Source organism: Prochlorococcus sp. MIT 1223 (genome assembly GCF_034092465.1).
GTDB lineage: Bacteria > Cyanobacteriota > Cyanobacteriia > PCC-6307 > Cyanobiaceae > AG-402-N21.
Genome location: NZ_CP139303.1, coordinates 1026525 through 1082757 on the forward strand (window position 1 = coordinate 1026525; position 56233 = coordinate 1082757).

General features: G+C 35.4%; 65 protein-coding genes, 1 tRNA gene and 1 pseudogene (2 of these 67 only partly in view). 30 read left to right on the forward strand and 37 right to left on the reverse strand.

Going from position 1 to position 56233, the window contains the following annotated elements; genetic code table 11:
• Together plsX and rpaB are read right to left on the reverse strand one after the other, a co-directional pair.
• Positions 1–1157, reverse strand: the 5' portion of a protein-coding gene (plsX, locus tag SOI85_RS05535) for a phosphate acyltransferase PlsX (RefSeq protein ID WP_320663426.1). The gene continues 178 nt to the left of window position 1, outside the view; only the first 1157 of its 1335 coding nucleotides appear in the window; it begins with the start codon at positions 1155–1157; the stop codon falls past the left edge of the window.
• Positions 1158–1163: 6 nt separating this feature from the next.
• Entirely contained in the window at positions 1164–1910 is a 747-nt protein-coding gene (gene rpaB, locus SOI85_RS05540) for a response regulator transcription factor RpaB (protein WP_320663427.1), read from the reverse strand.
• A gap of 105 nt (positions 1911–2015) precedes the next feature.
• On the opposite strand from rpaB, the gene radA reads away from it, so the two are divergent.
• Entirely contained in the window at positions 2016–3407 is a 1392-nt protein-coding gene (radA, locus tag SOI85_RS05545; protein WP_320663428.1) for a DNA repair protein RadA, read from the forward strand.
• Positions 3408–3439: 32 nt separating this feature from the next.
• On the opposite strand, the gene SOI85_RS05550 is transcribed toward radA, so the two are convergent.
• Positions 3440–3961: a photosystem I assembly protein Ycf3 gene (locus SOI85_RS05550; protein ID WP_320663429.1), complete on the reverse strand. Its 522-nt coding sequence runs from the start codon at positions 3959–3961 to the stop codon at positions 3440–3442.
• Between the two features lie 147 nt (positions 3962–4108).
• Between SOI85_RS05550 and SOI85_RS05555 the strand changes: the two genes are divergently transcribed.
• From SOI85_RS05555 to SOI85_RS05565, 3 genes are read left to right on the forward strand one after another with little or no spacing between them, the layout of a single operon-like run.
• Positions 4109–6433, forward strand: coding sequence for a cation-translocating P-type ATPase (locus tag SOI85_RS05555; RefSeq protein ID WP_320663430.1), 2325 nt, complete (start codon positions 4109–4111; stop codon positions 6431–6433).
• Positions 6430–7065, forward strand: coding sequence for a dTMP kinase (tmk, locus tag SOI85_RS05560; protein ID WP_320663431.1), 636 nt, complete (start codon positions 6430–6432; stop codon positions 7063–7065). Before SOI85_RS05555 ends, tmk begins: the two co-directional genes overlap by 4 nt.
• 11 nt (positions 7066–7076) lie before the next feature.
• Positions 7077–8057, forward strand: coding sequence for a DNA polymerase III subunit delta' (locus SOI85_RS05565; protein ID WP_320663432.1), 981 nt, complete (start codon positions 7077–7079; stop codon positions 8055–8057).
• Here the strand turns inward: SOI85_RS05565 and SOI85_RS05570 are convergent.
• Positions 8054–8851, reverse strand: a complete 798-nt coding sequence (locus SOI85_RS05570; protein WP_320663433.1) for a response regulator transcription factor — start codon at positions 8849–8851, stop codon at positions 8054–8056. The two genes, SOI85_RS05565 and SOI85_RS05570, sit on opposite strands and share 4 nt — an antisense overlap.
• Before the next feature lie 379 nt (positions 8852–9230).
• Between SOI85_RS05570 and SOI85_RS05575 the strand changes: the two genes are divergently transcribed.
• Both SOI85_RS05575 and SOI85_RS05580 read left to right on the forward strand, forming a co-directional pair.
• On the forward strand, positions 9231–10196 hold the full coding sequence (locus tag SOI85_RS05575; protein WP_320663434.1) for a GDP-L-fucose synthase: 966 nt from the start codon (positions 9231–9233) through the stop codon (positions 10194–10196).
• 33 nt (positions 10197–10229) lie between these two features.
• On the forward strand, positions 10230–10772 hold the full coding sequence (locus SOI85_RS05580) for an adenine phosphoribosyltransferase (RefSeq protein WP_320663435.1): 543 nt from the start codon (positions 10230–10232) through the stop codon (positions 10770–10772).
• Positions 10773–11304: 532 nt separating this feature from the next.
• Here the strand turns inward: SOI85_RS05580 and SOI85_RS05585 are convergent.
• The 3 genes and pseudogenes from SOI85_RS05585 to SOI85_RS05595 all read right to left on the reverse strand — a co-directional run bounded on the left by SOI85_RS05585 (position 11305) and on the right by SOI85_RS05595 (position 12379).
• Positions 11305–11376, reverse strand: a tRNA-Asn gene (locus tag SOI85_RS05585).
• Positions 11377–11608: 232 nt separating this feature from the next.
• Positions 11609–12112, reverse strand: a pseudogene (locus SOI85_RS05590) (ABC transporter ATP-binding protein); the annotation flags it as partial.
• Positions 12113–12379: a hypothetical protein gene (locus SOI85_RS05595; protein WP_320663437.1), complete on the reverse strand. Its 267-nt coding sequence runs from the start codon at positions 12377–12379 to the stop codon at positions 12113–12115.
• 79 nt (positions 12380–12458) lie between these two features.
• Here SOI85_RS05595 and cysK point away from each other — a divergent pair, with 79 nt between their 5' ends.
• Positions 12459–13427 carry a cysteine synthase A gene (cysK, locus tag SOI85_RS05600; RefSeq protein WP_320663438.1) on the forward strand — a complete coding sequence of 323 codons (969 nt, stop codon included), beginning with the start codon at positions 12459–12461 and terminating at the stop codon, positions 13425–13427.
• A gap of 19 nt (positions 13428–13446) precedes the next feature.
• Complete coding sequence (locus tag SOI85_RS05605) at positions 13447–14145, forward strand: J domain-containing protein (protein WP_320663439.1); 699 nt, start codon at positions 13447–13449, stop codon at positions 14143–14145.
• Between the two features lie 2 nt (positions 14146–14147).
• On the opposite strand, the gene SOI85_RS05610 is transcribed toward SOI85_RS05605, so the two are convergent.
• On the reverse strand, positions 14148–14402 hold the full coding sequence (locus SOI85_RS05610; RefSeq protein WP_320663440.1) for an NAD(P)H-quinone oxidoreductase subunit O: 255 nt from the start codon (positions 14400–14402) through the stop codon (positions 14148–14150).
• Between the two features lie 111 nt (positions 14403–14513).
• Between SOI85_RS05610 and SOI85_RS05615 the strand changes: the two genes are divergently transcribed.
• On the forward strand, positions 14514–15443 hold the full coding sequence (locus SOI85_RS05615) for a TIGR01777 family oxidoreductase (RefSeq protein ID WP_320663441.1): 930 nt from the start codon (positions 14514–14516) through the stop codon (positions 15441–15443).
• Positions 15444–15458: 15 nt separating this feature from the next.
• Here the strand turns inward: SOI85_RS05615 and SOI85_RS05620 are convergent, their stop codons facing one another.
• Entirely contained in the window at positions 15459–15878 is a 420-nt protein-coding gene (locus tag SOI85_RS05620) for a hypothetical protein (RefSeq protein WP_320663442.1), read from the reverse strand.
• Positions 15879–15929: 51 nt separating this feature from the next.
• Positions 15930–16322, reverse strand: coding sequence for an iron-sulfur cluster assembly accessory protein (locus tag SOI85_RS05625; RefSeq protein ID WP_320663443.1), 393 nt, complete (start codon positions 16320–16322; stop codon positions 15930–15932).
• Positions 16323–16436: 114 nt separating this feature from the next.
• Between SOI85_RS05625 and zds the strand changes: the two genes are divergently transcribed.
• Both zds and SOI85_RS05635 read left to right on the forward strand, forming a co-directional pair.
• Entirely contained in the window at positions 16437–17900 is a 1464-nt protein-coding gene (gene zds / locus SOI85_RS05630; protein ID WP_320665130.1) for a 9,9'-di-cis-zeta-carotene desaturase, read from the forward strand.
• A 1-nt stretch (position 17901) separates the two neighbouring features.
• On the forward strand, positions 17902–18360 hold the full coding sequence (locus SOI85_RS05635; RefSeq protein WP_320663444.1) for an SRPBCC family protein: 459 nt from the start codon (positions 17902–17904) through the stop codon (positions 18358–18360).
• Positions 18361–18385: 25 nt separating this feature from the next.
• Here the strand turns inward: SOI85_RS05635 and SOI85_RS05640 are convergent, their stop codons facing one another.
• The 3 genes from SOI85_RS05640 to SOI85_RS05650 form a co-directional block, all read right to left on the reverse strand.
• Positions 18386–19177: a uroporphyrinogen-III synthase gene (locus tag SOI85_RS05640; RefSeq protein WP_320663445.1), complete on the reverse strand. Its 792-nt coding sequence runs from the start codon at positions 19175–19177 to the stop codon at positions 18386–18388.
• Positions 19178–19240: 63 nt separating this feature from the next.
• Positions 19241–19639 (reverse strand): 30S ribosome-binding factor RbfA, encoded by a 399-nt coding sequence (gene rbfA / locus SOI85_RS05645; protein ID WP_320663446.1) that lies wholly within the window; start codon positions 19637–19639, stop codon positions 19241–19243.
• A gap of 9 nt (positions 19640–19648) precedes the next feature.
• Entirely contained in the window at positions 19649–19849 is a 201-nt protein-coding gene (locus SOI85_RS05650; protein ID WP_320663447.1) for a DUF751 family protein, read from the reverse strand.
• 59 nt (positions 19850–19908) lie between these two features.
• On the opposite strand from SOI85_RS05650, the gene SOI85_RS05655 reads away from it, so the two are divergent.
• Complete coding sequence (locus SOI85_RS05655) at positions 19909–20625, forward strand: glutathione S-transferase family protein (RefSeq protein ID WP_320663448.1); 717 nt, start codon at positions 19909–19911, stop codon at positions 20623–20625.
• Here SOI85_RS05655 and SOI85_RS05660 read toward each other — a convergent pair.
• Entirely contained in the window at positions 20546–21292 is a 747-nt protein-coding gene (locus SOI85_RS05660; protein WP_320663449.1) for a DUF6816 family protein, read from the reverse strand. The two genes, SOI85_RS05655 and SOI85_RS05660, sit on opposite strands and share 80 nt — an antisense overlap.
• Positions 21293–21332: 40 nt before the next feature.
• On the opposite strand from SOI85_RS05660, the gene SOI85_RS05665 reads away from it, so the two are divergent.
• A complete protein-coding gene (locus tag SOI85_RS05665; protein ID WP_320663450.1) occupies positions 21333–21596 on the forward strand; it encodes a chlororespiratory reduction protein 7 in 264 nt (87 codons plus the stop codon).
• Here the strand turns inward: SOI85_RS05665 and SOI85_RS05670 are convergent.
• A complete protein-coding gene (locus SOI85_RS05670) occupies positions 21553–22140 on the reverse strand; it encodes a shikimate kinase (protein WP_320663451.1) in 588 nt (195 codons plus the stop codon). The genes SOI85_RS05665 and SOI85_RS05670 overlap by 44 nt on opposite strands.
• A gap of 64 nt (positions 22141–22204) precedes the next feature.
• On the opposite strand from SOI85_RS05670, the gene SOI85_RS05675 reads away from it, so the two are divergent.
• The 4 genes from SOI85_RS05675 to SOI85_RS05690 all read left to right on the forward strand — a co-directional run bounded on the left by SOI85_RS05675 (position 22205) and on the right by SOI85_RS05690 (position 25326).
• A complete protein-coding gene (locus tag SOI85_RS05675) occupies positions 22205–23125 on the forward strand; it encodes a 6-carboxytetrahydropterin synthase (RefSeq protein WP_320663452.1) in 921 nt (306 codons plus the stop codon).
• A 5-nt stretch (positions 23126–23130) separates the two neighbouring features.
• The gene (locus SOI85_RS05680) at positions 23131–23814 is read left to right on the forward strand and encodes a RibD family protein (RefSeq protein ID WP_320663453.1); all 684 of its coding nucleotides are present in this window, start codon (positions 23131–23133) and stop codon (positions 23812–23814) included.
• A 74-nt stretch (positions 23815–23888) separates the two neighbouring features.
• Positions 23889–25079 carry a GNAT family N-acetyltransferase gene (locus SOI85_RS05685; protein ID WP_320663454.1) on the forward strand — a complete coding sequence of 397 codons (1191 nt, stop codon included), beginning with the start codon at positions 23889–23891 and terminating at the stop codon, positions 25077–25079.
• Positions 25080–25107: 28 nt separating this feature from the next.
• Positions 25108–25326, forward strand: a complete 219-nt coding sequence (locus SOI85_RS05690; RefSeq protein WP_320663455.1) for a hypothetical protein — start codon at positions 25108–25110, stop codon at positions 25324–25326.
• A 143-nt stretch (positions 25327–25469) separates the two neighbouring features.
• On the opposite strand, the gene SOI85_RS05695 is transcribed toward SOI85_RS05690, so the two are convergent.
• Positions 25470–25718 (reverse strand): hypothetical protein, encoded by a 249-nt coding sequence (locus SOI85_RS05695; protein WP_320663456.1) that lies wholly within the window; start codon positions 25716–25718, stop codon positions 25470–25472.
• 252 nt (positions 25719–25970) lie between these two features.
• On the opposite strand from SOI85_RS05695, the gene SOI85_RS05700 reads away from it, so the two are divergent.
• The 3 genes from SOI85_RS05700 (at position 25971) to SOI85_RS05705 (ending at position 27590) form a co-directional block, all read left to right on the forward strand.
• Positions 25971–26372 (forward strand): DUF4346 domain-containing protein, encoded by a 402-nt coding sequence (locus SOI85_RS05700; RefSeq protein WP_320663457.1) that lies wholly within the window; start codon positions 25971–25973, stop codon positions 26370–26372.
• A gap of 82 nt (positions 26373–26454) precedes the next feature.
• Entirely contained in the window at positions 26455–26547 is a 93-nt protein-coding gene (petL, locus tag SOI85_RS09740) for a cytochrome b6-f complex subunit PetL (protein WP_414477779.1), read from the forward strand.
• A gap of 98 nt (positions 26548–26645) precedes the next feature.
• A complete protein-coding gene (locus SOI85_RS05705; protein ID WP_320663458.1) occupies positions 26646–27590 on the forward strand; it encodes a vitamin K epoxide reductase family protein in 945 nt (314 codons plus the stop codon).
• Positions 27591–27597: 7 nt separating this feature from the next.
• On the opposite strand, the gene nadB is transcribed toward SOI85_RS05705, so the two are convergent.
• Together nadB and SOI85_RS05715 are read right to left on the reverse strand one after the other, a co-directional pair.
• Positions 27598–29268 carry an L-aspartate oxidase gene (nadB, locus tag SOI85_RS05710; RefSeq protein WP_320663459.1) on the reverse strand — a complete coding sequence of 557 codons (1671 nt, stop codon included), beginning with the start codon at positions 29266–29268 and terminating at the stop codon, positions 27598–27600.
• 19 nt (positions 29269–29287) lie between these two features.
• The gene (locus SOI85_RS05715; RefSeq protein WP_320663460.1) at positions 29288–29923 is read right to left on the reverse strand and encodes a DUF3120 domain-containing protein; all 636 of its coding nucleotides are present in this window, start codon (positions 29921–29923) and stop codon (positions 29288–29290) included.
• Between the two features lie 359 nt (positions 29924–30282).
• On the opposite strand from SOI85_RS05715, the gene SOI85_RS05720 reads away from it, so the two are divergent.
• The 5 genes from SOI85_RS05720 to SOI85_RS05740 all read left to right on the forward strand — a co-directional run bounded on the left by SOI85_RS05720 (position 30283) and on the right by SOI85_RS05740 (position 35408).
• Positions 30283–31683 (forward strand): TIGR03279 family radical SAM protein, encoded by a 1401-nt coding sequence (locus SOI85_RS05720; RefSeq protein WP_414477810.1) that lies wholly within the window; start codon positions 30283–30285, stop codon positions 31681–31683.
• Positions 31684–31685: 2 nt separating this feature from the next.
• Positions 31686–33203 (forward strand): TolC family protein, encoded by a 1518-nt coding sequence (locus tag SOI85_RS05725; RefSeq protein WP_320663461.1) that lies wholly within the window; start codon positions 31686–31688, stop codon positions 33201–33203.
• Positions 33204–33224: 21 nt separating this feature from the next.
• Positions 33225–34040 (forward strand): inositol monophosphatase family protein, encoded by an 816-nt coding sequence (locus SOI85_RS05730; protein ID WP_320663462.1) that lies wholly within the window; start codon positions 33225–33227, stop codon positions 34038–34040.
• A 63-nt stretch (positions 34041–34103) separates the two neighbouring features.
• Positions 34104–35036, forward strand: a complete 933-nt coding sequence (locus SOI85_RS05735; protein ID WP_414477780.1) for a YihY/virulence factor BrkB family protein — start codon at positions 34104–34106, stop codon at positions 35034–35036.
• A 45-nt stretch (positions 35037–35081) separates the two neighbouring features.
• Positions 35082–35408, forward strand: coding sequence for a hypothetical protein (locus SOI85_RS05740; protein WP_320663463.1), 327 nt, complete (start codon positions 35082–35084; stop codon positions 35406–35408).
• Here the strand turns inward: SOI85_RS05740 and xseB are convergent.
• The 5 genes from xseB to SOI85_RS05765 all read right to left on the reverse strand — a co-directional run bounded on the left by xseB (position 35401) and on the right by SOI85_RS05765 (position 37846).
• Positions 35401–35673 carry an exodeoxyribonuclease VII small subunit gene (xseB, locus tag SOI85_RS05745; RefSeq protein WP_320663464.1) on the reverse strand — a complete coding sequence of 91 codons (273 nt, stop codon included), beginning with the start codon at positions 35671–35673 and terminating at the stop codon, positions 35401–35403. The genes SOI85_RS05740 and xseB overlap by 8 nt on opposite strands.
• 15 nt (positions 35674–35688) lie before the next feature.
• Positions 35689–36831, reverse strand: coding sequence for an exodeoxyribonuclease VII large subunit (gene xseA / locus SOI85_RS05750; protein ID WP_320665133.1), 1143 nt, complete (start codon positions 36829–36831; stop codon positions 35689–35691).
• A gap of 45 nt (positions 36832–36876) precedes the next feature.
• Positions 36877–37023 (reverse strand): chlorophyll a/b-binding protein, encoded by a 147-nt coding sequence (locus SOI85_RS05755; RefSeq protein ID WP_320663465.1) that lies wholly within the window; start codon positions 37021–37023, stop codon positions 36877–36879.
• Between the two features lie 106 nt (positions 37024–37129).
• The gene (locus tag SOI85_RS05760) at positions 37130–37513 is read right to left on the reverse strand and encodes a hypothetical protein (RefSeq protein WP_320663466.1); all 384 of its coding nucleotides are present in this window, start codon (positions 37511–37513) and stop codon (positions 37130–37132) included.
• A gap of 60 nt (positions 37514–37573) precedes the next feature.
• On the reverse strand, positions 37574–37846 hold the full coding sequence (locus SOI85_RS05765) for a DUF2973 domain-containing protein (protein ID WP_320663467.1): 273 nt from the start codon (positions 37844–37846) through the stop codon (positions 37574–37576).
• Positions 37847–38061: 215 nt separating this feature from the next.
• Between SOI85_RS05765 and SOI85_RS05770 the strand changes: the two genes are divergently transcribed.
• Complete coding sequence (locus SOI85_RS05770; protein WP_320663468.1) at positions 38062–39228, forward strand: trypsin-like peptidase domain-containing protein; 1167 nt, start codon at positions 38062–38064, stop codon at positions 39226–39228.
• A gap of 18 nt (positions 39229–39246) precedes the next feature.
• On the opposite strand, the gene SOI85_RS05775 is transcribed toward SOI85_RS05770, so the two are convergent.
• The gene (locus SOI85_RS05775; protein WP_320663469.1) at positions 39247–40983 is read right to left on the reverse strand and encodes an ATP-binding cassette domain-containing protein; all 1737 of its coding nucleotides are present in this window, start codon (positions 40981–40983) and stop codon (positions 39247–39249) included.
• A gap of 79 nt (positions 40984–41062) precedes the next feature.
• Here SOI85_RS05775 and SOI85_RS05780 point away from each other — a divergent pair, with 79 nt between their 5' ends.
• The gene (locus SOI85_RS05780; protein WP_320663470.1) at positions 41063–41245 is read left to right on the forward strand and encodes a hypothetical protein; all 183 of its coding nucleotides are present in this window, start codon (positions 41063–41065) and stop codon (positions 41243–41245) included.
• Here the strand turns inward: SOI85_RS05780 and SOI85_RS05785 are convergent.
• Positions 41223–41453 carry a hypothetical protein gene (locus tag SOI85_RS05785; RefSeq protein WP_320663471.1) on the reverse strand — a complete coding sequence of 77 codons (231 nt, stop codon included), beginning with the start codon at positions 41451–41453 and terminating at the stop codon, positions 41223–41225. The genes SOI85_RS05780 and SOI85_RS05785 overlap by 23 nt on opposite strands.
• Before the next feature lie 33 nt (positions 41454–41486).
• On the reverse strand, positions 41487–41840 hold the full coding sequence (locus tag SOI85_RS05790) for a hypothetical protein (protein ID WP_320663472.1): 354 nt from the start codon (positions 41838–41840) through the stop codon (positions 41487–41489).
• A gap of 185 nt (positions 41841–42025) precedes the next feature.
• Between SOI85_RS05790 and SOI85_RS05795 the strand changes: the two genes are divergently transcribed.
• Positions 42026–42325 carry a ribbon-helix-helix domain-containing protein gene (locus SOI85_RS05795; RefSeq protein ID WP_320663473.1) on the forward strand — a complete coding sequence of 100 codons (300 nt, stop codon included), beginning with the start codon at positions 42026–42028 and terminating at the stop codon, positions 42323–42325.
• Between the two features lie 5 nt (positions 42326–42330).
• Here the strand turns inward: SOI85_RS05795 and SOI85_RS05800 are convergent, their stop codons facing one another.
• From SOI85_RS05800 to SOI85_RS05815, 4 genes are all read right to left on the reverse strand, one after another.
• Entirely contained in the window at positions 42331–43035 is a 705-nt protein-coding gene (locus SOI85_RS05800) for a TrkA family potassium uptake protein (protein WP_320663474.1), read from the reverse strand.
• Between the two features lie 24 nt (positions 43036–43059).
• Positions 43060–44439, reverse strand: coding sequence for a TrkH family potassium uptake protein (locus tag SOI85_RS05805; protein WP_320663475.1), 1380 nt, complete (start codon positions 44437–44439; stop codon positions 43060–43062).
• 108 nt (positions 44440–44547) lie between these two features.
• The gene (locus SOI85_RS05810; protein WP_320663476.1) at positions 44548–46368 is read right to left on the reverse strand and encodes an SLC13 family permease; all 1821 of its coding nucleotides are present in this window, start codon (positions 46366–46368) and stop codon (positions 44548–44550) included.
• A gap of 91 nt (positions 46369–46459) precedes the next feature.
• A complete protein-coding gene (locus SOI85_RS05815) occupies positions 46460–47644 on the reverse strand; it encodes an NAD(P)/FAD-dependent oxidoreductase (RefSeq protein WP_320663477.1) in 1185 nt (394 codons plus the stop codon).
• A 74-nt stretch (positions 47645–47718) separates the two neighbouring features.
• Between SOI85_RS05815 and SOI85_RS05820 the strand changes: the two genes are divergently transcribed.
• Together SOI85_RS05820 and SOI85_RS05825 are read left to right on the forward strand one after the other, a co-directional pair.
• Positions 47719–48498, forward strand: coding sequence for a phosphoadenylyl-sulfate reductase (locus SOI85_RS05820; RefSeq protein WP_414477811.1), 780 nt, complete (start codon positions 47719–47721; stop codon positions 48496–48498).
• Positions 48495–49220 (forward strand): type III pantothenate kinase, encoded by a 726-nt coding sequence (locus tag SOI85_RS05825; protein ID WP_320663479.1) that lies wholly within the window; start codon positions 48495–48497, stop codon positions 49218–49220. The genes SOI85_RS05820 and SOI85_RS05825 overlap by 4 nt, the downstream gene beginning before the upstream one ends.
• On the opposite strand, the gene bcp is transcribed toward SOI85_RS05825, so the two are convergent.
• From bcp to SOI85_RS05860, 7 genes are all read right to left on the reverse strand, one after another.
• A complete protein-coding gene (gene bcp / locus SOI85_RS05830; protein WP_320663480.1) occupies positions 49212–49679 on the reverse strand; it encodes a thioredoxin-dependent thiol peroxidase in 468 nt (155 codons plus the stop codon). The genes SOI85_RS05825 and bcp overlap by 9 nt on opposite strands.
• Positions 49680–49886: 207 nt before the next feature.
• Positions 49887–52094 (reverse strand): AAA family ATPase, encoded by a 2208-nt coding sequence (locus tag SOI85_RS05835; RefSeq protein ID WP_320663481.1) that lies wholly within the window; start codon positions 52092–52094, stop codon positions 49887–49889.
• A 34-nt stretch (positions 52095–52128) separates the two neighbouring features.
• Positions 52129–53778: an alpha-D-glucose phosphate-specific phosphoglucomutase gene (locus tag SOI85_RS05840; RefSeq protein ID WP_414477812.1), complete on the reverse strand. Its 1650-nt coding sequence runs from the start codon at positions 53776–53778 to the stop codon at positions 52129–52131.
• Positions 53779–53832: 54 nt separating this feature from the next.
• Entirely contained in the window at positions 53833–54003 is a 171-nt protein-coding gene (locus tag SOI85_RS05845; protein WP_320663483.1) for a hypothetical protein, read from the reverse strand.
• A gap of 19 nt (positions 54004–54022) precedes the next feature.
• Positions 54023–55108 carry a DUF4912 domain-containing protein gene (locus tag SOI85_RS05850; protein ID WP_320663484.1) on the reverse strand — a complete coding sequence of 362 codons (1086 nt, stop codon included), beginning with the start codon at positions 55106–55108 and terminating at the stop codon, positions 54023–54025.
• Between the two features lie 303 nt (positions 55109–55411).
• Positions 55412–55786 (reverse strand): hypothetical protein, encoded by a 375-nt coding sequence (locus SOI85_RS05855; RefSeq protein WP_320663485.1) that lies wholly within the window; start codon positions 55784–55786, stop codon positions 55412–55414.
• Positions 55787–55789: 3 nt separating this feature from the next.
• On the reverse strand, positions 55790–56233 hold the 3' portion of the coding sequence (locus SOI85_RS05860; protein WP_320663486.1) for a winged helix-turn-helix transcriptional regulator. It continues 207 nt past the right edge of the window; only the last 444 of its 651 coding nucleotides appear in the window; its start codon lies beyond the right edge, outside the window; it ends in the stop codon at positions 55790–55792.

Sequence of the window (56233 nt, forward strand, 5' to 3'; positions counted from 1 at the left end):
TCAAGGCGCTTTTTAATTCGTTTTAAATTACTTCTTAGAAATGCTGACCCAACCTTACCTCTTCTTCCTCTAGGCAATTCAGCTCTTAAAACATCCAACAAAACGCTTCCTACTGACTCCAAAAATTTTAAAAGCACATTACCTGTAAATCCATCACACACAACAACATCGAATTTCCCAGAAAGTACATCTCTTCCCTCACAATTACCCTTAAAGTAAAAACTATTGTCTTGATCCAACAGCTCAAAAGCACTTAAACAAAGATCATTACCTTTACAAGACTCTTCCCCAATATTTAACAACCCAATTCTTGGCTTTTCCACTTGCAAAACATCTCGTGAATATATATTCCCAAGTAAAGCAAATTGGTGAAGATATGCAGGTTTGCAATCCATATTTGCGCCAACATCTAGAACTAAAACTGGTTGAGCAGGATCTTTCGTAGGGAATAATGCACCTATAGCAGGCCTATCAATTCCCTTTAATCGACCTAAGCGAAAAATGGCAGCAGCCATTAAAGCTCCGGAATTACCAGCAGAATAAACTGCTAAAGCTTGACCCTTCTTAACTAGGTCCATTGCAACATTTATGCTTGCATGTTTTTTCTTTCTTACAGCAGTAGCCTCCTCATTCATTTCTATAGATTCACCTGAAGGGACTAAGTCAATATGACCTTCAGAAATTGCTTGCTCAAGTAATTCTTCTAATCCAAATTCTTTAGCTGCAGCATTAATTTTCTCAAGTTGACCTACAAATTTTATTTTCAAAGGAAGTCTGGAAATGGCCTCTATACAGCCTTCTAATATTGGTCCAGGGGCATAATCTCCACCCATCCCATCTACTGCTATCCACAAACGTTCAGAATCTTTAATAGCAGGCTTTTCAACCCCCGCTTCTCCACCTTGCAACCTTCTTAGTGGATCAAAGACTAGTGGCTGAAGAGTATTTTTAGCGATCGAACTAGCATTGGTTACGACAGAGCCAGCATTAGATACCACTGATCCAGCAACTGATCCAGCAACTGATCCAGCAGCGGAAGCGGAAGTTGTGGCTGTATCAACAAGAGTTGTAACGGCTGCATTCCTCCTATACCAAATAACTAATCTTCTTATTGCTCTAGAGCGATTTACTTTTCCTCGAGAATCATTATTTTCCACGAATCTTTAATTCCCATCAAGCGTTAGTGAATCAACAATTCGCTGAAATAAATATCCAGTTCCTCTCGCCGTAAGAATTAACTCAGGATTTGCGGGATCAGCCTCTAGTTTTGAACGAAGTCTGGAAATATGAACATCTACAACTCGAGTGTCAACGTGCCTTTCAGGAGTATATCCCCAAACCTCTTTCAATATTTCGCCCCGACTAAAAGGCTCTCCTGAGCGACTTACTAACAGCTCAAGCAAACTGAACTCCATGCCGGTCAGGCGAATTCGTTCATCTGCTTTAAATACTTGTCTCTTATTCGTATCAATTCTTAAATCGGTTACCGCTATAACACCAGAATTAGGCAATCCAGCAATGTGTTCCTTTTCAACTCTTCGAAGAACACATCTAATTCTGGCTTCTAACTCTTTTGGGCTAAAAGGCTTAACCACATAATCATCAGCCCCCAATTCAAGTCCAGTAATCCTATCTGCGACATCACCCAATGCAGTCAACATAACTATTGGAACATCTGACTCTTTACGAAGTTCCTGACAAAGTCCATATCCATCTAACTTAGGCATCATTACATCGACAACAACTAAATCTGGCTCACAATTCCTAAAAAGCTCTAGAGCTTCTTTACCATCGCATGCAGTTAAAACTTGATACCCGATCATGGATAAACGGGTTTCCAATATCCTCCTGATACTGGCTTCGTCGTCAGCAACGAGAATGGTTTCTTTAGATGGACTGATTGCCGTCATTTTAAAAAAGACTGCGGCGGCGACAAAAGTCGAACCCTATGAAACTTTCAAGTTCCATAAAGACCATAGGTATTCAACTACAGCAAACTTCCTTTACACAACTTCGTGAACAGATCTGTTTCTATTTTTGTCTGTCAAAGCTGTGGAGCTGAAACCAGACAATTCTTTGGAAGATGCTCCAATTGTGGAGAATGGAACTCAATTGTCGAGGAAATCAGAAGTAAATCATCAGCTAGTTCTAGAAAAAAAAGAACTCAAATTGATCAAAAATCTTCTTCACATCGATCTGAAATAATTTCCTTAGAAAAAGAGCAATCTTTTAAAAGAATCTCAACTGGATATCAAGAGTTTGACAGAGTTCTTGGAGGTGGCATTGTTCCAGGCTCACTGATTCTGGTAGGAGGAGACCCTGGGATTGGGAAAAGTACTCTTTTATTGAAAAGTGCCACAAATATGGCATTAAGTAATCGTATTTTGTATATCACCGCAGAAGAATCAGCTCATCAAGTACGAATTAGATGGAAAAGAATCAATCACGGTGAATCAAAGCTTCATTTACTTTCTGAAACAGATCTAGAAGAAATAATTGAAGAGCTTTATCAGTTCAATCCTGAAGTTGTAATAATTGACAGTATTCAGGCTTTAAATAATGAAAATTTAACTAGCGCTCCTGGTTCTGTAGCTCAAGTCAGAGAATGTTCAGCATGTTTACAAAAAGTCGCTAAAAAGAGAAATATAGCTTTATTAATTGTTGGTCATGTTACCAAAGAAGGTGCATTAGCAGGGCCAAAAGTACTAGAACACCTTGTAGATGCTGTCCTTACATTTGAAGGAGACCGACTTGGAAGTCATAGATTACTAAGAGCGATAAAAAATCGATATGGCGCCACCAATGAGTTGGGAGTATTTGAAATGCAAGGAGATGGTCTTCTTGAAGTCCAAAACCCTAGTGAGTTATTTCTAAGTAATGAATCTGCTTCTGGGATAGCAACAATTGTTGCTTGTGAAGGTTCAAGATCAATCGCAGTAGATCTTCAGGCTCTAATTAATCCAAGTACTTATGCAACTCCAAAAAGAACTGCAACAGGAGTTGAAACAAACAGATTACATCAAATATTGGCCGTTTTAGAAAAACATATAGGGCTGACACTTTCTCGTCATGACTGTTATTTAGCAGTCGCTGGAGGATTAGCCGTTGATGAACCAGCAGCTGATTTAGGAATAGCTATGGCAATAGTGTCAAGTTTCAAAAATATAGAGATACCTAAAAAAACCATTCTGATTGGAGAGATAGGACTCGGAGGACAATTAAGACCTGTAAAACAAATTTCACAAAGAATTCAAGAAGCAATTCGCCTTGGTTTTGAGATTGCTGTAGTACCCGAGGGGATATCTTCTAATGAATTAAAAAGCATAAAGACAAAAGATATTCAGCTGATCAAAGTTTCAACTATTCAAGATTCTTTATTCGAGGTCTTAGGCCTAAAATCTAATTAAATGAAAAAATAAGTACCAGGAAAATATTTAGGTCACAAGATAATGTCAATATTTCTTCCACCTGTAGTTTTCAGCCAATTTTCTATATCTAAATAGCCACCTGGATAAAGCCTAACTGCCTTGCTCCAAACATCTGCTGCTCTATCAAACCAAATATCACTTTCATCTTTATTACCTGCCTGTTGAGCTATCCGGCCACGTTTCTCATAAATTAAACCCATATTTTTCAAACAAGAAGGTTGCTTAGGATTCTCAACTAAAGCCTTCATATAAGTTTCTAATGCCAAGTCTTCATCACCATTACTCATATAGATAATCGCCATGTTTTTGAGGGTTTCACTCCTGTCTATGGCATTATCCTCGAGTTTCAAGCTTTCCTCATAATTTTCAAGGGCTTCGGAATAGTCACCATCATTTTGTGCAGATAGTCCATCTCGATAGTAGATATATGCTTGCTTCTCTTTAGAAGCAATAGGCATCATCTTGACAATCGTTTCTGCAAGTACTGTGAAAGCCTTGTCAATAAAATTGTCTTTGTTTTGACTGCGAGGCACAACAAGCTCTATTCACTGACTTCGTATACCATCCTGCCTTGATTTGGTGGATTTGGGTGATAATCCTTAAATAAATTGTTTGTATTGAGCAATTGACACTATTAATTAGTTATTAGCTTTAACGTATAGATACAACTATTTCGATCCTTGAATCGCCAAGACGTTACTTCAAAAAAGGACTCTGTCTTACTTGATATAGAGGGAATGAAGTGTGGTGGATGTGTTCGTACTGTTGAACAACTTCTCTGCGATCAACCAAATGTTCTTAAAGCAAGTGTAAATTTAGTGACAGGAACTGCATGGATAGACCTTAGTTCTTCGGAAAAGAAAATTGACAATATTCTCTCGGCTCTTGCAGATCATGGATTCCCATCAAAAGAAAGAAACGAAACAAATTTAAGTAGCAGAACTGCCTCAAGCGTTGCTGCAAACCAATCATGGTGGAACCAATGGAAGCAACTAATGATTGCTCTTGGTCTACTTTTTCTTTCAATTCTAGGACATTTGGCCGAGGGAGGGAATATTGACCTGCCTGTAATTGGAACATTACCTTTCCACGCATGTCTTGCAACGTTTGCGTTATTTGGTCCAGGATTACAAATACTCAAAAAAGGTCTTCAATCTGGTTTGAAGTTGAATCCAACAATGGACAGTCTTGTTGGACTTGGAGTAAGTAGTGCCTATATAGCTAGTCTTGTTGCTTTGATTTGGCCTCAGGTTTCATGGCCATGTTTCTTTAATGAACCCGTAATGCTCCTTGGATTTGTACTGGTAGGGAGATTTTTAGAAGAACGTGCACGTTTTAGAACAAACAAAGCACTCACTGAATTGGCTCAGTTACAACCTGAAACCGCACGGATTTTCATAAATCAAAACGAAATACGTGAGGTTAGAGTTGGCGCTTTGAAACCAGCGGAACATATCCAATTACTAGCAGGTGATCGTGTACCTGTTGATGGAGTAGTCATAGAAGGTAATTCAGCTGTTGATGTTTCTAGCCTGACTGGAGAATCTTTGCCTTTAAATGCTTCTCCTGGCACTGAACTATCTTCTGGAAGTCTCAATTTAGAAGCTACTCTCATTTTCAAAGTAACAAGGATTGGTTCAGATTCAGCTTTAGCTAGAATTGTCGGATTAGTAGAGGAAGCACAAGCCAGGAAAGCTCCTATACAAGGTTTAGCAGATCGAGTGGCAGGGAAGTTTTGTTATGGTGTTATCTTTCTTTCGATTTCTACGTTTATTTTTTGGTGGCAAATAGGTGTAAAACTGTGGCCTGAAGTTTTAAATGCATCAGGGCAAGGCATGATGCATCATCATGGTGTACATGCTGCGTTAGGAAGCCAAGCTCAAACCCCTTTAGGCCTTGCATTACAACTGTCTATAGCCGTTCTAGTTGTTGCCTGTCCATGTGCATTAGGTTTAGCTACCCCAACAGTAATAACTGTTGCAGCTGGAATTGCAGCAAAACGGGGATGGCTCTTCAGAGGTGGCGATATTATTGAACGTGCAGCTTCCATAAAGCAAATTATCTTTGATAAAACGGGTACACTGACCATTGGAAGACCATTAGTAATCGAATGCTTATTGAGTAATGATGAAGAGAGAATGTTACAACTAGCTGCAAGCCTAGAGCAAAATAGTCGTCATCCAATTGCTCATGCAATCTTACAAAAAAATCAGCAACAACAATTACCTCTATTAAATGCTTCTGTAACTAAAACATTTCCTGGGGAAGGAATCGCGGGAGAACTTGATGGAATTGATGGAACTATACGTATAGGGAAACCTGAATGGATTCGAAGTAAAGGAATTAAATTACAGAAAGGTGTAGAAAGAGTCCTAGACGATTCAAGTACAAAAGGCTATTCAATTGTTGCAGTTGCACTCAATACGGATCTACTTGGATTAATAAGTATTGACGATCAAGTTAGACATGACGCTAATACATCATTACAAAGATTACGCAAACAAGGGCTCAAGTTAAATATGCTTAGTGGAGACAGGCGTAAAGCAGTTGAACGCTTAGGAGAAAAATTAGGTTTTGAGATTGATGAACTTGGATGGGGGCTATTACCTGATCAAAAGCTACAGAGAATTAAAGAGCTTCAAATACATATGCCCATTGCAATGGTTGGAGATGGCATTAATGATGCTCCAGCACTTGCTGCCTCAGATCTAGGAATAGCAGTTGGTACAGGTACACAAGTTGCAAAAGATTCAGCGGACCTTGTACTACTAGGTGATCGACTAGAAGCACTACCAGAAGCACTTTTATTAGCCAAAGGGACAATGTATAAAATTCAACAGAATCTTTTTTGGGCATTTGGTTACAACATGATTGCTTTACCTCTTGCAGCAGGCGTTCTGCTACCACAATTCGGATTATTACTATCACCTCCGTTAGCAGCATTTTTAATGGCATTAAGCTCAATCACTGTTGTCCTAAATGCCCTCTCATTGAAAGGAAAATGAAAGGTCGCCTGATTGTTCTTGAAGGAATTGATGGCTGTGGGAAAAGTACCCAAATCGACCATCTCACTCAATGGTTACCCACGAGTGGAGTAATGCCTAAAGCCTCAAAATTACATGTCACACGAGAACCTGGTGGTACTGCACTCGGTACCTCGCTAAGACAAATATTGCTTGGCTCTACAAAAGAAAATTCTCCAGAACCACTGACAGAACTTCTCTTATATGCCGCAGATCGCGCTCAACATATTTCTCAAATCATATTGCCTGCACTGCAACAAGGTGATTGGGTTCTAAGTGATCGATTTAGTGCCTCAACAACTGCCTATCAAGGCTATGGGAGAAATATTGATATGGAACTAATTAGGAAACTTGAAGAGATAGCTACGCAAGGTATTTCGCCAGATCTAACTATCTGGCTAGATATCGAAATAGAAAAAAGCTTCGAGAGAAGAGTTCAAAAGTCGAAGGATCGAATTGAAGCAGAAGGAAAAAATTTTCTAGAAAAAGTAGCATTTGGTTTCGGCGTACTCGCAACAGAACGTAATTGGTTAAGAGTCTCTGCAGATAATGAATGCAATTTAGTAAGTACTCAAATTGAAAAATCTATAAAAAAATATTTCGAAAATTTATAAAATCAATAAAAATGTTAATTAGCAATAGAAATGAAGTATTCGAAGAAATTATTGGTCAAGTATCTGCAATTAATTTGTTAGATGCTGCAATTCAAAAACAAAGAGTAGCACCTTCATATCTTTTCAAAGGTCCGGAAGGTGTTGGACGAAAATTAACTGCAATAAGGTTTTTAGAAGGTTTAATAAAAAATGCCGAACAGCCAAAATCTGATATAAGAAAACGTTTAGAAACACATAATCATCCTGATCTTCTATTGATAGAGCCAACTTATATGCATCAAGGTAATCTCATTACACAAACGAATGCTGCGATTGAAAACCTTAACTTTCGTACCTTGCCACAAGTTCGTCTAGAGCAAATTAAAATTGTAAAAAGATTTTTAGGGAAAAAGCCAGTTGAGACAAAACGAGGAATGGTAATTATTGAAGATGTACATAATATGAATGAATCGGCTGCAAATGCATTATTAAAAACTCTTGAAGAGCCTAATCAAGGAATATTCATATTAATTTCATCACGGCCTGAATCTCTTCTCAGTACAATTCGATCGCGTTGCCAGGAAATTACTTTTAATCGTTTAAATAAAAAGGAAGTAAATGAAGTATTAGACAGAAAAATGAATAATACAATTGATATTTCAAATATTGTCCAGCAAAAAGAATTTGTAAATCTTGCAAATGGTTCGCCTGGATTAATGTTAAAGAATTTAGAGATTTGGGAAACAATTCCCGATGAATTATGGACAGATCTAAAGAGTTTACCTAACAATAACCCTATAGAAGCATTGTCTTTAGCAAAAAAATTAACAGAGAAACTAGATTCTAATGAACAAATTTGGCTAATTGGATGGTTACAGCAATATCTATGGAATAAAACAACTGATTCTAAGATTATTAGACAACTAGAAACACTCCGTAAGCAAATAAAGGCCTTTGTAAGTCCAAGACTCGCCTGGGAAGTTACATTATTGAAATTACAGGAAGATCTTTAAGCTATAGCTGGATGTTCTTTGGGAACATGGATTCCTTTCTCTTTCCTGTAGCTAGCAATTAAATCCGAAAATTCTTTCACTTGTCCATCCTTTGGAAGCTCTAAGCAATACCCTGCTCCATAAACTGTTTTTATAAATTTAGGCTTTCTTGGATCAGGTTCAAGCTTCGTTCTCAAATGTCTTACATGAACCCGAATAGTCTCAATATCATCATCTGGTTCATAACCCCAAACCTCCTTCAAAATTAATGAAGGAGCAACTGTTTGTCCATGCCTTTGAAGTAAACAATGAAGCAATTCAAATTCAAGATGGGTTAATCGAACTGGCAAGTCAAACCAAATAGCCTCAAATCTCTCAGGTACTAGGGTTAAAGGTCCATAATTCAATATTTCTTGCTGGCTAACCGCTCCTACAGGGGCTCTATTTGTTCTTCTTAAAAGTGCTTTAATTCTTACCTGTAACTCTTCAAGATCAAATGGCTTCGTAATGTAATCATCTGCACCAGAATTAAAACCAGTTACCTTATCTTTTGTTCCAGCTAAAGCAGTAATCATAAGTATTGGAATATTTGCAGTTCTTTCATCTCGCCTCAATCGTTGGCAAAGAGTAAGTCCATCAACTTTAGGTAGCATAAGATCAAGAAGTATTAGATCAGGCTCATACTGAAGAGCAAGAGCTTGTCCTTTAATTCCATCTTCAGCTTTTTGGACATCGAATCCAGTATGAGTTAAATGTCCTGCAACCAGCTCACGCATATCCTGGTCATCTTCTATTAGCAAAATACAAGGCTTCATGTAACCAGACTTTGAGTAAGTAAATAAACAGCAAAATGCTGTTTAAAAATAGTGCTTACGATTCTCTCAACATTTTGTTTTTTATGCAGAATTAATAAAAAGAGGATAAAAGCACTAAAAATACGCAAACCTCTTAGCTTCACAGGTGTTTCTCCATTTTACAATGTCAAAACAGCTTGTGTGTCTTTAGAAAGTCTTTCGATTTACGAAGCATTCTGTTAAGGATTTCATAAAAACCTTACATTCAATTAATTCAATTTTTACAAATAGATAAACCTGAGAAGAAGCTGAAGACCGTTTTCTTACTCAGTTTTCACTGACTAAGAAAACGGTAAAATCATACAAGAAATGGAAATTTACAAGAAAAAAGATCTGAAAAATGACATCACTCATAGGTAAAAGCGATCGCATATTTGTTGCAGGCCATAAAGGCATGGCAGGAAGCTCAATTATACGAGCACTAGAGAAAGAACATTACACAAATCTTCTAACTGCATCCAGACAAGATCTGGACCTTAGTGATATCAATAATGTTCACAATTGGTTTAAGAATAATCGACCAGAAGTAGTAGTAATTGCAGCAGCAAAGGTTGGAGGAATTAAAGCCAATGAAAGTTTTCCAGTTCAATTTCTATTAGAGAATATGAAAATACAAAATAATGTAATAGAAACAGCCTGGAATGAAGGAGTGAAAAGATTATTGTTTTTAGGAAGTAGTTGTATATATCCAAAATATGCTCAACAACCAATAAAAGAAGAAGACTTATTAACAGGAAGTTTAGAACCAACAAACGAATGGTATGCAATTGCCAAGATTAGCGGGATCAAGCTTTGTATGGCATTAAAACAACAATATGATTTTGATGCTATTAGCCTTATGCCAACTAATCTTTATGGTCCTGGAGATAATTATCACTCTATAAATAGTCATGTTTTACCAGCTTTTATAAGAAGATTTGATGAAGCTATTAATAATAAAGAAGAAAGCGTCACTTGCTGGGGGAGTGGTTCACCAATGCGAGAATTCCTTCATGTCGACGACCTCGGAGAAGCATGTGTTTTCGCCTTGGAGAATTGGAGACCAAATAAAAACGACATCCAACATTTAAATGTTGGCACTGGAGTTGATATAACAATAAAAGAACTTGCTGAAGAAATTGCCGAAATAGCAGGTTTTAGTGGAGAAATAATCTGGGATTCAAGCAAACCTGATGGGACTCCAAAGAAACAATTAGATATAAGTCGCTTATCTCAAATGGGATGGAAATCTAAAATAAAATTAAGAGAAGGGCTGAAGAAAACCATATATTCATTTAGAAATCAAAAAGACAACATAAGATTATAATCAAAGCATAAGTAATTATTTTCAAAATAGATAATGAATACTGATATATCTACTTCAACTAACAATCAAGAAATAAAAAAGTTAATCAAAAATTATCCTGATTTTCCTAAAAAAGGAATTATTTATAAGGACATTTTGCCAGTTTTAATGAATCCTGAAGCATTCAAAAGCTTAATTGAGAGAATGGCTAGCACAAATATTTGCAAAGAGTCTGATGCAATTATTGGTATTGATGCAAGAGGTTTTTTATTTGCTTCTGGAATAGCATTAAAACTAGATAAGCCTATAATTGTAGCAAGAAAACCTGGTAAACTTCCTGGACAATTATACACAAAGGCTTATAAGCTTGAATATGGGAAAAGCTCATTATCAATCCAAAAAGATGCATTAATAAACTTCAAAAGACTTGCAATTATTGATGATTTACTTGCGACAGGAGGGACTGTAGAAAGTGTATCTGACATTTTATCTTCTGAGAAAAAACAGATTACTGGTTTATGTGTTGTGATTGAATTATCACATCTTAAAGGGCGAGAAAAATTACCTTTTAAAGTATCTTCTCAAATAAAATATTAATTTTAATCATAAAATTTATGGAATTTCTTAAGATAAATTAAATCGAAAAATTATTGATAAGTTTTTCTAAAAGTAAATAGTTAGAAATCAACTATCGTGAATCTGCACTTTTGCTTTTTTTTGTCTCTTTTTAAAATTAGAGCGATCATAAGCACAAATATTGCCATTTCTGGTTGCAGTTAGCTGAGCCTTATGAAGGCGATCAGCTTTGTTTTGTCTTTCACGAATGAGCGATAGGTTGTTCATGACATTAAAGTCAAATGGCAATCCCGTTCCCTATTGCCATGTAATGCATCCCAACCACTGAAGGGAAGGAACGAACGTGACTAAATTGTAGCGGTTGCTACCAAAATTTATCGTGAGTAAGAACACCTGTTTTTATTATCGCGAAATTTTTAGCAGAAAATTAAAAGTGATGATCTGTCCAAAATCAAGAAGATATGAAAAATCCTTATTGAATAAAATCTTATTTATAAAAATAAACACTAGAAAAATTCAAGAATCTACTGAATCTTAGTAACAGAAATAAAAACTCCCCGGGCGGGATTCGAACCTGCGACCAATCGATTAACAGTCGACCGCTCTACCGCTGAGCTACCGAGGAATAAACAAAGTGAACTTAACCTTAATTACTAGCCTATTGCAAGTGGATTCAATTGATCAAAAAGATCTTGACCTGATGACCATGGACCAATTCGCCCCTCTTCCATTATGGCCGCTTGAAAGCAATGCAAAAGCTCATCTAGTCGATGTGTTATCCATAAAGCAGTAATGGGGTCTTCAGAGCGCCTACAAAGCCTTGAAACGATTTCCAAAACAGATCGTTGACTTATTGGATCTAATAAAGCAGTTGGCTCATCAAGAAGAAGCAAGTTCGACTCACTAACTAGAGCACCTGCTAAAGCAAGTCGCTGTTTTTGTCCGCCGCTAAGTGTATGAATAGGACGAGTTTCCATTCCACTCATACCCACACAATCAAGAGCTTCATTTATTTTTAAACTTATTTGTTTTTCGGTTAATCCTCGAGGGATATTCAACAATAAATCACTTTGGCATGTTGGCAAAAGCAAATGATGGTCTGGATTTTGGAACATCAAAAAAGGTTTTAGTTTACAAATAAACTCGCCGCTATTCTGCTTTAGCATCCCATTTAACAATCTGAACAAAGTACTCTTTCCACTGCCATTCTTCCCAACGATCATCCATAATCCAGGCTTAGAAATAGAAAAGCTACATTCATTAAGAACTTGTTTTCCGTCTGGCCAGCTAAAAGAAATCTTGTCCAAATAGATATTGGAAGAATTAATTAAAGTGGTTGTTGGAATCTTTTTGACAGTCACTCATTCATCCTCGAAAGAAAATCCAGGCCTCTTAGTTCCAGCAACTAAAGCAGTTTTTTCATAAATTTGTACTGCCATAATTTCACTGCATAAAACAGCAATCTTTTTTTCTTCAACTTGATCACAAGTCAATTCCAACAAAGATGGCTGCCCCTTTGCCATAGACTCTCGAACGTGGTTATAAAGAGATTGAGCATTTTTTAGCTCTTTACGTTGAACCGACATTGGGAATGGGCTCAACTTGAGTGTCAATTCAATAATGTACACAGTTTCTTTTGCATAATTACTCCATTCTTACAACTCTATTTCCTTAGACAGCTATACGGTCAACTTCTCAAAATCATCGATGCCTATTGCTCCTGACATAACTGCTCTAGTTGGGCAGACTCCTTTGGTTCGAATGAATCGTTTGCCAAAAAAATATTCCTGCCATGCCGAGTTACTTGCGAAATTAGAAAGTTTTAACCCAACTGCATCTGTAAAAGATCGCATTGCTGGAGCAATGGTTCAATCTGCTGAAGAAGATGGCATTATTCAACCAGGGGAAACTGTATTAATAGAACCCACTAGTGGAAATACAGGAATAGCTCTGGCAATGGTTGCTGCAGCTAAAGGCTATCGATTAATTTTGACTATGCCGGATACCATGAGTACAGAGAGAAGGTCAATCCTGAGAGCGTATGGCGCAGAGCTACAACTAACTCCTGGCAATGAAGGAATTCAAGGTGCCATTAAATTAGCTACTGAATTAGTTAGTACTATTCCCAAAGCGTATCTTCTTCAACAATTTGACAATCAGTCCAACCCAGACATACATGAAAAAACTACTGCTCAAGAAATATGGAGTGATTGCGAAGGGAAATTAGATGGTCTTATATGTGGAGTTGGAACTGGAGGAACGATTACTGGTTGTGCAAGAGTTTTAAAACAAAGAATTCCTGAAATTCAAATCTATGCAGTTGAACCGGCACAAAGTCCGGTCCTTTCAGGAGGCAAAGCCGGTGCTCATAATATTCAAGGAATTGGGGCTGGATTTGTGCCTAATGTTCTTGATACTAACTTAATAAATGAAGTTATTAAAATTGAAGACTCCGAAGCCATGGAAGTTGGAAGACTCCTTGCTAGAGAAGAAGGTCTTTTAAGTGGAATAAGTAGTGGAGCAGCTGTAGCTGCCGCCTTAAAAATTGGATCAAGGCCTGAAATGATTCATAAAAGAATAGTGGTTGTCTTACCTAGCTTTGGAGAGAGATATCTTTCAACAGCGATGTTTAATTCAATTTCATCGATGCAGGCTCGCAAAGATGGATATCTCTAGTATTTAATTTATTCAAAATATGCAAATAGATCCTTACAAAGTTCTCGGAGTAAATGAAGACTCAAGCTTTTCAGAGATCAAATTAGCTTATAGGCTATTAGTTAAAAAACACCATCCAGATGCGGGCGGGAATGAAACAAGAATTATAGAGCTCAATGCAGCTTGGGAAATTTTAAGAAGCTCTGAAAGAAGAGATGCTTTTAATGTTAATTATAAAAACAAAAATTCTTTATTTAAGAAAAGAAAAGCAAGAGAAGAAAGAAATATTCAAGCAAGTGATTTTGTTAAGTCAGTACATCAAAAAGTAGCTGATGAAGAAAGCGAGGTAATGCTATGGATACAAAATATATTTAAGCCTATAGATCAAATAATCGGTCAAATAATCAATTCATTTCCAAAGAAAATAAAAGAGCTTTCAGCAGATCCATATGATGATGTATTAATGGAATCTTTCTGTGAATACTTAAGTAAAAGTCAAAATAAAATAAAAAAAGTTTTAAATATATATCAAACCAAATCTACTCCTAAGCCTGCTAAAGAATTAGCTCTAAGTCTTTACCATTGCTTCTCACAAGTAGAAGACGCTTTAAATGAACTAGAGCTTTATACAAATGGTTATGTTGATAATTACCTGCATGATGGCAATGAAATGATTCGAAAAGCCAAAAAACAAAGACTAGTTCTTAAAGAAAATCTAAAAGTGATTCTAGGTTCTTAAGTTTATTCTGAACTCACCCATTCTTCTAATTGATCACTTCTTAGCCATACATCTGGAACTGGCCTCCGCCATCTAACTTGGCAATATTCATTTTTAACTAAAAGTAATTCTCCTGGTCCTTCAAATATATATTCAGGTAAAGAGGTATCACTGGCCAAAGCTTCCAAACTATTTTCATAAGCTTGGCGATTAACTTTTATCAAATCCCCTTTACGAAATTTTTTTTGAATTTTTGGAGAAACTTCAGGCTCAGTCATCAAAATACTATCTATGTGTCTAAGATTAGATCATTTTTTTCATTTCATAGTGGTTCACAAAGCAAAGAAAAATTATCTAGCCTTAAATTGAGGTAATTTCTAACTTATTTCATGCGCCTTCTTCTTGTTGGCTGCTCGGGTTTTATCGGTCGTGAATTAATTCCTCATTTATTAAAATCAGGTTATCTTCTCACGGTCATAAGCCGCAAAGCACCTAAAAAATACCCCAAAAGCATTGACACAACAAAATTAAATCATCTCCAACTTGATCCAGCTGAGCTTATAAATTGGGAACAAGACAAACTGCTATGCGCTCTTAAAGAAGCTAACGGAGTAATTAATTTAGCTGGGGAACCAATTGCCAATAAACGCTGGACAGAAGAGCAATGTAAAAAAATAGAACAAAGTCGACTGATAACAACAAAAGGTTTGGTTAATGCAATGTCCCAAATAAACAAACCTCCTGAGATTCTTATAAATGCTTCAGCTATAGGGTTTTATGGAACTAGTCAAAATAAAATTTTTACAGAAAAAAGTTCTCAGGGAGATGATTTTCTTGCAAGCCTTTGCTCAAAATGGGAACAAATCTCTAGAGGATGTCCACAACAAACAAGACTAGTTCTAATTCGTATTGGAATAGTTCTTGGAAGAGATGGGGGCGCGCTAGGAAAAATGCTTCCTATTTTTCGAGCAGGCTTCGGTGGACCTATAGGGAATGGCAATCAATGGATGAGCTGGATACATAGAAAAGATTTATGTCAAATTATAGAAAAATCTCTAAGAAATAAAAAATGGGAAGGAGTAATTAATGCTGTATCCCCAAACCCTGCACAAATGTCACTCTTCTCGCAAACTTTGGGAGAAGTTTTAGGTAGACCATCATTACTACCATTACCAGCTCCATTATTAAAACTGCTTTTAGGAGATGGCGCAAAAGTTGTTTTAGAAGGTCAAAAAGTAATCCCTGAAAGACTTATGAAAATGAATTTTGAATATAAATACCCTGAACTTAAGCAAGCTTTGGAAAATCTGACTGAATGACAATCAATGATGTAATTAACAAGAAAGCCACTTTTTAATTTTTATTAAAGCATCCCAATCAGGTTTCCTAGTTAAGCCATCTTCAATTGAAATTTTTAATTCTTTTTCCAATTCAGGCATTACCAATAAAGCTCTTTTAACTAATTCAATATGATCTCTAACACCCTTTGACTGAGTTTCAAGAAGGGCCAAGCTTAAATTAATTCTTGCTTGAGGATCTTGTGCGTTTAATTTAACGGCAATACGTGCTGACCTCAAACCATTTTCGTGTTGATTGCACAATAACTGAAGCCAAGATAAACAAGTCCAACCTGCAGAATTATTTGGGAAGGTATTTACTATCTCCTCAAAATCATTTATTAATTCTTTAGCTTCAACCCCATCTTTATAACGATTCATAGCTTTTTCAAAAAGACTTTCTTCAGAGAGTTGCATAAGAAAAATAAAGTTTTAGTTGATTTTTAATTGAGTTTCTATGTCATGCATTTATACAGAAAAAGAACTACCACATCCACAAGTTTGACTTGCATTAGGATTTGTAAAATTAAACCCTCCTCCAATTAATGCTGTACTAAAATCCAATTGCATTCCGTAAATATATAAGAGGCTTTTAGGATCACAAATCACCCTGAATTTCCCACCACCTGGAGAAGAATAATGATATATTTCATCCTTTTCTTCAATCTCAGATGATGTTACAAAATCCATCGTGTAACTCATCCCACTACATCCTCCAGATCTAACGCCAACTCTTAAAAGTTTATTTTCTCCTTGCTCTTTGCATAAACGAGCTAATTGTTCCATTGCCGGACCAGTGATAAGAATCCCCTTACCATCCTTAGCTGAATGAGTAGCAACAGAGTTCTCAGGACTAGACATAGTCATTTTGCTTTAGCATAAAAATACTCTATGAAATAAATCTAGATTTTGTAGTAAACAAAATTCTATCTCTTAATTTTATAGAGTTATTAGATGAGTTGTTTCACGAAACCATTGAAGATTGCAATAGTAGGTTCTGGTCTAGCAGGTCTCACTGCAGCAGTAGATCTAGTTGATGCTGGACATCAGGTTGATCTTTATGAATCAAAACCCTTTGTGGGAGGGAAAGTAGGGAGCTGGGAAGATTCAGAAGGAAACCATATTGAAATGGGCTTGCATGTCTTCTTTTTCAATTATGCAAATCTTTTTGCACTCATGCACAAAGTTGGTGCCATTGAAAACCTACTTCCAAAGGATCACACACATTTATTTGTTAATACTGGGGGAGATGTCAGATCTCTAGACTTTAGATTTGCACTTGGGGCTCCTTTTAACGGCCTAAAAGCGTTTTTCACAACGCCTCAGCTCAACTGGGTAGATAAGATTCGAAACGCTCTCGCATTAGGTACAAGCCCAATAGTAAGAGGTCTGGTTGATTATGAAGGTGCAATGAAAACAATTAGGGAACTAGATTCTATAAGCTTTGAAAAATGGTTTCTCAGTCATGGTGGCAGTAAAAATAGTATTGAAAAAATGTGGAACCCCATTGCCTATGCATTGGGTTTTATAGATTGCGAAGCAATATCAGCTCGATGCATGCTTACCATATTTATGATGTTTGCTTCTAAAACAGAAGCTTCAAAATTAAACCTTCTAAAAGGCTCTCCTCATAAGTGGCTTACTAAACCAATATTAAAATATATAGAATCAAAAGGAGGCAAACTTCATCTAAATCATAGTGTTAAAAAAATTCTTTTTGAAAAGAATACGAATCACACAGAAATTACTGGTTTAACTCTAAATACAAGTGAAGGCTCTGTAGTTATCAAAGCCGATAAATATTTGGCTGCATGTGATGTTCCAGGTATTAAAAGATTAATCCCAAGTGAATGGAAGTGTTACCCTGAGTTTGCCTCAATCTATAAATTAGATGCCGTTCCAGTTGCTACTGTTCAACTTCGATACGATGGCTGGGTAACTGAACTTAAAGATAAATCAGCACAGCAAAATCTTCAAACTCCTTCTGGATTAAACAATTTGTTATATACAGCAGATGCAGATTTCAGTTGTTTTGCAGATTTAGCTTTAGCTAGTCCAGAAGATTATTTCAAGAAAGGCATGGGTTCTTTACTCCAATGTGTTCTGACTCCAGGTGATCCATGGATAACTGAAGATGTGGCTAAGATTATTCAACATACTGACTCTCAAGTTAGAAAACTTTTTCCTTCTTCAAAAGAATTAAAGTTAATCTGGAGTAACGTAGTCAAAGTTTCACATTCACTATATAGAGAGTCACCAGGTATGGATATATTTAGACCTTCACAAAAAACACCAATAAATAATTTTTTTCTGGCTGGTAGTTATACACAACAAGATTATATTGACTCGATGGAAGGTGCAACAATGAGTGGACATCTAGCAGCCTCAGCAATACTTAATAGAGAAATAAAATTACAAAAAAATTCTCAGGTGTCCTAAAATGGGTAAATGGCTTGAACATACAGTAACTAGTAATATTAATGCTCCTGTTACAGAAGTATGGAAAGTATGGAGTGATCTTGACTCAATGCCTCTTTGGATGACTTGGATTGAATCAGTTAAAACAGTTGATCAAGAAACTAATACGCTTCCTGACCTAACCGAATGGACACTAGCTGCTAATGGGTTTCGTTTTAAATGGCAAGCGCAAATAAGTGAGCGAATAGAAGCACAAAAATTAAAATGGGAATCAGTAGGTGGACTTCCAACAAAAGGTTGTGTTCGATTCTACGAGGAAGGAGAAAAAACAATTGTTAGATTAACTATCTCGTATGAGCTACCAAAAATATTGGCAAGAATAATGGAAGAAAATATTTTAGGGAAGATGGTTACAAATGAACTGCAAATAAATCTAGATAGATTTAAAAGTTTGGTCGAGCAAAGAGTAAATAACACATGAATTAGTAGACTTAATTATTTAACATTTAGAAAATCTTTATGCAAGCTTTGATCAAGCCATTCATATCATGTGGAATTGCTTCTATATCTACTCTTTTAAAATATTTTTGACAACTTTTGGTTGTTTGAGGTCCAATTGATAGAAGTTTTATTTCTCCTAACTTGAATTCTAATTCTTCACCAAAATATCTTTTTAATAATGTATAACAATGAGAAACAATTTTACTACTTGTAAAAGTAATTGCATCTATTTTATTTTCATTGAAAGCATCAATAGTTATTTGAGGAATAGTCTTTGGACAACTAGTTTCATAAGCAGCGACTTCAACGACATGGGAACCAGAAGAAGCAAAAGCTTCTGCCAACACAGTCCTACCTCCGCTTTGAACTCTTGGAATAAGCATTTTCAATCCAGCACCAGATACAGGGAAGTGAGTTATCAAGCTATCGGCATTAAAATCTGGTGGAACAAAATCAATTGCAATATCTAATTGCTTTAAAAAATCAGAAGTTTTACGACCTACAGCTGCAATTTTTAAATGTTTTTTTTTATCTTTAAGAGACATATTCTTAAGAGCTAGTCTTTGTTCAACTGCATTTACTCCATTAACACTAGAAAAAATTATCCAATGAAAAGTATCAAGTTCATCAAGTGCTCCATCTAAATGTCCAAATTCATCAGGGGGTCCAATAATAAGAGCAGGGAGTTCAAAAACATTAGCGCCAAAGCTTTCAAAAAGTTTTTTAGAAGAGCCTAATTGATTTGCAGATCTAGTAAGAAGAATTGATCTTCCTGATAAAGGTAAATAATTTGCCATACTTTATATTATATAAAGCATAGGTTTTGTAGAGCAAGATATATTTATTTAAAAAATCGTTTGCTATAAATCTTGATTTAATTCACTAGAAGAATCATCTTTATTCTTACGTTTTCTCTGTAATTCATCTAAAAGACCTAAAACAGAAGTACCTTTTTCAATTCCTTTATCTAACTTAAAAACTATCTCAGGAGCCCTTCTCATCTTTAGCCTTCTGGCTAATTCTCCTTTTAGAAAACCTGATGAATTCTCTAATCCTGCAAAAACATCCTCTTTTAAGCTATCAGCCCCAAAAAGACTTACAAATATTCTACAATGCTGCAAATCATTAGAGACTTGTACTCCTGTAATAGTGACAATACTTGTTGCAATCTTTGGATCAATTAAACCCTGCATTATTAGCTGACTGACTTCTTTTCTAATGAGCGAAGAAAACTTTTCAACACGTCTTGAATTGGCCATTTTTTAATCTTAGTAAATGGGAAAAATCATTGCTCTTAAAAGAAAAATAAGTGTAATCATTCCACTAATCAATGCTCCAATTAATGCAATGGCTGTAATTGGATTACTACTTCTCCTAATTAAAGGCTCTAGAGCAGCAGTAAATACTCCAAGAATAATTGTTATTAAATATTTAGGATAACGCGAAACATTAGAAAAAAACTCTCCCATTTTGATCTGCACCTCTTAACTTTAATAGCTACTCTTCCTATTCCATAAGGAAGATCTCGATGCTGGAACTCAATCAATTTCGCCATTCACCATTCTGCCTTAAGGTCAGAATGGTTTTAGAGGCAAAGAATCTCAGTTACAGATTAGTTGAGATCACTCCAGGGATAGGGCAAGTATCAATCTTTAGGTTATCTGGTCAAAGGCAATTACCTCTTTTAATTGATGGAAGCGATGTAATACATGATTCCAGTGCAATAATTCGACATCTTAACGAAATAAGTCCTGAACCAAATCTTATTCCGAAGGACTCAAATCAAGCATCCATAGCATTCCTAATTGAAGATTGGGCAGATACAACGATGGCTAAAGGTTGCAAAAAGGCACTGATTAAAGCTGCAGCAAATGATTCTCAACTACGCATGGCTTTACTGCCAGAAGAAGTTCCTTCGTCCTATCGCAAAATTATTGGAGAGTTACCAAATAGTATTTTGAATAAATTTTCAGAATTTGCGACTACCGATATCAATTCAGAACTACTTGCAAGTCTGGAGCAATTAACAAATTTAATTAAATCAAAAAAGTGGATTGTAGGGAATAAAATTAGCTTTGCAGATATAGCTGTTGCCGCACAATTATCTCTTTTAAAATTTCCAAAGTCTGCGGGCAAAGAATTAGCTGGCAAAGGTTGTCCAGAGTTCATGGACCATCCAAAATTAACTGATCTTTTTGATTGGCGAGATCAACTAGAGACTTCTTTGATGGAAGTTGCTCAGTAGCAGATATAAACAATAATTTAAAATGGTTAGAATTAATGGATTTTAATTTTAAAGACTCTCCAGGAGCTTTATAGGTTCCCTGCCATTGCTCTCCACAAATAGAAGAACTATTAATATTTTCAAGCAAAATTCCTTGATCCCTACATTTTGAATATCGGCCTAAAGTTTCAACTTGATTAATCCTAGAAATCGATAAGGAGTGAAAAATCTGTAATGCAAGTTCATCAGAAATAAACAAACCATTTGAAAGGGATGATTGACTTCTTCCAATGACTTTTGTTTCTAAGGATTCATCGTCTTGAAATAAAGCTAACTGCCTATTAGGGGAATCTGGATCATCTATAACGTCAATTAAAGTACTGCCAAAGATTTCTTGACCTAAAGATTTAGTATTAAAGGCCCTATCTGCAACCACTTTGCCATTTGAATCATGCCTAAATTTTGCCTTATGAATTACAAATTTTTTTTTAGGATCACTTAAATCAAAGTTAATGATTTGCCAATCTCCTAAAAAATACTCAGGATAAATCAAATCTTCATCATCTTGCGGCCTCCTGAATGGCCCTGGCAGAGCCCACAAAGGCCAGGACAATTGCCTTTCAGCCAAGTCGTCATCAAACGAGTTATATAACCCTATGTCCCCGCATAATGCCTGATCAGGGATCAAAATAAGAATACAAAAAAAAATTACGAGTTTTTTTACCACGATGTCAGATCCTTTAATCAGAGAGATTGATAATTTTGTAGTCCTGGAACCAGGCAAAAATGAACAATTTTTAAATACAGAAGAAACATTGATATGGATATCAAATTGGTTAAAAAACCTTGATGAATTACCTGAAGACTTAAAACCAAAAAATTCTATAGAAAATGCTGCAAAGCATCTATTAGATACTGCATGTGATTTAGAAGTTAAACCAGGTTTTACTATTCAATGGTTCGCTGTCCGTCTTGATTCTCCGAATAATTAAGTATAGATATTAGATTCTTGGCAATCAAGTTGGACAGTTCTTTTGGAGACTCCTCTTGTACAGAAATATGTAAATCAGCCTCATTATATTGAGGTATTCTATCTTGATTCAATTTCTCAAAAGCACGAGAGGTATCATCATTTGCAATCAAAGGGCGTTTTTCTAATTCATTCTTTTTCTTCAACCTTTCCAATAAGCGCTTAGGGCCTGGATCAAGCCACACTACAATTCCTTGATGCAAGATCCCCCAATTCTCTGAACGAGTAACGATGCCTCCACCAGTTGCAATAACTAGAGAATATAATTTGCCAATTTCTTTAAGAACTTGAGTTTCAATTTCTCGAAAAGCACATTCTCCATCTTCTTCGAAAATTTGAGTAATAGATTTCTTTACAGCTTTCTCTATAACTAAATCTGTATCAACAAACCTATATCCAAGTTTCTGGGCTATATGGGGACCAGTTTCTGACTTGCCAGAACCCATCATCCCAATCAAATAAAGATTGCGACCTCCCAAAATTTGTTTTAATGAAGTGGAGCTCACATGATTCCTCTCAAAAACAGAACAAAAAATGAGCTTATTAACATGGCATTCAATCTGAGAATGCATGACTGATACAACATCTAAAAAACCTCATGGTGAAGGTCGCAACTGTGTCATAACTCGTCGTGCTTGTTTTAGTGCAAGCCATCGATATTGGCTACCTGAATTTTCCGATAAAGAAAACTCAGAGATTTTTGGACCTTGTTCGATAGCGCCAGGTCATGGACACAATTACGAATTAATCGTATCCATGGAGGGCGCACTAGATCAATTCGGCATGGTTCTTAATCTATCGGATGTTAAACATGCCATCAAAAATGAAGTCACAAAACAACTTGACTTTCGATTTCTAAATCACGTGTGGCCTGAATTCGATATTTCCAAACCTGAAGGTTGTCTTCCCACCACAGAGTCACTAGTTCGAATAATCTGGAAAAGGTTGAAACCACATTTACCAATCATTTCCCTCCGTCTATATGAAAACCCTGCTCTTTGGGCTGATTATTTAGGAAATTCCATGGATGCTTTTTTAACTGTTCGCACTCACTTCGCTGCTGCACATCGATTAGCAAGGGAAGACCTTCCTCAAGAAGAAAATGAAAAGATCTTTGGTAAATGTGCTCGACCAAACGGTCACGGTCACAATTATTTGGTGGATATAACCGTTCGAGGAGAAATTCATCCTAGGACTGGAATGATTTGTGATTTATCAGCTCTGCAAAAAATTATTGAGGATTTAATTGTCGAACCATTTGATCACACTTTTTTAAATAAAGATATCCCTCATTTCGCTATCACTGTTCCTACCGCTGAGAACATAGCACTTCATATATCTGATAAATTAAAAGCACCAATTAATCAACTTGGAGCAAGTTTACATAAAGTCAAGCTTCAAGAAAGTCCTAATAACGCAGCTGAAGTTTATGCAGAATCTCCTATTTTAGAAAATGTAACGAGAACTCTTGAAACTTCAATTAGTAATTAAGTTAATTGAAAAAAATTATTGCTAGAGTTGTATTGGCTACAAGTATCGATGGTAAAATAGCCTTACCAAATGGTGCAAAAATTGATATTGGAGATGAAGGAGATAGAAAAGTTTTAGAGAATTCATTAGCATGGGCTGATGCCACTTTGATGGGAGGAGAAACACTTAGAGCGCATAAAAGTACATGTCTAATCCATAGAAAAGAACTAATAGATAAACGCAAATCTGAAGGAAGATCTGAGCAACCTATATGTATAGTTGTTAGCAATAAAAAAAATTATTCATTAGATTGGCATTTTTTTAAACAGCCAATTGAAAGGTGGCTCATTAGATCAAAAGTAAATTTTGAAACTAGTAATAATTATTGTAAAGGTTATAGTAGAACAATAGAATTTGAATCTAATTGGTCAAAGACACTAGAGGAAATTTACACTTTTAATATCAGAAAGTTAGTAGTGCTAGGGGGTTCAAAGATAGTTGGCTCTATGCTTTTAGAAGATCAAATAAGTGAATTGCAAATCACTTTAACTCCAAAGCTTATAGGTGGAAGTTTTTCTTGGATACCAAGTAGTTTAAATAATCTTTCTATGGACTTACAAAAAAAGAATTCATGGATTCTGAAAGAAGCTAAAAAGCTTGAAGACAATGAATTATTATTACACTACCATAGGAATTATGATAATTTTTAATTCTACTAAATTTAATTTTACAATCTATTTAACAATTATAATATGTAAAGTATAAATAATTAGTTTCTAATGATATGGCAAAGCTGATATACAAATGGAATGCATCTATTTCAGAAATAGATGAAAAAGATTGGGATTATCTCTTAGGTGAAAATAGTAATCCATTTTACTCCTGGAAATGGCTATATGCTTTAGAAAATTCTAAAAGTATAGTAGCTACTTCTGGATGGCAACCTTTATATTTATCAGTTTGGCGTGAATTTCAGAAGAATCCTGTAGCAATAGCACCTCTATTCCTCAAAGGACATAGCTATGGAGAGTTTATATTTGACAACCAGTTTGAAGAATTAGCTAATCAATTAGGCAAGAGGTATTATCCAAAATTAATAGGAATGAGTCCAGTAAGTCCTGTAGAAGGATACCGTTTCTTATTTTCTAACAAAGAGGATAAGCTATATCTAACTAGAGAAATTATTAATCAAATTGACTCGTTCTGTGTAGATAATAATATCCTCAGTTGTAATTTTCTATACGTAGATCCAAGTTGGCAAGTGCTTGCTGAAAAAGCAAATTGTGCAACTTGGCTAAACAAAACAAGTATATGGGAGGCAAATGAAAATAAAAATTTCTCAGATTATCTTTTAAAGTTTAATTCCAATCAAAGAAAGAATATAAAAAAAGAAAGGAATTCGATTAAAAAAGCAAATATAAATGTCTCAGTAAAATATGCAGAAGATATTAATCTTCAAGATATGCAAATGATGCATGATTTTTATGAAAGTCATTGTAGTAGATGGGGGATTTGGGGCAGCAAATATCTCTCAAGAGCGTTTTTTGAGCAACTTGCATTAGAAAAATATCGCAATGAAATTGTTTTATTTAGTGCAAATAAATCTGATGAAATAAAACCTATTGCAATGTCTTTATGTATAACTAATGGTGAAAAACTATGGGGTAGATATTGGGGGAGCAAGCTAGATATTGACTTTTTGCATTTTGAACTATGCTACTACTCGCCAATTGAGTGGGCATTCACTAAAGGCATCAAGAGTTTTGACCCAGGTGCTGGAGGAAGTCAAAAAAAAAGACGAGGTTTTATTGCAAAACCAAGTGCTAGTCTTCATAGATGGTATGAACCAAATATGGATAAATTAATCAGAGCATGGCTATGCAAATCAAATAAATTAATGCTTGAAGAAATTAAAGCAACTAATAATGAAGTACCCTTTAAAAAAGACAATGGAAAATTGTCTTTAATGACATAATTCTATTGTATAGTTATTTTAAAAGTTTATGAAAGAAATCGAAGATAGAAATTCTCAAGATAAAGAACTTATAAATCCAAAAGGGATTTTAAACTACAAGAACAAAGGATCACAAAGTGTTTTTAGATTATTTGGCATAGAATTAACAGCTCCATCGGGCTTAAAGAACCCAGGTACAGTATATATCTCATTTATTCTTGTAAATTTAATTATATTTCTTGTTTTAAGGAGCTTCGTCACAGGCTAATCATTTTCATTCCAATCTCTTAACTTTAATTTTGATCCGCAATAAATACAATTTTCATTCTTTTTAAATAATGGTGGACGTTTTTCAATAGAAAACCAATTAATACATAAATCACAATAAGCTAAAAACTTAACTATCATAATTTAAGAAGCAATAGGAAATTGAATATTTCTAAGCTCCTTTTTCATTCTCTTTCGAAGAATTTTATGTTCAGCGTAAATAGATGATTGACTTATTGGTCTTGAAACTTTTACATAATTGGCATTTCTAGATTTATCTTTTACAAAAGGGATGCTCGCTATAGAGATTTCCTGCAATGATCTTATAGAGGGGAATAACATGGCTTCACCAAAGCTAGTATTTAAATATTTCCTATCCAAATTCTTCCGCAATAAATAAAAATTTCAAGTCCTACTATTCATATTTATTAATTGCATCATTTGCAATTGCGTTAAGCTTTACTCTCTTTAAGCTTTCAGCTATAAGTTATCCAGACAGAAGATCAAATACCTTTTATGAGTATATAGAAAAATTGAATATGATTTTCAAAGAAATATTTCTTAAAAAGATAAGGGTATATCAAAATCGATATATGCTCTTAGGGACAGATTTATTGGATGCGCTTCTAATTTTTAGGTTAAAAAATGAACTATCAAATCATTGAAACCCAAATCAAAAAGAAGATTAAAGAACTTGATGAAAAGCTCTCAAAAAGACTTATCGAGCTTGATCCTAAAGGATATTTTATTGTCAAGATTGACCAGTCTGAACATGAGATTTTAGTAGAGCACTACAGCAATGATATCGATAGCTTAGGAAGAGCAATTAACCCTGATACAGGGAAGCCTATTGGATGTAAAGATGATTTACAACGCGTTCCCACTACTACATATAGAGGAAGCAGCGCAAAAGAAGTTGGAATAAAAATAACCGAAGGAAGCAATGAATATCCTATAAGTAGACTTGACCATGCTCTGTACTTAGGGAGAGAACTACAACGGGCAGAGGAATGTCTAAGACATAACAAAGACTACAAACAAGACTAATTAGACAAGTCTCTGGAGAATTGCCCCCAATTACTGTAATCTTTGTTTTATCATTTACTTAAAAAGTACGGAGCTTAATTGAATGGGTGTAATTTTTTATCTCGTCTTAGTTGCCGCTGGGCTTGGAACAGCTTTTCTTATTAATAAAGCTTTAAAAGCAATAAAGCTAATTTGATTATAGAAATAAGTAAAACAACGAATCTTGGGATTCCAAAAGGCGATATTAGAAAGACTTTCTAGACTTATCCTACAAGCATAAAAAATCTTCTAATAATGGGCACAACACGCCTTAAAACTCGTAGACGCTCCGAGCAAGGTTTCAAATGGAGCAGAATAGCAATAGCTATTCTCTCAACTGTTGGTGTAATTGATACAGGTACAATTACTTTAAATAAGTGGGGATTTATAGGGACACTTTCATGCCCTGGTGGAATTGAAGGTTGCAATAAAGTTTTAAATAGTGCTTGGGGAACATTATTAACTATAAATGAAACTTCAATTCCATTATCTTTAGCTGGATTTAGTGGATATCTTTTAATGCTAGTAATGGCATTAATCACATTTACTCCTTGGCTTAAAGATAAGAGAAGTGATCTTTCAAAAAGAACATGGTGGCTGATATTTCTTATCTCATGTTCTATGTCTATTTTCAGTATAGTCCTAATAGGAATAATGGTTTTTAAAATTCAAGGTTTTTGTTTGTTTTGTATAATTTCTGGAATAATTTCAATATCTATTTTAGTTCTATCTTTTATTGGTGGAGGCTGGGAAGATACTAGTGAATTAATCTTCAGAGGAATAATTCTTTCTCTTATAGTATTTTTAGGTAGCTTAATATGGGCCTCATCGGTTAGTCCTAATAACAAAAATATTTCACCAAATAACTATAACCTTCCTCCCATTGTTCAAAGAGAGAGTAATGATTCAGCTATAGAATTAGCCAAACATCTAAAAGATGAAGGTGCAAAAATGTATTTTGCTTATTGGTGTAAATACTGTGCATTACAAAAAGAATTATTTGGGAAAGAAGCAGTATCCGAACTTTTACTAGTAGAATGTGCTGAAGATGGAGTAAATAATCAAAGTGCATTATGTAAAGAAAAAGGTATAACTTCATACCCTTCATGGGAAATTAATGGAGAAATTACATCAGGAGCACAATCTTTAGAGGAGTTAGCGAAGATAAGTAATTACAAAGGATCGAAGGAATTTAAATAAAAATAATTTAAATATTTACAGGTCTAGTTGATATGTTGTAGCCAAGTTTCTGTCTGGAATGACATCTCCAATGAGGCATAGTGGAAGGAGTATCACTTCTATAATGTCCTCCTCTACTCTCTCTGCGAAAATAACATGCTTCCAGCATTAAAAGGCTTGTTATTTGTCGGTGATATAAATCTAATAATAGATTTATATCTCGCCGTTGATCTTCATCTAATTCATAGTGCATATCATACTTGTGATTCAAAATAAACTCTAGAAGGGGTTCCCTTTTAATCAGATCAAAGTCCTTACGAATAGAAGATATTGCATTTTTAATACCCTGAGGAGAGCGGTCAACACCTGCAACTCGCCAGAGTAAATTGCGGAGTTTCTCGATTTCAAAAATTAAATCTTTGGAGTTAAAAGTACTATTTTTTCTAAAATCTATTTTATCTATTTTTATAATTCTATTTTTATTGAACCTTTCTCGGAAGCCAGCTAATTCACAAGAAGAAAATTGCATTGCAAATACAAGACATTCCATTAAGGAATTACTAGCCAATCTATTTGCACCATGTAACCCAGTACACGCGACTTCACCAACAGCATATAAACCTGGCATATCAGTTTCTGCAGACAAATTTGTAGATATGCCTCCCATCCAATAATGAGCAGCTGGCGCAATAGGAATAATCTGACTAAAAGGATCTAAACCAAAATCTCTACATCTTTGCAGGATTGTGGGAAAGCGATTTGTAGCTTTTACCCTACCTATAGTTCTTAAATCTAAGCCGAGATGGTTAACTCCTTGACTGCGCATTGCTTGAAAAAGTGCTCTACTTACCTGATCTCGTGGTGCAAGATCCTTCCCCAATAGTTTTGATACAGGACTTTGGCCATATTTATCAGTCAAAAGTGCGCCTTCTCCTCTTAGAGCCTCTGAAAGCAAAAAGCATGGTGCACCATCAAGCTTCAAAGCTGTGGGATGAAACTGAACAAATTCGAGATCTTTTATTGCTGCTCCTGCATTCCATGCCAAAGCAATGCCTTCTCCACATGCTTGTGCTGGGTTAGTTGTATTAGCAAATAAATGGCCTCCTCCCCCTGTCGCAATAACTACAGCTCTAGAAGGGATCCACTTAAGAATTGAGCCATCTAAAACCTGCACTCCTAAACACATATTATTTTCAACCCAAAGTTGCGTAACTCGAATGCCTCGCAAATGAGAAATATTTTCTCTTTGTTCAACTTGATCTTGTAAAACTTCAACTAAAGCTCTTCCAGTGCGATCTTGAACATGTAAAACACGCCTATGACTATGTGCTGCTTCTAAGGTCGTAGACAAGACACCATTTTCGTTATCAAATTCCATTCCTAAACTCATTAAGCGATCGACACATTGAGGAGCATTTTGAACAAACATTCTTACTGCATCAGCATCACAAAGTCCCGCCCCTGCATTAAAAGTGTCCTCTGCATGACTGTCATCACTATCATTAATACGAGTAACCGCGGCTATACCACCCTGAGCCCATCTACTTGACGAACGTTTACTAGTATTCCGATTTAATAACAACACATTAAATTTATTAGATAACTCAATTGATGTCATTAGGCCTGCTGCACCAGCGCCAATCACAACTACATCCCAAGAACTTTCAGGAATAGAACCAAGGTTATTAGCTAAATTCATAAACTAAAGGATAAATTATTCAAATCAAACCACTTAATTGAGGCTGAATAAGAGTTGTTATCAAAAACAATCCATCAACCCAAAGGGTAGTTACAAGAGCCGAACTAGATACTATCCATGTTTTTTCAAAATCTGAACCTAGCATCGACCTTTTATCCATTAAATATGCAATATACAAAATCAAAGCTGATGCAAGTAATAATAAAATTATTTTGTCGAAATGCAGCAAATCATGAGCAGTTTGTCCTAATAATTTAGATGCATTCTTGAAGTTTGCATTCACAACATTTGGCCATGATTTCATTACTCCAGTACAAACAATCATGAAATCAGTAATTGCAGTTCCAAGTAACGAAGCCAGATAAAAACCAGAACCCATTCTCCAGCGAGTATTTAATCCAACTAAAGCGATTGGCAAAGCAATCGCTTCCACTGGAAGATGCCAAACAGGATATGCCCGTAGCCATCCCCAAAACAGACAACCTCCAAACCAGCTACCACTAACACCAATTAGAAGTGAACCAACATTGATAAAGCGATCTGCAAAAAATTCTATTAAAAGCAATCCTGTGATTAATAAAACAAAAGTAAATAAAAGTGCAGATAATGGAAAGATATGAACCCATGGAGCCTGAATAAAGACAGGTAAAATCACACAAGTACTTGCCCAGAACCTTAAAGTACTGGGCTTTGATAAATATGACTCCGAGTTAACCGAAGTCTTTTTAGATAGCGATTGGTTAACCAGAAGTGACTTTTTCCAAGGACGCGAAGCCTAAAGACAAAGCAATTAGCCCTTCTTCTAGAGAAGGGTCTTTACCATGATTTTAGATTCCAACGTTAAAGACCATAGCTCCACACAGGTTATCCATAGAGAAATTCACTTATTTGCAGTATTTATCTATTGAAAATCAAACTATCTTCTAAGTTTTTGTTCATAATATTAAAGTTAGATGAAGCCTTATAGCTTTTTGCTTGAGCTCACAATCTAACTGTCAAACAACTATTGCTTCTGTGTGGAAAGAACTCACCAATGACAGTCACTCCACTTCACTGAAAACGCATGCAAGCCAAAGTAATCTAAAACCTGCATTAGTTGAATCAGTAGAACCAGGATCTATAGGGGAAGATCTTGGCATTCAGCCAGGAGACAAAATATTGCGAATCAATGGGATTCGGCCCCGTGATCTAATTGACTACAACTTTTTGGTGAGTGAAGAAGAAATCAAAATAGAAGTTATTGATAAAAACGAAAAATTGCATCAAGTAGAGTTTGAAAAAGATGCGGATGATGGTTTAGGAATTATTTTTAAGGAAGCTTTATTTGATGGATTAAAGCAATGCAATAATAATTGTCCATTTTGCTTTATTGATCAACAACCTCCAGGTAAACGATCAAGTCTTTATTTAAAAGATGATGATTATCGTTTGAGTTTTTTATATGGTTCTTATTTAACTCTAACCAATCTTTCCAAAGAAGATTGGCAAAGAATAGAGTCACAAAATCTTTCGCCACTCTTTGTGTCTGTACACGCAACAGACCCTTCACTAAGAACAAAGCTTTTAAAGAACCAAAAAGCAGCTCTAATAATGGAACAGCTAAATTGGTTTTCCAAAAGAAATCTACAAATACATGCTCAAGTAGTTGTCTGCCCAGGAATTAATGATGGAAAGTTCTTAGATAAAACATTGTCAGATCTTTTTCAATTCGCTAAAGGTGATTGGCCAGCAATTTTATCAATAGCAGTAGTACCAGTCGGGCTCACTCGTTTTAGGCCTGATAATGATGGCTTAACTCCTGTCACTCAGGAATGTGCAGAAAAAACTATATTTCAAGTAGAGAGTTTGCAAAAAGAGTTTAAAAATGAAATTGGTTCCCGCTTTGCATGGCTTTCCGATGAATGGTATTTAATTGCCAATAAAAAACTACCTATTCGAAAAGATTATGAAGACCTGCCTCAGGAAGAAAACGGTGTAGGAAGTATTCGATCTTTTTTAGAAAAATTAGATTGTGCTACTTCAAGTCTGCCAAGGAAAATACCACATAAAAGAAGTATAAGTTGGGTAGTCGGAAAAATGGTTAAAAATGCTTTCTATGAAGCCGAGAAAAAACTTAACTCTATTGAAAATCTAAGTGTAAATTTATATGGTTTGCCAAGCCCATATTGGGGGCAAGAGCAAGTTGTAACTGGACTATTGACTGGAAAAGATATTTTAGAAGGTCTTTCCTCTAAAAATCTTGGTGATCAACTTTTAGTGCCTTCTGTAATGCTAAAAGAAGATAAACCTGTATTTTTAGATGATATGACTATAGAAGAGGTTAGCCAATCACTTAGAGTACCTATCAATATAGTTCACAGTGCTGAAGATATCGTTAATGCGGCACTTGGAACAGAACTATTAACTAGAAAGTAAAAATGAGAACTTCAACTAAAATAGAACGATTCAGTCAATTATTTCTAGGATTTAGTATTGCATTGATAACACTTAATAATGCAAGTTCATTTGCCTTAGGGGCAAAGGCTGAAAGTAAAAATAATATTTTAAAAATTAATAATAATGACCTAGAAATAAAGAAAATTTTAAATATCGAATTAAAAGAATTAGAAAGTCTAGTTATAGAAAATAATCTAGAATTAAAAAATGAAAGATTAAGAGTGGAACAAAGTAAGTTATTACTCCGCAGCTCAATTTCAGAAAAATATCCAACGCTGAGCTTAACCTCTAATGGATTACCTAAATATCTAAGTGGAAATACATATAATCAACCAAATAGTTCTATTAATACTAAAAGCAGTCAATTAAGCTCTTCAATATCCGCAGAATTAAAGTGGGATGTCATTAATCCTTTAAAAGAATCAAAAATTAAAATTGCCAGAGAAAAATTTGAAAAAGCAAAGCTATCTTATAGAATTAAGTTACGTGATATAACGCTAAGATCCTATAAAAGTTACTACTTACTGCAACAAGCATTGGAAGAAGTAAAAGTTGCTAAAAAATCAATAGAATACTCTAAACTAGCGCTGAATGAAGCAAAGATTAGACTTGAAGCAGGTATTGGCACCAAGCTAGAAGTCTTAGAATCTAAAACTCAACTTTCAAGAGATAAAAAACTACTATCAGATAAAATAGGTAATAAAAAAATAAAGCAAAGGGAGTTGACAAGTATTTTAAATCTTCCAGAACACGTACAAGCTTCAATAGGCTCTAAGCCAGAAATCTTTGGCTATTGGAACACACCTATTAATCAAAGTGTTATTGCAGCATTTGGTTACAATAAAGAACTAGAGGTTGCTCTGATTGATATCTCAATTAATAAAAAAGATGCATTAAGGGCTGCTGCGGAGAAAAAGCCAGTTTTAAGTTTTTATAATACGTTAAGTACAACTTATAAGAAAGGTGAAGCACTCGTATCCTCTCCAAGTATGGATAATACTTCTAACAATTTAAATAATACAGTTGGTCTATCAGCAACTTGGAAGCTAATAGACGGTGGAAAGTCAAGATCCAACTATTTATATAATAAGAATAAAGAGAAAGAATCAAATAATAAATATAAATTAAAATTATCTGATATCCAAAAAGATGTAGAGAAAAGCTTTTATGAACTTGAAGCTGAAGAGAAAAATATAATAACAACTAAACAAGAAGTTCAAACAGCTCAAGAATCTCTAAGGCTAGCAAATCTTAGATTTAAATCAGGGATAACAACCCAACGCGAAGTAATTAATCACCAAAGAGATTTAACAGATGCAAAAGTGAATCATATAAAATCACTTACTAATTACAATATTCATTTAGCAGAACTAAGAAGGAAAACAGGCATAGATTCATTGCAATCATGTTTTGAAATTAATACAATTGAAAAAAAAGTAAAAAATGACATAGATGAGTTTATAATTAGATCAAATAATTTAAAAGCACTTTGCAAATGATATTTTCTATTTATTAGGATGATGAATAAAACAACAACAAACTCACTTTCTCAACAAGAAGTTTATGCAGTAAATAAATTAATCGATGAAGTATCTAAGAGACAATTAAATGATTTTGGAGAAATTAATTCTGATATAAAAAATGATGGCACATTAATAACTGAATGTGATAGATGGAGTGATCAAAAAATAGTAGAAGGAATTGGAAATATCACTAATAAATCCGAAGGTGTTTTAAGTGAAGAAGGGTCGAAGATAGTTCCTGAATCAAATGCATTTTGGGTAGTAGATCCTTTAGATGGTACAACTAATTTTGCAGCTGGAATTCCTTATTGGGCAATTTCAATTGCAAGATTTGTTAATGGTAAACCTGAGACTGCTTTTTTAGATATTCCAGCTCTTAATAAAAGAATTCTTGCTATCGCAGGCAAAGGAGTTTGGTTAAATGATAAAAAAATTTCCAGGAAAAATCTATCTTTAATTAATAATAATTGCATTTCACTTTGCAGTCGATCTATAAAAATCTTACAACTTCAACCTACTAAATCTTTTCCTGGGAAAATAAGATTGCTTGGAGTTTCAAGTTTGAATATGACAAGTGTTGCTCTAGGTCAAACAATTGGAGCATTAGAAGCTACTCCAAAAATTTGGGACTTGGCCGCAGCATGGCTAATACTTTTAGAATTGAATTGTTCGATTATTTGGTTAAACGAAAATCCTGATTCAATCAAAGCAGGACAAAATTTAGGAGAGAAGAATTTCCCTTTATTAACAGCATCATCTGAAAAAACAATTAATAAACTCCTTCCTTGGGCAAAAGTCCTAATGGAAAACTAAATTATTCCAACCAAGATGACATTTCCAATTAATATTAAGTGAATACTAATTTCATTCCCAACAGTGGCCAATAGATTGATACGTCACGGGAAATGGTTAGTTAGCAGCTTATGGGGTGCATATGAAAGATGGAATCGTTGTGATTGTGTAGACCTTAGTGCTGCTTTTGCTTATTACACCCTTCAATCATTTTTTCCAATTTTATTAATCTCCCTATCTGTTGCTTCTTGGTTTTTAGGGAAGCAGCAAGGTCTAAATGAACAAATCATAGTCTTGGCTGCTCAGGTTTTACCCCCTTCAGTAGTTGGTTTAGTAGATACAACATTAGTGAAACTAGTGAACCAAGGTTTTGGAGCAGGATTGCTAGGTGCAATGTTTCTTATGGTGACAGCAGGCAATGCTTATTTAACTCTTCAACGTGGGGCTGATCGACTTTGGGACGATGTCCTACCTAGGAAAGAAGGGACTCCTCTTAGAATTCAAGCATTTAGATTTATTAGAAACAGGGTTGAAGCTTTTTTACTTGTTTTTCTTATTGGGTTATTAATGGTTGTAGATCAAATCAGTGCAAATATAAGGATGATACCTGGCGCTGTCTTAGAGGATCTCAAGAGAACAAGCCCATGGATTGGTGAAGCATTAATTAGATTACCTGTTCTACAAGTTGGTCAGTTTATTCTTCCGCTCATTGGATTTTCTATAACTGCACTGCTTTTACAAGCACTCCTACCTAGCAGAAGAGTCCCATTAAAACCTCTAATACCAGGTGCTTTATTAATAGGAACTTTATTAACTACTCTGAATCTTGCAGTTAGTCGAAGTATCCTTTCACTTGGTTCCAGATTTCAAGCTTATGGATTCATTGGAGGTGTACTAGTTTTAACCCTTTGGGTGTGGATGGTTGGAGTAATAATTTATTATGGACAATGTTGGAGTGTAGTTATTGCGAGCAAAAAATTAAATAAGCGCGGAGAACCGCACCCCCTGAATATTTAATTTGAATAAAAAAGATCATAATATTTCCAATCATTATCTAATTCAATGAACAAGCCTTCAGCTTTAATCTGGCTGGCTATTGTTCTTTTCTTGCTTTTACCTTCAGCGGCAGGAAAATTCTTCCTGGATTTGGCTGGAAGCTTAATTCTCATCTTCTTATTAGTACCAGTTGTATTAGGGGGTGTTGGATGGGTTGGATGGAAATTATTACAATCAAAGCTGACAAAATGTAATTCATGCGGTACAACTTTTTTAAATTCTGCATCTGAGTGTCCAATTTGCGGAATAAAGTCAGATAGAGAAATAAATAATCCCTATAACATCCCAGCAAGTAATGCAACCATTGATATTAAAGCGGAAGATACTAAGTAATATTTTCCAGATTTAATTCTTCAACTTCCTGCTCTAATAAGTTTAATAATTTCTGACAATGTTCTAAATAAGTATTAGCTTGAATATAATATTCATGCATTTTATCAATAGGTATCTTCTCATTTTGTAAGTGATTCAAGATTATATCAAGTTCTTTCAAAGAGTCCTCATAACTCATTTCTAAAATTTTATCATTAATGTTATTAGCATTTTGATTTTTACTATTATTTTTTGATCTTAATTTTGGTGACTTTTTACTATTCATTTATCAATAAATCTACTATTCTTTATAATAGATACTTTTTACTTTAGAGTCCATATTGCCATCATCAAACTGGATATTAATTAAATCATCTTCTTTAACAGCAGAAACACTTGTCAATAATTGACCTTGTTTATTACGTACAATACAAAATCCTTTTTTCAGCCAATGGTCTGGTGAAAGTGCATTTAAAAGATGTTTCTTCTGAATTAATTCATTTTGATGCTTTCTCAGCAAAGTATCTGGAGAATAAGATGTCAATAAATCAATTTTATCCCGTAATATATTTCTTTGATCCTTTATAAACCATAAAAAATAATCAGAGATTCGCTGTTTTTTCTGAAAACAATCTGATAGTGCTATCTCTCTACTAGGTAACAAGTCAACTATTGCGGCAGTTGGTGTAGCAGCTCGATGATCTGATACAAGATCAGCAACCGTAAGATCATCTTCATGCCCTATTCCTGTAATTACAGGAATAGGGCATGAAGCAATTTCTCTACAAATTTTCTCATTGTCAAAAATCATAAGGTCTTCACGACTTCCACCACCTCTTGCAAGGACAAGAGCATCTAATTTTAATTCTTTGGAAGAACTAGAAAGGCACTGAAGAGCAGCTAAAATTTTTGCCGCCCCTTCTCCTTGCACAGGGATAGGTACAATAAAAAGCTTAGTCATCGGCCATCTTTCTTTTGCAGTTCTAAGCATGTCAGCTAGAGCTGAGCTAGGAACACTCGTTAGAATGGCGATGGAATTTGGATAACGAGGTAAATCTTTCTTTCTCTTTTCGTCAAGTAAACCTTCCTGATCTAATAACTTACTAACTATTTCAAATTTCCTTAAAACTGTTGAGATACTAGGCTTTAAATCAATGACATTTATTGTTAAACGGGCCTGAGCTTTCCAAAAATTCAATTTTCCAATAACTAAAACCCCATCTTCTTGTTGGGGTTGAAAAGAAAGTCTTGAAACTTGTGAAGACCAAACGACTGCATCAATAGTTGCTTCGCCATCAGTTAGCGACATCCACAGATGTCCCTTTTTGAATTGGCATTTTGAAACAGTAGCTTTAAGGAGAAATCTTGGAGCAAAACCTCTATTAAGTAAAGACCCTATGGCCTCATTAAGCTCTTTAACAGAATAAGCAGGTAAGGAATCTATCTCTAATTACCTATTAATTGAATAATAGAGGGAAAAACGTTTTGTTCATCCAAGGCCTATTTGCGTAAGAATTCCCCTGCCTGTGAGAAGTTCTGTGCTTAAACCAATCAAAATACCCATCATGGCAAGACGACCATTCCAGATCTCTGCATAATTCACAAAACCAAAACGAGGTTGTAGGTTGTCAGGCATTTAGGCCCTCATATATAAAAATTATTCTAACGAAAAAAACTTTCTAAGCAGCTTTTTAAAAATTCAAAGAATTTAATTTGTATAGATCTCAGTACATATAGATTTACTAGCGAACATGCTTAGCGCCATCTACAGGATGATAATCCTCTCCTGTCAACTCCTCATAGATAATTGCTGGCAAACCAGTCTCAAACATTGTTTGCAAAGCCTCTTTGAGAAAAGGATTCCATCCCCCTGTACTCACATCCCCATGACGAACCGTCCAGTCCCAGGTTCCCTGTAAATCCCTAGGCATCCTCCCCTCTCGATCTCTTCTGGCAACTAAATCAAGTGATTCAACCAAGCCAACTAGAATAGGTTTTTTGCCATAGGCAGGGGTAAGGCTTAATTCAATCCTTACCGGATCTTCCTTTAGAAGTCTTAATCTGAACCTTGGCGGCAATTTTACAGTTTTGAGAACTGCAGCAACTATGCGTGTTCTTTGTTCCACAATTTATTTCTCCAATGAGCCATATATAGCCTGATTCTCGAATATTTCCACAAAAACCTATTAAGTCGGAGTACCTGATGACTTTGGCGGATCACCATCCCTAGAGAAACGAACAGTCAGCAAATCTTCATCAGTGATCTTCCCATCTTGATTCAAAATCTCGGGATGAATAGTAACCTGTCCGGTTCGATCCTCTTCAGAGTGAGAAATATTTTGCATATTTTTTGTTCCAGCCTTAGGAGTGTAAACACCTCTAAACATTACGCGAGCAGCTTGAATGAGCAGTACGCAAACCGCTAAGCCATATAAGTAAGGAAGAAAATTGTTCAACATGATTCTGTTTTACAAGCTATAAACAGAAATAAGTCAATGGATTTAAATTATCGCAAATTTCTAGTTCTTTTGTGCAACCATATTTTTTACAGAAGTAAAAATGTTCGCCTAAAAAGCCTAATGTTGTCTAATCATTATTTTGTTTACAAAAAATATTGGTTTAAACAACCAAATCAAAATGACTTCATTGAATTTATAAGGAAAATGAAAAAATTATGAGTAAAAAATCTTTAAATTCAAGTAAACCTATTGAGAAAATTTTTGCAGCATGCCTTTTAACTTTAACAGCAGTAACAGGTATATCGTCTCTATTACCTGGAGAAATCAGAGCAAATGAAAGAGATTCAAAGCTTACAGAAATATCTCCCAAAAGCTTTGTAGCTAAAGCCGTAGCAAAAACTGGTGACGCAGTAGTCACTATTGAAACTCAAAGAAGAGTTTATACATATAGAAATAATGGTATGTCTCGGGGCTTACTCATCGATCCATATTTTGAAAGATTTTTCAATTTCCCTGGGCCTACAATTCCCAAGTCAAGAATTGAAAGCGCACAAGGAAGTGGGGTTATTTTTGGCCCTGAAGGTCTGGTTTTGACAAATGCTCATGTTGTCGAGAAATCCGACAAATTAATTGTTGGGCTCTCAGATGGAAGAAGAGTAACAGGGAAAGTAATAGGTCAAGACTCTCTAACTGATCTTGCCGTAATTCTCCTCCAAGGAACTGGGCCTTGGCCAACTGCCAATTTAGGCAATTCTGACAAAATAAGAGTGGGAGACTGGGCTATAGCTGTTGGTAATCCATTTGGGCTAGAAAATACTGTCACATTAGGAATTATTAGTAACTTAAATAGAAATGTCACGCAACTAGGAATTTCAGATAAAAGAATAAACCTAATTCAAACAGATGCAGCCATTAATCCTGGCAATTCTGGAGGTCCATTATTAAATGCCGAAGGTGATGTCATTGGTATCAATACATTAGTCCGGTCAGGTCCTGGTGCTGGCTTAGGTTTTGCTATTCCCATTAATAAAGCAAAGAATATTGCCAATCAATTAATTAAGAATGGAAATGCTAGTCATCCAATTATCGGAGTAAGTTTATCCAACTTGCCTCTTGTAGATAAGGATGGTAATGAATCCCAAAAGAAAGGAGCCTTAATTCGTTACTTAATTCCGGGAGGTCCAGGTGAGACAGGAGGTTTGAAGATCAATGATTTCATACTCAAAGTTGGAGGTGACTTAATAAAAAGTCCATCAGACGTGGTAAATAAAATTAACGATCATGGTGTAAATAAGCCATTAAAATTCGAAATCAAACGAGGACAAGAGACTTTAATCTTATTTATAAGTCCAATAGATATTAATCAACTAAATATGAGATAATTAAACTATTTATTCACTTTACTTTTTATCAATTAATTTAGCTTTTCTATTATTTTTATTTTTTCTTTGCTTATCTTTATTAGCTAATCTCTTTGCTTCCTTCTTAGCAATTGCTAACTGTTCTTGTTTTAAAGCTTTCTCTTGCAATTTCTTTTCTTTAAAGTAATTATAATCTCCTTTATAAATAAATAATTGGCCATCTCTTAATTCAACTATTCTATTAGCTACTCTAGAAATAAAATACCTATCATGTGAAACTATTAAAGCAGTTCCTGTATAGTTCCTTATCGCATTTTCAAGCATTTCTTTAGATGGAATATCAAGATGGTTAGTAGGCTCATCTAAAATTAACAGGTTTATAGATTTAACTAATAATAGAGCCAATGCGAGCCTAGCCTTTTCACCTCCACTAATTTTAGAAACTTCCTTAAATACAGAATCATTGCTTAAACCAAAACTACCTAATAAAGAACGAACCTTAGTCTGAGACCAATCTGGAACTACTTCAAAAAGTGTATTTAGAACAGTTTTTGATAAGTCAAGTGCTTCTGCCTGATTTTGTTCAAAATATCCCGGAATAATATTATGTGTACCTAATGAAACTCTTCCTTCATCAGGTTTTTCAAAGCCCATTATTAATCTTAATAAAGTTGATTTACCTGAGCCATTCTCTCCAATAAATGCAATATGTTCTCCTGGTGATACTTCTAAATTAGCTCCTAAAAAAAGAATTTTATCTTCGTAACTATGTGTAAGATCATCTATAATGACAACCTCTTTACCTGCTCTTGGTGCTTGGGAAAAATTAAAATTTGGACCATTAATTTCTTCTAAAGGTGATTCTATCTTTTCAATTTTTTCAATCAACTTCTCTCTACTTTTAGCCTGTGTACTTCTAGTTGCACTGGCTCTAAATCTGTCAACATAAGCTTGTTGAGAAGCGAGCTCTTTTTGTTGCCTAAGGAAAGCAGATCGATTGGATTCATATTCAATTTTCCTTTGTTCTAAATAAGATGAATAATTTCCAAGATATGTTCGTGAAACTCCTCTTTCTGTATTAATAATTTGGGTGCAAATCCTATCTAAAAATTCTCTATCATGGCTAATAATAACCATTGCTGATCTCTGCTTATTTAAATAATCTTCTAACCATTGAATTGTCTCAATGTCCAAATGATTAGTAGGTTCATCTAAAAGAAGTAAATCAGGATCTTGTAAGAGTATTTTTCCTAAAGCGATTCTCATCTGCCAACCACCTGAAAAATCTCCTACATTTCTATCTGCATCTGCAGCATTGAAACCAATAGTTGGCAAAAGTTTCTCTATCTTCGCCTCCAGTTCATACCCATTTAAACCTTCAAATCGACTTTGTAAGGTTCCTAATTTCTTAATCAATAAATCTAGGTAATCAGAATCATTTTGGGCTCTATGAGATTCCAATTCTTTTTCAAGATCAGATTTGTCATTTAATACTCGCGAAGCGTCATCAAATGCCTGAAACAGTTCTTCGCGAACAGTTCTTCTAATATCAACATCAAACTCTTGTTTTAAATAAGAAATACGAGGTTCCCCTTGAAGAACAACCTTTCCAGAACTAGGTTCTTCTAAGCCACAAATTATTTTTAATTGAGTAGATTTGCCAGCACCATTTACTCCAACCAGACCTATTCGATCTCCTGGCTTAATTTCCCATGTGATGTCTTTTAGGACTTCACCAGTGGGATAAGTTTTACTAATGCGCTCAAGTCGCAGCACTAATTAAAAGCCTCATGATTACATCATCTTTTGTGACTAAAGAGAAAATGGAAATTTTGCCGATTTCTCGTTTAAGACCATGATAAAACTAGAACAAATCACTGCTCTAGTTTTAGCAGCAGGATTGGCAATACCAAGTTATTGGTTTTTTTGGACGCTTGCTGGTGGTGGTGGCTATGACCGTAGAGAAACTAAAGAATTACCTCAACTTCCAAAAAAAAGCATTCCCTCTAAATTAGTTATAAGCCACCCCGAGCCTTAATAATCCATTGTTTTGTGTCTGGATCTTCCAAGGTTGCTAAATAATCGGTTACTTCTTTTGGCGTCACAGGAAGTCCAAGACTATCCCCTATATCACAAATAGCTTGTAAAGCACCTTGCGGATCTTGTAGGGCCTGGCGAAATAAAATTTGGGTATAGCCGTGATCAGCTTCAATACGCTTGTAAAGCTGAGAAGCATTTCCACTCATCAAAAAAAAATCAACTAAAGAAACGATATTCCCCTAAGCGACTTTACGCTCGATTTTTGTATCGTAAAACTTTTCAGAACTAGTTTCTTTCAATCCTGAAGCTGATGCGTCTTCCATACTGCGTGCATCCATACAAAGAACTTTGCGCAATTGTGCAAAATTAGATGCTAATGAAATCCTTCCATCTTTAGTCGCTCCATATTCAGCTCTTTGAAGAACATGATGAAGATGAGTAAGTAAGTATGAACTAATTACTGCAGAAATTAAGACATCACTATTTTCGGAATTATGTAGGTTTTTCTTTAGACGCGTAGAAGAAGAAACAACATTTTCAGTTGAAAATTGGTCTTTAGTAAAAGAAGCCTTTGGGAGAATTGGTTTTTTCATAGTTCATTCCTTGAATTAACTAATGGAGTAAGAAAACAAATCAACCGGGGAAGCAGTCCAGTTAAAAGAACTTGTACTGATTTCACATATTGGTCGAGAAGGCCAATATCCAAACAATCATACTGCTGGATACTATCCTTGTGTATAAGTGTACACTATGTGTTACCCGTTACTTCCAGTGGGTCATGGCTACCCGGCAAAATTCATCAAGCGGGAATCCAAAATCCCCAAGGGTCCAAGTTGTATTGCCTGAAGATTTGTGCAACCAACTTTCCGCATTAGCAAAGCGCGAGTCTCGAACTGTTAGCAATATGGCTAAAGTTCTTATTCAGGAAGGAGTTCAAAGACTTGAAAGCAAATCAATAACACCTTCCTTGGAAACTAAAGCAATGACAAATAAAGATAAATTTATCTCAGCCTTAGAAGCACAAGAACCAAGACGATTACGAGGAGCTCCTAAAAGACTAAGGTTCCTCCGTCCTTGATGCTGTTATTCCTGAGGTAATTTTTGCAGATCTTCCATTAATCCCATTACAACAAGAACATGATCTTCTTGAAGTACGTACTTAGCAGGTGGATTAACTGTAAGACGCTTTGCTGGTCCTGCCGCTAAAACATTCACTAAATAATTCTTGCGCAGATTAAGTTCTCTTAAAGATCGACCTACAAAAGCCTCTGGCACCTTAATTTCATCAATCCCTGTTTGATCATCTAATTCCAAACGCTCAATCATATTTGGGCGTATTAATTCAAGTCCTAAGCGTTCGCCTTGCATTCGTGATGGAAAAACAACTCTGTCAGCACCAACTCTTTTTAACATTTTTTCATGCAAATCACTGGTAGCTCGAGCAATAACCTGAGTTACTCGACTACCATCAGTATCTTTAGCAATCAGAGTTGTCGTAATACTTGCCTCTATTGGCTCGCTAATGCCAACTACAACTGTTCCCATCTCTAATACGCCTGCTTCACGCATAGACTCTTCATCTGTAGAGTCAACAACTCTTGCTTCAATTGATGGTTCGAGTTGTCGCAACTCTTCAATTGCCTTGGAGGAAAAATCAACCGCAAGAACATCAGCACCATTACGTAGCAATTCTCGGCAAACTGCTGTACCAAAGCGACCTACTCCTACTACAGCGAAGCCAAGATCATCGCCTAATCTTTTACGAGACCACTGCCACCATTCATTCATAATCTTCCCTCACAAACAAAAAAGTTAAACATAAAGATCTTCATGCGGATAACCAACACGAGTTTGATGTTTTAACCTACCTGAATTAATCACTTGCCATATTGAACTTAACAACAAAAGGATACCTAACCTACCTACAAACATACCTACCACCAATACAAATTGCCCAAAATGTCCTAATTGCTTTGTAACTCCCAAATCAAAACCTACCGTTGCAAAGGCTGAAACACAAGTAAAGAGCATTTCAAGAAAAGAAAAAGATGCGCTATTTCCATGTCCGCTTGTCATGCTTAACAACAAGGCCATGACTAAGACAAATAGCAAAGATGCAACTGTTATACCAACAGCCTTCAAGACTACTTTATCTGAAATTTGACGATTTCTTATTACAACGTCATTCTGGCCTCTAAGAGTAGTTCTAGTTGCAGCCATAAGAGCTGCGATTGTAGTGGTTTTAATGCCACCTCCAGTACCCCCAGGGCTAGCGCCTATGAACATCAAAGTCATCAAGAGTAAAAGACCAGAATCAGAAATAGTTTCGATAGAGATTGGGATATTTGTAAAACCAGCCGTTCTGGCACTAACAGACTCAAAAAGAGAACTTACAAAACGCTCTTGGAAGTCAATTCCTGAAAAAAAGTTTCCATTGACAATTGACTCAGTCAGCATTAACCCTAATGTTCCTATGGCAATAAGTATGAAAGATGTACGAATAACTAATCGAGTATGAAGACTTAAATTCCTTATCTTTAGAGATTTACGATTACTCCAAATATCACTTGTTACTCTCCATCCCAATCCACCTAAAATAATCAACATGATAATGACAGTATTCACAACTCCATTAGTGCGATAATCTTGCAAACTATTTGACCAAAGACCAAATCCGGCATTGTTATAAGCAGAAATACTATGAAATAGTGATGCCCAAAATCGCTCAGCTGAGTTATTTATATCAGTAAAACCAAAGTAATAAAGAATAATTGCGCCGATGATAATCAGAGTTGCTGCTGTTAAGGCAATACCACGAAATGTACGCCCTACTCCACCTACTCCAAACTCATCAAGGGTTTTCCCTCGATCGAGTCGACATCTAAGTTCTGTTCCAGTAACGACAAATCCTTGGAGAAAAGTTGTAATAGCCATCAAGCCAAGACCACCTATCAAAAGCATTGTCGCAAGAATTATTTGACCAACAATTGTCAAGTCTCTTCCAATATCAATAATAGATAAGCCTGTAACTGTTACAGCAGAGGTCGCAGTAAAGAAAGCCTCCCATAAACCAACATCAGAAGAGGAACAAATCGGAGTTGCTAGAATAAATGTACCAAAAGCAATTATCAAGAATCCTGTTATTACAGTGAATTGAGGAACTGTTAGTTTCTTATAATGGTCAGGCCGCATATTTACTTTATTAGTTAATATCACTTTTTTAATCAAAAAATAAAAACTTGATAATCTAATTAGTATATATCAAATTTAAAATATAAGTGTACATAAAAGATTATTTATTTAAGATCCTCCGTATTGCCAAAGAATTAAAGCTGGAATAATTAAGGTCATTAAAACTGTTAATCCTGCACCATATCTAGTCACATCAAGAAAGCGATAACGACCTGGTCCAAATACCATCATATTAGTTTGATAACCCATAGGAGTTAAAAATGATTGACTGGCTCCAAATAAGACAGCTATCAACAGAGCCAACTCTGGAAGGTTTAATCCTGGTGCTAACTGAACAGCAACAGGTGCTAAAAATGCAACTGAAGCTGCATTACTAATAACTTGAGTAAAAATAGTTGTTGAAAGAACAATCACTAGTAACGCAAAGTATGTAGGCAAGTCTTCTAGCCAATACTCTAATGCGTTAGCAAATATATCAGCTAATCCTGTGTCATTCATTGCAACGCTAAAACTTGATAATGATCCCAACAAAAGAATTACGTCTAATCTAATTGATCTCTGGACTTCTACAGGCCTAATACATCCTCCTACTACCATAGCTATTACTGCAATAAGAACAGAAGAGACAAGAGGTATGGAGGAGATAGTTGGCACAATTAACATTGCAATTGCGATTGCAATTGCAATTGGTTTTCTACGAACAGTTGGTAAATCATTTTCGAACTGATCAAGGACAAGTAAATCATTACTTGCTTGTAATCCTCTGATTGAATCAAGAGGTGCCTGCAACAACAAAACATCACCTTCCCTAAGAATAGCTTGACCAATTCTTTCTTGAACTGTTTGTTGCCCTCTTCTTAAAGCTAAAACTGTTGCATTATGTCTCTGACGAAATCGAAGCTCACTTAAACTAGCTCCTGCAAGAGTAGACCCTGAGGGAAGAAGTACCTCTACAGTTTTTTGACCGGCTAAGAAATTAGGATCTGAAAATTTCGTCTTTTGCTTGTCAACACTCCTAGCAAGTTGCACTGTATGTTCTTGCTGAAGACGTAATAAGTCTGCTCTAGCAACTCGAAGTAATAATCGATCTCCTGGCTCAATAGTTTTATCTGCTAAAGGCGGTAAGAATCTTTCTCTATGTCGTTGCAATTCCAATACATCAACATCGAAACGACGTTGTAATCGACTGTTTCTTACTGACTGTCCAACAAGGTCAGAATCATCCGGAATCGTAACCTCCGTAAAATATCCAGTTTGATCAGTACTTCCACTAAATTCATTATTAATCGATCCTCGGTCAGGTAGAAGTATTTGTGGGGCCAATAATAAATAGACTGTTCCAATTAGCCAAATAGGAATTCCAATAGAGGTAAAGGTAAATAAATCAAATGAACCATAACCAAGTTGAGCGCTAATATCACTAACTAAAAGATTGACAGAACTACCAAGTAAAGTCAGTGTTCCACCCAAAACAGTTGCAAAAGACAAGGGAAGCAATACTCGTGAGGGCGACAACTTACGTCTAATACACCAAGCTTCTATAACGGGCAAAAGAGAAGCTACAACTGGTGTATTAGGAACTATGCCGGAAATAGGTGCTACAACAAATCCTAAAAGTGCAATTAATCTTCTGGGAGAGCGAATATTTTCAGAAGCAATAAGTTCTCTTAAACGATCAAGTGCTCCACTCTTAAACAAAGCAGCTGAAACCGCAAATAAACCCATTAAAGTAATTAAAGCAGGACTCCCAAAGCCAGCTAATGCCTTTTGAGGTGGTAAAACACCTGTAGCCATTAACAATGCAACACTTAAAAGTCCTGTCAACTCAGGAGCTAATAAGCCTGAAATAAAAAGCACCACTGCTAAAATCAAAACTGATAGAGTTATGACAGCTTGAGGATTTTGATAAATAGCAATTAGTTCATTCATACTTAATTCATTGCATCGATTAAGAATGAGTTCTTCTTCAAACTAAATGACAAAATATAAGGAGTCATTAAATTAATGCAGAAACAATTATTCATTTGCATTGATGTGTGTTATTCAATAACCAAGCCAAGGCAAATCTAATACCTAAAGAAAGATTTTGTACTTTCGTAAGATAAGCCATACGGCGAATCTGAAAAGCTAATGGTCCTGTTAATGTCAAACCAAATCCGGTAATAGATGCATTTCCCCTTCCTAAACTAAGCATTTCACCAAAATCATCATATTTAAAAACCTGAGGACTTACCCCAGTGCGATAAGCGATTACATTATTTGCTGCAACTATCGCTTGTTGCATTGCCAATTGAGCGGTTCCCGGATGAGGGCTTAGTTCATTAAAAGACACATCACCTATTGCAAGTAGGTTTTTTTGCCCAACAACATGCAAAGTAGATTCAATAATTATTTTTCCCTCTTTCAAAATTGGCTTTGGAATAATCTGAGGAAGTCTTGGTTTAGAACCAGCAGTCCAAATTACTCCTTGATGATGCATGTAAAAATCATGAGAAACTTGATCATTTATTGTTCTTAATTTAACTTTATCAGAGCTTATCTCGATAACTTCAGTCAACAAATGTACCTTGATATGGCGATTATTTAATGCGACCTCTGATTTCTCTCGATTAAACAACTTACCTTGAGGCAAGATCTTTCGACCACGCTCAATTAAATGGATCTGAGTTTCATTATCTAATACATCAGAAAGCTTACATGCTAATTCTACGCCTGAAGGTCCAGCGCCAACTATGAAAAGAGAGTTATTAGTTTCAGATGATTGCTTTAAAATAAATATCAAATTTCTTAATTTCTTTACATCCGATAAATCATGAAACATTAAGGCATGCTCAGTGAGGCCTTTAAGAGAGAGCTGATTAGGCTTAGAACCAACAGAAAGTACAATTTGAGAATAATTTATTTTCAATCCTGTATTAGTAATAACGTATTTTTCAAGATTATTAATACTTTCTACACTCTCTTGAATCCACACTATACCTGTCGCACTAAGCAATGAGCTGTAGGAAGGAGCAATCTCCCAAGACTTTATCTCTTCACTCAATAATTCATATAACAGGGGTGAGAAAATAAAGCGATCTCTTGGCTCTATCAAAATAATCTTAGGCTTAGGGTGACTTCGACTTAGTGCCAAAGATGTTGTTAAGCCACCAAAACCTCCTCCTACTAAAACAACTGGATCAGAATTAGGATCATTTATGTCCATAGTTACAACCCGCGGGGGTATCAATGAGACACTAAACAAACTTGCAAAATAAGCGTCAATTCGATGATAAAAACATGACCAAACCAAACCAACAAAATTCAATAAATCAACAATTGCCTAAAGACTATTATCAAGAATCAGTTGATAATTTTTCTCTTGAGAAGGCGCGAAGCGAGTTAGAAAATCTTAAGGCCGAAGAAAGAATCCAATGGGGTCAAAAAAAGTTTGGCGAGAGATTTGTTCTGACGACAAGTTTTGGTATTCAATCTGCAGTTTTACTAAATATGGTCCGCCAACTCAAAAGTAATAATTTGCCGACCATAATTTGGGTAGACACAGGATACTTACCATCAGAAACCTACCTCTATGCAAAGCAACTTATTGAACAGCTTCAGCTTGATATAAGTGTAGTACAAAGTTCTATCTCATCAGCGCGGATGGAAGCGTTATATGGACGACTATGGGAAACAAAATCTCTCAAAGACTTAGAAAAATATCACCTCATTAGAAAAGTAGAGCCTTTAGAGCAAGCTTTTAATGATCTAAAAGTTACTTGCTGGGCAAGCGGGGTGAGAGGCAATCAAACAAAACACAGAAAGTCAATGAATCCTATAGATCTCATCAGAGGGCGTTTATCCATAAGACCTTTACTGAGCTGGACGACAAAAGATATTTTTTATTACATGAAAGAAAATAATTTACCTCAACATCCGCTTTTTGAAAAAGGATACTCAACTGTGGGGGACTGGCACTCGAGCAAACCTGATACTCTTGGCGAAGAAGGGAGAGTCACAAGATTTGGCGGCATGAAAGAAGAGTGTGGAATACATGTTTCAGAGTCAAGTGATCAATGAAAGAGAAACTAGATAAAGAGAGAGTTAACAAAAAAACCTATCTTTTAATTGGGAATAGTCGCCTACATTGGGCTTTCCAAAATCAAAACCAATGGGATTTCCTAGACACATCAATAAAGCAAGGGTTTACCGAATATATAAATACAAGTTTATTAGCATGGGCTGAAGTAGGAAAAAGGCCTAAGAATATTTACTTAGATCCTAAAAAGAAACTCAATATTGAAGAAATACCTCTTTTAAACGTACCAAGTTGGTTAGGTATTGATAGAGCATTGGCTGGCTGGGGAGCATTTAAAAAAGCGAAAGAATTATCAATTATTCATACAAATGGACTACTAATTGCTGATGCAGGAACAGTACTTAGTATTACAAGAATTAGTAAGAAAGGCGAGTTTATTGGCGGTCAATTAATAGCTGGATTAAATCTTCAACTAAAAGCCATGGCGCAATGCACTAATAATTTATCTTATCCTTCAAGAAAAGATTTGAATGGAGAAACTTTTCCTAAGGCTACAGAAGATGCAATGTTAAGAGGTAGTTTTCAATCATTAATAGGTGCCATTCAAGAAGCCAAAAAAGATACTAGTGCACCTCTTTTTATCTGCGGGGGGGATAGCTTAGATATTTTTAATAAACTAAAAATATCGTATGATGATATTTATCATTGCCCTAATCTTGTTCTAGAGGGAATGATAAATGTGAAGCATAATGAATTAACTTAATCCTAAGTCCAATAGTATCTGATGAGCCATTTTTTCTGCTTTAACTTTCAAATAAATCAACTCGATTCTCCCATCAGGAGAAATCACAAAAGTATGTCTCATCATTCCCATATACTCTCTCCCCATGAATTTCTTTAGTCCATAACTTCCAAAAGAACTTGCTACTGGACAAGGCTCTGAATCAGTAAGGAGTATAAAAGGGAGTTGATATTTATCAATGAACTTTATATGAGAACTAGAGGGATCTTTACTGATGCCAAACACCTTTATCCCCTTGGATTCAAAAATACTCCAAGAGTCTCTGAAGCTACAAGCCTCTTTTGTACATCCAGGAGTATCATCCTTAGGATAAAAATAAAGAATGACCCTCTCTCCTTTAAGTGATGACAATTTCACTAAATTCCCATCTTGATCAGGGAGAGTGAAATCAGGTGCAAGATCCCCGACTTTTAAGGACATTATCTTGGAAAATAATAAACCTACATCCAAGTTACTAGGAGTTCGTTATTACCTCTACTCAACTTCCGAAAAAATAACGTTCTTATAAGAATATTTTCATAAGATCACTGTTGAAGAAAAACAAAATGACCAAATACGATTATCTATAAAAGATTTACTTTAAAAAATTTTTAAATTTCTAAGAATACATCTTAAAAGTGAACTAATCTAGTAATTGCCCTCATAGATACCAATTATTTTATAATGAGATACCTTCTGTTTTAAATCTTTTCCTCTTACCGATTTTATTAGGTTAATCAATTGCACTGAAATCTCTTCATCAAATTCATTAAGAATTGATTTAAAGTAATCACTATCTTGAGAAAGCCATCTTTTCTCAATTGAGTTTGTCATTTTAAAAATTAAAGTTTCATCCCAAGTGTCAACTTTAATTTTCCATCTTAATTGTCGTAATAGCTCGAAAAAAAACTGTGATTTATTTTTTTTCTTCAATAAAGTCATTTCTAAGGAAACAACTTCTTGCAGAATCTTATTATCTATATTCTTTATGCAACTCTCATTTATACTCTCTAAAATTGATCCCAATGGACCACAGGAAGGCTGACTTACTAATAATCTTAATTTTGTTTTAGGTGCAGAGATTGATGAAATCTTATTCCAGAATTGACTATATTTTATATCAGAAAGATCTTCATTTTTTATTCTTCCTCCTATTAATTCAAACTTTAAATTCACAGGAATATCACTTGATAAAAGGTTCTCTATAGTAATCAAAGTGGGACGTAACAGCGGATCCAATATATCTAATTGGGCTAAAACCTTAAGTTTTTCTTCTGACGAAGTGCTTATAAATACTCCGCCTTCTTTAACTGAACTCAGTGAATTAAGAGACCAAAACAAAGGACTCTGTCCCACAATTAATACTCTGTCATTAGTCTTGAGATTCGCATCAATCCATAATTTTTGAAGTAATTTCTGAAGTCTCTCGCCCTCTTGCATCAGCTGACGCTCTATCCAGCCTTCAAATACAGGTTCATTTTGACTAGAAGATAGAAATAATTTATGAGATTCAAGAGACTCTTCAGCTGCAGCAAATTGTGCTGCTCTTCTCTCAAGCATCTTATTTCTTCTATCACCTTCCCATCCATGCTTGGATGGCCTCCAAAAAACTTCACCTTGCAGTGAGTCAGGCAAATACTGCTGTGCAACCCAGTTTTCAGCAAATGCATGTGGGTAACGATAACCAATTCCATCCCCAAATGCCTCTTGATCTCGATTAGGATCTCGCAGATGAGTTGGTATCTTCTGAGCCTCAACCTGCCTGATCGATTTAACTGCCTCAAAAAAACCCATAGAACTATTACTTTTTTCAGTTGTAGCTAAATAAAGAGCTGCTTCTGCTAATAAATAAAGTCCTTCTGGTAATCCAATTCTTTCAAAAGCTGAAGCACATGCTTCTACAACAACTATTGCTTGAGGATCCGCTAAGCCAACATCCTCACCTGCCGCAATTAACATTCTGCGAAAAATAAACTTTGGATTTTCTCCTGCTTCCATCATTCGCGCCAACCAAAATAATGCAGCATCAGGGTCTGATCCTCTTAATGACTTAATAAATGCACTAATAGTGTCAAAATGAGCATCCCCATGTTTGTCATATAAAACTGCTGTTTCCTGGATCGACTCTTCAGCAATACAAAGATCTATATTGATAATTTCATTTTCATCGGGGTCTGTAGTTTCAACAGCAAGCTCAAGAGCATTAAGCAAACTTCTCGCATCACCATTTGCCACTTCAACCAAATGAGCGGATGCTTCAGAACTTACCCTGACCATTTTCTTACCATAACCATATGTTTTATCTTCAAGAGCGCGTGTAAGTAACTTGTGAAGAGCGTCTGTATCCAAATTTTTTAAACGAAAGATTCTTGATCGACTTACTAATGCTTTATTAACTTCAAAATAAGGATTCTCAGTAGTTGCACCAATCAGTGTCAAAGTTCCGTTTTCTACCCATGGAAGCAACGCATCCTGTTGAGAAGTATTGAAACGATGCACTTCATCGATAAAAAGAATTGTTTTCAATCCATACTCATTCCATCTTTTCTGCGCTTCTAACACTTCGTGGCGTAATTCTTTAATCCCTACTAATACAGCATTCAAAATACTGAAATGTGAACTTGTATTTGCTGCAATAATTCTTGCCAAAGTTGTTTTGCCTACACCTGGTGGGCCATGTAATAACAAATTACCCACGCGATCTGCTGCTATAGCTCGTCTCAATAAACGTCCCTCAGCTAAAATAGATTCTTGGCCAACGAAATCGTCTAAAGTCTCTGGCCTTAAACGTTCAGCAAGTGGAGCATTACTCTTTAATGCTTTTTCACCATGAAATGTAAATAAATCTTTGCTCAAAACCGAATTAATTTATTTGAAACAAAGCAGCAATTTATGTAACTACTGTAGGTTGTCTCATACCAGTACGCTTACTAATTTCTGCTAGTAAATCTATTTCTTTAATTAAATCAGCCAGGGCAATCTGCGGATTTTGATTTAAGTTTCCATTTGATGCAACATAACTCTCTAAATAAATTCTTAGAGTTGCTCCCTTGGTACCTGTTCCAGATAACCTTATTATCACACGGCTTCCATCATTTAATAAAATTCTTAGGCCCTGATTTTTAGTAATAGAATTATCAATTGGATCAATATAGCTGAAATTATCAGCAACATTTATCTGTCTTCCTGCAAAAGTTTGACCAATTAATTTGGGCAATAGTTTCTCTAATCTTAAATAAAGTTGATTAGCAACATCACTAGAAATAGCTTCATAATCATGCCGAGAATAATAATGTCTACCAAACTCTAGCCAATGTGATTTCATCAAATCATCAACAGAACATTTTTTCTCTGCAAGTATTTGCAGCCAAAATAAGACTGCCCACAGTCCATCTTTTTCCCGAACATGATTGCTACCAGTTCCAAAGCTCTCTTCTCCACAAAGAGTTATTTTCTCATCATCAAGTAAATTGCCAAAAAATTTCCAACCAGTAGGAGTCTCAAAACAATTTATCCCTAATTTTTTCGCAACTAAATCGACTGCTGAACTAGTTGGCATAGAACGGGCTACACCAAAAAGGCCATCGGAATAGGCGGGTACTAAAGATGCGTTGGCAGTTAAAACAGCAAGGCTATCACTAGGGTTTACAAAACATTTCCGTCCCAAAATCATATTCCTATCTCCGTCTCCATCACATGCAGCTCCAAACGAGTATTGATCACCTTTTAATAAGGCATCTGCCAAGTCTTTGGCATATGTAAGGTTCGGGTCAGGGTGGCAACCTCCAAAATCTTCTAGTGGAACTGAGTTTCTTACTATTCCCTGCCCTCCAGACATTAGCTCCTCAAAAACACGCCTCGCATATGGTCCTGTAACCGCATTCATAGCATCAAACGCTACAGGAAAATCATTTTGAATAAGAGAACTAATTTGATCAAAATCGAAAAGATTTTGCATTAAATCAATATAATCACTTATACCATCTATAACTTCAACAATCATAGATCCTATTTGATAGGTTCCTGAACAATGTATGTCTATCTTTGTATACTCAGTCATTTTTTTATAACAACTAAGAGATTTAGTGCAAGTAAAAATATCATTAGTTAAAATTTCATTTGCTGGTCCACCATTAGGACCATTAATCTTTACTCCAAAATCTCCATCTTGGCCGCCTGGGTTATGACTTGCTGAGAGAATAATACCTCCTATTGCTCTTTTGATGCGAATAAGGTTAGACGCTGCAGGAGTAGATAAAATTCCATCAGTTGTTGTAATTATTTTTCTAATTCCATGAGCAGCAGCCATGGAAATAATGACATCAATAGCCCTTTTATTCCCATAACGACCATCTCCTCCTAGGACCAGAGTACCTCCCTTAACTCCTGGAAGTATTCGTAAAGTTGCTTCTATGAAACTCTCCAAAAAATGAGGTTCATGAAATTGAGAAGTACTTTTTCTTAATCCTGAAGTACCTGGCTTTTGATCAAGAAAAGGTGAATCAAGGTCGACAATTACCTGCTTGGGTTCTGATAAAATCACTTGATTAAATGCTTGTTTAAAAACTTTAATTGCATGAGAAAATTCAGAAATTTAATGAGGCATTTCTGATGTTCGCAGCATTGTAATAAACCATATAGAACTGAGAGTTAATGTCGCAAAAACACCTGCCCCTATACCTAGTTTTGCAATAGTAAGTGGTACTACTAAAGGTAAAATTATGACACCAGCTATAGGTGTTATAGCAACAAACAAACGCAACATTATTTAACTAGCAAGAAACTTAAAACCATTCTTTTGAAGGGTTATCCTTTGGATTTGTGTTGTCTTCCGGAGTAGTTCTTTCAAAATTCATAGTTATATTTTTTTGCTCTTGAGTCACGGAATCAATTGCTTGAATTGGATAATTCTGAATTCCATCTCTAAATGGTACTTGTAACCTGAAGGTTCCATCATTAGCGAGAGGCACTACTTCTCCTCCTATCTTTAATGTCGCTGATGGATCAGTAGCTCCATAAACAATTAATTCTGCATCAGCAACCAGCCAAAATGAATTATCATTGGGGATCAAACCTATACCTGACTCGTTTCTACCGCTAGCCCATAATCCAGCACCTGAGTCAGTAACATTGGAAGTTTTTTCAGATAATGAAGAATATTCATGAAATTCTTCAGATCCTATTCTTGTTTTTCTATAAGTATTGGTTGCAGATTGATATAAACGTTGGTGCAATCCACTATCTGTGGAATCACCTTTGATTAGATTTTCAACAGGCATTGAGCTAGGTGAATCTAAACTAAAGGGTACAAATTGATCAAGAATTACTTCGCTAGGTCGTTGAGAAGGAACTTTTGCTGAGGAAGAAAAAGCCAAAGAAATCCATTGCGACCTATATCTATATCCAAGTTCTACCTGATAATCCCGATCTCCAAGAGGTATGGGCAAATACCATTCAGTGCTATGACTATCAACAGTAACCTCTCGTAAAGCACCCTTATTTACACCACCTGATTCCTGACCAGTTACATCAGCCAAACGCAACGACAGACGTGTAGCTCCTCGAGACAAAGCTTTATTTCTATCTATTTCTGAGATCTCCCAAAATACATACGCCCATTCTGGATCCCTAGGCAGAAAAACAACCTTGGTTATATCAGTAGGGTTGTTAGAAAAATCTTGAGAAAGGTTATTTGGTGAATTTTTAGCAACTAATTTTTCTTCTACTTCTTTCTTGTTTTGATATAAAACGATTTCCTTTATCAAGGCTGCCTTCGTTTTTCTGCTATATAAAGGCACTCCTACAGCACTGGCTTGCTGACGCAATTGACGAAGGGTAAGGCTAGATAGTGACTCTTTATCTTGACTCACGCCGGGAAAAGCTCCTTATGTTTTATTTGGGATCAGTATCTCCTGATTTGGAAGAATCTCGTGGCTGCCGTCAGCATCTACTGACTACAAAGAACGCCATCAGAGAAGAGGAAACTCCTTAAAGCTTCTATTCGCAAGGGTTTTCGCAAAGTGAAAAACAAAAATAAATATGCCTAGGGTTATTTTTTGAAAGCTCGGTCAAGCAAATTCCAGTTCTGTTTAAAAAAATCTAACTTTTCTTTCTCTTTGGGATCACAAGAATAAGATCACAATCGGGAATGGATTAAAAAAGCTCTAAGCTGATTAATCTCTTATACGATTTAAAGCATCAGCAATTAAATCATCCAACGTTAATTCCAAAGGAGGGATCTCAAGAGTAATAGATATCATTTCTAAATATTCAGCTGCGGCTGAAAACTGTTCTATCAATATCAATATAAATTCTTTATCATTTGCAAGCTTTGGGTTTGAATTACACCAACTTATTAGCTGTGCTTTTGAAGGTAATGTCTTAATTGAAAGCTGAGCAGATATCTTCTTGAAAGATTCAAGGCAATGGGCAATCAGTCTTACATGATGTTTTTCTAAAATCGAAATATTTAATTTATCAATAACTTGAATTTGATCTAAGTTCAAAGGACTATCAATTAAGTATAAATCATTTATCTTTTGGTTCATAAATTAAATTTTATTAGGCGTAATCTTAAATCCGCAAGTTTTAGCTTCATCAATTCTCCATTGGACACGTTCAACGTTACAGTCTGGGAATATATAACGAATTAATTGTAATTCCTGGTCACAAACCACTGGAAAACTCTCTGCGATTCCCTTAATAGAGCAATGAAAAGCATTTAAGTACCAACTGAGAGAATCATCCTTGCATTTATAAAAATCAGCCTTATGACCTTCTTCAATCCTCAATTCTATAAGCTTTCTTAATCGATCTTGAACTTTACCTAAACCTATCTTCCTTCTATATAAAATAGCTTTTTCAAAAGCCTGTGTATTTAATAAGTCTTTAAGAATATTGGGAGATAATCTTTTTTCAATCGAATCCAATAATTCTAAAGCAAATTTTTCACTACCTTTTTCATTAAAAAAACAATGATGACCTTTTGAAGTTAA

Coding starts and splice junctions, on each gene's coding strand:
- SOI85_RS05780 (WP_320663470.1), top strand. CDS start 41,063: ATGATAAAACTAGAACAAATCACTGCTCTAGTTTTAGCAGCAGGATTG.
- petL (WP_414477779.1), top strand. CDS start 26,455: ATGGGTGTAATTTTTTATCTCGTCTTAGTTGCCGCTGGGCTTGGAACA.
- nadB (WP_320663459.1), bottom strand. CDS start 29,268: ATGAATTTAGCTAATAACCTTGGTTCTATTCCTGAAAGTTCTTGGGAT.
- SOI85_RS05705 (WP_320663458.1), top strand. CDS start 26,646: ATGGGCACAACACGCCTTAAAACTCGTAGACGCTCCGAGCAAGGTTTC.
- SOI85_RS05690 (WP_320663455.1), top strand. CDS start 25,108: ATGAAAGAAATCGAAGATAGAAATTCTCAAGATAAAGAACTTATAAAT.
- SOI85_RS05650 (WP_320663447.1), bottom strand. CDS start 19,849: ATGGGAGAGTTTTTTTCTAATGTTTCGCGTTATCCTAAATATTTAATA.
- bcp (WP_320663480.1), bottom strand. CDS start 49,679: ATGTCCTTAAAAGTCGGGGATCTTGCACCTGATTTCACTCTCCCTGAT.
- SOI85_RS05765 (WP_320663467.1), bottom strand. CDS start 37,846: ATGTTGAACAATTTTCTTCCTTACTTATATGGCTTAGCGGTTTGCGTA.
- SOI85_RS05605 (WP_320663439.1), top strand. CDS start 13,447: ATGCAAATAGATCCTTACAAAGTTCTCGGAGTAAATGAAGACTCAAGC.
- SOI85_RS05785 (WP_320663471.1), bottom strand. CDS start 41,453: ATGAGTGGAAATGCTTCTCAGCTTTACAAGCGTATTGAAGCTGATCAC.
- rbfA (WP_320663446.1), bottom strand. CDS start 19,639: ATGGCCAATTCAAGACGTGTTGAAAAGTTTTCTTCGCTCATTAGAAAA.
- SOI85_RS05685 (WP_320663454.1), top strand. CDS start 23,889: ATGGCAAAGCTGATATACAAATGGAATGCATCTATTTCAGAAATAGAT.
- SOI85_RS05565 (WP_320663432.1), top strand. CDS start 7,077: ATGTTAATTAGCAATAGAAATGAAGTATTCGAAGAAATTATTGGTCAA.
- SOI85_RS05625 (WP_320663443.1), bottom strand. CDS start 16,322: ATGTCTAGTCCTGAGAACTCTGTTGCTACTCATTCAGCTAAGGATGGT.
- SOI85_RS05825 (WP_320663479.1), top strand. CDS start 48,495: ATGAAAGAGAAACTAGATAAAGAGAGAGTTAACAAAAAAACCTATCTT.
- SOI85_RS05675 (WP_320663452.1), top strand. CDS start 22,205: ATGACTGATACAACATCTAAAAAACCTCATGGTGAAGGTCGCAACTGT.
- cysK (WP_320663438.1), top strand. CDS start 12,459: ATGCCTATTGCTCCTGACATAACTGCTCTAGTTGGGCAGACTCCTTTG.
- SOI85_RS05795 (WP_320663473.1), top strand. CDS start 42,026: ATGGCTACCCGGCAAAATTCATCAAGCGGGAATCCAAAATCCCCAAGG.
- SOI85_RS05620 (WP_320663442.1), bottom strand. CDS start 15,878: ATGCAACTCTCTGAAGAAAGTCTTTTTGAAAAAGCTATGAATCGTTAT.
- SOI85_RS05820 (WP_414477811.1), top strand. CDS start 47,719: ATGACCAAACCAAACCAACAAAATTCAATAAATCAACAATTGCCTAAA.
- SOI85_RS05730 (WP_320663462.1), top strand. CDS start 33,225: ATGAATAAAACAACAACAAACTCACTTTCTCAACAAGAAGTTTATGCA.
- rpaB (WP_320663427.1), bottom strand. CDS start 1,910: ATGACGGCAATCAGTCCATCTAAAGAAACCATTCTCGTTGCTGACGAC.
- SOI85_RS05665 (WP_320663450.1), top strand. CDS start 21,333: ATGTCAGATCCTTTAATCAGAGAGATTGATAATTTTGTAGTCCTGGAA.
- SOI85_RS05845 (WP_320663483.1), bottom strand. CDS start 54,003: ATGTTGCGTTTGTTTGTTGCTATAACACCTATAGCTGGTGTCATAATT.
- SOI85_RS05575 (WP_320663434.1), top strand. CDS start 9,231: ATGACATCACTCATAGGTAAAAGCGATCGCATATTTGTTGCAGGCCAT.
- SOI85_RS05635 (WP_320663444.1), top strand. CDS start 17,902: ATGGGTAAATGGCTTGAACATACAGTAACTAGTAATATTAATGCTCCT.
- SOI85_RS05725 (WP_320663461.1), top strand. CDS start 31,686: ATGAGAACTTCAACTAAAATAGAACGATTCAGTCAATTATTTCTAGGA.
- SOI85_RS05610 (WP_320663440.1), bottom strand. CDS start 14,402: ATGACTGAGCCTGAAGTTTCTCCAAAAATTCAAAAAAAATTTCGTAAA.
- tmk (WP_320663431.1), top strand. CDS start 6,430: ATGAAAGGTCGCCTGATTGTTCTTGAAGGAATTGATGGCTGTGGGAAA.
- SOI85_RS05790 (WP_320663472.1), bottom strand. CDS start 41,840: ATGAAAAAACCAATTCTCCCAAAGGCTTCTTTTACTAAAGACCAATTT.
- SOI85_RS05755 (WP_320663465.1), bottom strand. CDS start 37,023: ATGCCTGACAACCTACAACCTCGTTTTGGTTTTGTGAATTATGCAGAG.
- SOI85_RS05810 (WP_320663476.1), bottom strand. CDS start 46,368: ATGAATGAACTAATTGCTATTTATCAAAATCCTCAAGCTGTCATAACT.
- SOI85_RS05640 (WP_320663445.1), bottom strand. CDS start 19,177: ATGGCAAATTATTTACCTTTATCAGGAAGATCAATTCTTCTTACTAGA.
- SOI85_RS05770 (WP_320663468.1), top strand. CDS start 38,062: ATGAGTAAAAAATCTTTAAATTCAAGTAAACCTATTGAGAAAATTTTT.
- SOI85_RS05655 (WP_320663448.1), top strand. CDS start 19,909: ATGCTGGAACTCAATCAATTTCGCCATTCACCATTCTGCCTTAAGGTC.
- SOI85_RS05580 (WP_320663435.1), top strand. CDS start 10,230: ATGAATACTGATATATCTACTTCAACTAACAATCAAGAAATAAAAAAG.
- SOI85_RS05855 (WP_320663485.1), bottom strand. CDS start 55,786: ATGAACCAAAAGATAAATGATTTATACTTAATTGATAGTCCTTTGAAC.
- SOI85_RS05800 (WP_320663474.1), bottom strand. CDS start 43,035: ATGAATGAATGGTGGCAGTGGTCTCGTAAAAGATTAGGCGATGATCTT.
- SOI85_RS05805 (WP_320663475.1), bottom strand. CDS start 44,439: ATGCGGCCTGACCATTATAAGAAACTAACAGTTCCTCAATTCACTGTA.
- SOI85_RS05570 (WP_320663433.1), bottom strand. CDS start 8,851: ATGAAGCCTTGTATTTTGCTAATAGAAGATGACCAGGATATGCGTGAG.
- xseB (WP_320663464.1), bottom strand. CDS start 35,673: ATGAATAGTAAAAAGTCACCAAAATTAAGATCAAAAAATAATAGTAAA.
- SOI85_RS05615 (WP_320663441.1), top strand. CDS start 14,514: ATGCGCCTTCTTCTTGTTGGCTGCTCGGGTTTTATCGGTCGTGAATTA.
- SOI85_RS05815 (WP_320663477.1), bottom strand. CDS start 47,644: ATGGACATAAATGATCCTAATTCTGATCCAGTTGTTTTAGTAGGAGGA.
- SOI85_RS05740 (WP_320663463.1), top strand. CDS start 35,082: ATGAACAAGCCTTCAGCTTTAATCTGGCTGGCTATTGTTCTTTTCTTG.
- SOI85_RS05700 (WP_320663457.1), top strand. CDS start 25,971: ATGAACTATCAAATCATTGAAACCCAAATCAAAAAGAAGATTAAAGAA.